General features: G+C 38.8%; 79 protein-coding genes (1 of these 79 cut by a window edge). 76 read left to right on the top strand and 3 right to left on the bottom strand.

Annotated elements, in window-relative coordinates:
- Positions 1–30: 30 nt before the first annotated feature.
- The 19 genes from V6M43_RS14005 to V6M43_RS13920 all read left to right on the top strand — a co-directional run bounded on the left by V6M43_RS14005 (position 31) and on the right by V6M43_RS13920 (position 14,632).
- Entirely contained in the window at positions 31–1,116 is a 1,086-nt protein-coding gene (locus tag V6M43_RS14005; protein ID WP_332736271.1) for a ligand-binding sensor domain-containing protein, read from the top strand.
- Positions 1,117–1,211: 95 nt separating this feature from the next.
- Positions 1,212–1,451: a DUF433 domain-containing protein gene (locus tag V6M43_RS14000; protein ID WP_332736269.1), complete on the top strand. Its 240-nt coding sequence runs from the start codon at positions 1,212–1,214 to the stop codon at positions 1,449–1,451.
- Positions 1,435–1,776 carry a DUF5615 family PIN-like protein gene (locus V6M43_RS18305; protein ID WP_442902318.1) on the top strand — a complete coding sequence of 114 codons (342 nt, stop codon included), beginning with the start codon at positions 1,435–1,437 and terminating at the stop codon, positions 1,774–1,776. Before V6M43_RS14000 ends, V6M43_RS18305 begins: the two co-directional genes overlap by 17 nt.
- A 129-nt stretch (positions 1,777–1,905) precedes the next feature.
- Positions 1,906–2,073 carry a hypothetical protein gene (locus V6M43_RS13995; RefSeq protein WP_332736267.1) on the top strand — a complete coding sequence of 56 codons (168 nt, stop codon included), beginning with the start codon at positions 1,906–1,908 and terminating at the stop codon, positions 2,071–2,073.
- Positions 2,074–2,283: 210 nt separating this feature from the next.
- Positions 2,284–3,687 (top strand): serine hydrolase domain-containing protein, encoded by a 1,404-nt coding sequence (locus V6M43_RS13990; protein WP_332736265.1) that lies wholly within the window; start codon positions 2,284–2,286, stop codon positions 3,685–3,687.
- 16 nt (positions 3,688–3,703) lie between these two features.
- The gene (locus V6M43_RS13985) at positions 3,704–4,744 is read left to right on the top strand and encodes a serine hydrolase domain-containing protein (protein ID WP_332736263.1); all 1,041 of its coding nucleotides are present in this window, start codon (positions 3,704–3,706) and stop codon (positions 4,742–4,744) included.
- Between the two features lie 214 nt (positions 4,745–4,958).
- A complete protein-coding gene (locus V6M43_RS13980; protein ID WP_332736261.1) occupies positions 4,959–5,573 on the top strand; it encodes a hypothetical protein in 615 nt (204 codons plus the stop codon).
- 150 nt (positions 5,574–5,723) lie between these two features.
- Entirely contained in the window at positions 5,724–6,338 is a 615-nt protein-coding gene (locus V6M43_RS13975; RefSeq protein WP_332736259.1) for a class I SAM-dependent methyltransferase, read from the top strand.
- Between the two features lie 86 nt (positions 6,339–6,424).
- Positions 6,425–6,985, top strand: a complete 561-nt coding sequence (locus V6M43_RS13970) for a hypothetical protein (RefSeq protein ID WP_332736257.1) — start codon at positions 6,425–6,427, stop codon at positions 6,983–6,985.
- Between the two features lie 122 nt (positions 6,986–7,107).
- Positions 7,108–7,521 (top strand): hypothetical protein, encoded by a 414-nt coding sequence (locus V6M43_RS13965; protein WP_332736255.1) that lies wholly within the window; start codon positions 7,108–7,110, stop codon positions 7,519–7,521.
- On the top strand, positions 7,518–7,814 hold the full coding sequence (locus V6M43_RS13960; RefSeq protein ID WP_332736253.1) for a hypothetical protein: 297 nt from the start codon (positions 7,518–7,520) through the stop codon (positions 7,812–7,814). The genes V6M43_RS13965 and V6M43_RS13960 overlap by 4 nt, the downstream gene beginning before the upstream one ends.
- A 142-nt stretch (positions 7,815–7,956) precedes the next feature.
- Positions 7,957–8,313: a hypothetical protein gene (locus V6M43_RS13955; RefSeq protein ID WP_332736252.1), complete on the top strand. Its 357-nt coding sequence runs from the start codon at positions 7,957–7,959 to the stop codon at positions 8,311–8,313.
- An 86-nt stretch (positions 8,314–8,399) separates the two neighbouring features.
- On the top strand, positions 8,400–8,843 hold the full coding sequence (locus V6M43_RS13950; protein ID WP_332736250.1) for a hypothetical protein: 444 nt from the start codon (positions 8,400–8,402) through the stop codon (positions 8,841–8,843).
- 126 nt (positions 8,844–8,969) lie between these two features.
- Positions 8,970–9,716 (top strand): hypothetical protein, encoded by a 747-nt coding sequence (locus tag V6M43_RS13945; protein ID WP_332736248.1) that lies wholly within the window; start codon positions 8,970–8,972, stop codon positions 9,714–9,716.
- Positions 9,717–9,814: 98 nt separating this feature from the next.
- Positions 9,815–10,447: a hypothetical protein gene (locus tag V6M43_RS13940; protein WP_332736246.1), complete on the top strand. Its 633-nt coding sequence runs from the start codon at positions 9,815–9,817 to the stop codon at positions 10,445–10,447.
- Between the two features lie 331 nt (positions 10,448–10,778).
- Positions 10,779–11,483: a hypothetical protein gene (locus tag V6M43_RS13935; protein ID WP_332736244.1), complete on the top strand. Its 705-nt coding sequence runs from the start codon at positions 10,779–10,781 to the stop codon at positions 11,481–11,483.
- 84 nt (positions 11,484–11,567) lie between these two features.
- Positions 11,568–11,942, top strand: a complete 375-nt coding sequence (locus tag V6M43_RS13930) for a hypothetical protein (protein ID WP_332736242.1) — start codon at positions 11,568–11,570, stop codon at positions 11,940–11,942.
- A gap of 61 nt (positions 11,943–12,003) precedes the next feature.
- On the top strand, positions 12,004–12,768 hold the full coding sequence (locus V6M43_RS13925; RefSeq protein WP_332736240.1) for a hypothetical protein: 765 nt from the start codon (positions 12,004–12,006) through the stop codon (positions 12,766–12,768).
- Between the two features lie 136 nt (positions 12,769–12,904).
- Positions 12,905–14,632, top strand: a complete 1,728-nt coding sequence (locus tag V6M43_RS13920) for a serine hydrolase domain-containing protein (protein WP_332736238.1) — start codon at positions 12,905–12,907, stop codon at positions 14,630–14,632.
- Between the two features lie 64 nt (positions 14,633–14,696).
- Here V6M43_RS13920 and V6M43_RS13915 read toward each other — a convergent pair whose 3' ends face one another.
- Complete coding sequence (locus V6M43_RS13915) at positions 14,697–15,587, bottom strand: winged helix-turn-helix domain-containing protein (protein ID WP_332736236.1); 891 nt, start codon at positions 15,585–15,587, stop codon at positions 14,697–14,699.
- Positions 15,588–15,687: 100 nt separating this feature from the next.
- Here V6M43_RS13915 and V6M43_RS13910 point away from each other — a divergent pair, with 100 nt between their 5' ends.
- The 22 genes from V6M43_RS13910 (at position 15,688) to V6M43_RS13810 (ending at position 28,800) form a co-directional block, all read left to right on the top strand.
- Positions 15,688–16,191 (top strand): hypothetical protein, encoded by a 504-nt coding sequence (locus tag V6M43_RS13910; RefSeq protein ID WP_332736234.1) that lies wholly within the window; start codon positions 15,688–15,690, stop codon positions 16,189–16,191.
- 110 nt (positions 16,192–16,301) lie between these two features.
- On the top strand, positions 16,302–16,568 hold the full coding sequence (locus V6M43_RS13905) for a hypothetical protein (protein ID WP_332736232.1): 267 nt from the start codon (positions 16,302–16,304) through the stop codon (positions 16,566–16,568).
- 48 nt (positions 16,569–16,616) lie between these two features.
- Complete coding sequence (locus tag V6M43_RS13900) at positions 16,617–17,108, top strand: SRPBCC domain-containing protein (protein WP_332736230.1); 492 nt, start codon at positions 16,617–16,619, stop codon at positions 17,106–17,108.
- Positions 17,109–17,137: 29 nt separating this feature from the next.
- Positions 17,138–17,686 (top strand): DUF6597 domain-containing transcriptional factor, encoded by a 549-nt coding sequence (locus V6M43_RS13895; protein WP_332736228.1) that lies wholly within the window; start codon positions 17,138–17,140, stop codon positions 17,684–17,686.
- 244 nt (positions 17,687–17,930) lie between these two features.
- The gene (locus V6M43_RS13890; protein ID WP_332736226.1) at positions 17,931–18,401 is read left to right on the top strand and encodes a DUF1772 domain-containing protein; all 471 of its coding nucleotides are present in this window, start codon (positions 17,931–17,933) and stop codon (positions 18,399–18,401) included.
- A gap of 337 nt (positions 18,402–18,738) precedes the next feature.
- Positions 18,739–19,377, top strand: coding sequence for a DUF2306 domain-containing protein (locus V6M43_RS18300; protein ID WP_442902317.1), 639 nt, complete (start codon positions 18,739–18,741; stop codon positions 19,375–19,377).
- Between the two features lie 120 nt (positions 19,378–19,497).
- Entirely contained in the window at positions 19,498–19,941 is a 444-nt protein-coding gene (locus V6M43_RS13885; RefSeq protein ID WP_332736225.1) for a VOC family protein, read from the top strand.
- A gap of 31 nt (positions 19,942–19,972) precedes the next feature.
- Positions 19,973–20,443: an SRPBCC domain-containing protein gene (locus tag V6M43_RS13880; protein WP_332736223.1), complete on the top strand. Its 471-nt coding sequence runs from the start codon at positions 19,973–19,975 to the stop codon at positions 20,441–20,443.
- A gap of 75 nt (positions 20,444–20,518) precedes the next feature.
- Complete coding sequence (locus tag V6M43_RS13875) at positions 20,519–21,028, top strand: nuclear transport factor 2 family protein (RefSeq protein ID WP_332736221.1); 510 nt, start codon at positions 20,519–20,521, stop codon at positions 21,026–21,028.
- Between the two features lie 76 nt (positions 21,029–21,104).
- A complete protein-coding gene (locus tag V6M43_RS13870) occupies positions 21,105–21,230 on the top strand; it encodes a hypothetical protein (protein ID WP_332736219.1) in 126 nt (41 codons plus the stop codon).
- A gap of 153 nt (positions 21,231–21,383) precedes the next feature.
- On the top strand, positions 21,384–21,995 hold the full coding sequence (locus V6M43_RS13865) for a DUF998 domain-containing protein (RefSeq protein ID WP_332736217.1): 612 nt from the start codon (positions 21,384–21,386) through the stop codon (positions 21,993–21,995).
- A gap of 20 nt (positions 21,996–22,015) precedes the next feature.
- Positions 22,016–22,462 (top strand): GNAT family N-acetyltransferase, encoded by a 447-nt coding sequence (locus V6M43_RS13860; RefSeq protein WP_332736215.1) that lies wholly within the window; start codon positions 22,016–22,018, stop codon positions 22,460–22,462.
- A 17-nt stretch (positions 22,463–22,479) separates the two neighbouring features.
- Positions 22,480–22,962 carry a VOC family protein gene (locus tag V6M43_RS13855; protein ID WP_332736213.1) on the top strand — a complete coding sequence of 161 codons (483 nt, stop codon included), beginning with the start codon at positions 22,480–22,482 and terminating at the stop codon, positions 22,960–22,962.
- 10 nt (positions 22,963–22,972) lie between these two features.
- Entirely contained in the window at positions 22,973–23,809 is an 837-nt protein-coding gene (locus tag V6M43_RS13850) for a hypothetical protein (RefSeq protein WP_332736211.1), read from the top strand.
- A gap of 54 nt (positions 23,810–23,863) precedes the next feature.
- The gene (locus tag V6M43_RS13845) at positions 23,864–24,796 is read left to right on the top strand and encodes an SMI1/KNR4 family protein (protein WP_332736209.1); all 933 of its coding nucleotides are present in this window, start codon (positions 23,864–23,866) and stop codon (positions 24,794–24,796) included.
- Between the two features lie 6 nt (positions 24,797–24,802).
- Positions 24,803–25,375: a dihydrofolate reductase family protein gene (locus V6M43_RS13840; RefSeq protein WP_332736208.1), complete on the top strand. Its 573-nt coding sequence runs from the start codon at positions 24,803–24,805 to the stop codon at positions 25,373–25,375.
- Positions 25,376–25,397: 22 nt separating this feature from the next.
- Entirely contained in the window at positions 25,398–26,000 is a 603-nt protein-coding gene (locus V6M43_RS13835) for a DJ-1/PfpI family protein (RefSeq protein WP_332736206.1), read from the top strand.
- Positions 26,001–26,167: 167 nt separating this feature from the next.
- A complete protein-coding gene (locus V6M43_RS13830) occupies positions 26,168–26,482 on the top strand; it encodes a hypothetical protein (RefSeq protein WP_332736204.1) in 315 nt (104 codons plus the stop codon).
- Positions 26,483–26,498: 16 nt separating this feature from the next.
- Positions 26,499–26,942 carry a VOC family protein gene (locus tag V6M43_RS13825; RefSeq protein WP_332736202.1) on the top strand — a complete coding sequence of 148 codons (444 nt, stop codon included), beginning with the start codon at positions 26,499–26,501 and terminating at the stop codon, positions 26,940–26,942.
- Between the two features lie 2 nt (positions 26,943–26,944).
- On the top strand, positions 26,945–27,298 hold the full coding sequence (locus V6M43_RS13820; protein WP_332736200.1) for a nuclear transport factor 2 family protein: 354 nt from the start codon (positions 26,945–26,947) through the stop codon (positions 27,296–27,298).
- A 27-nt stretch (positions 27,299–27,325) separates the two neighbouring features.
- Positions 27,326–28,126, top strand: a complete 801-nt coding sequence (locus V6M43_RS13815) for a hypothetical protein (RefSeq protein WP_332736198.1) — start codon at positions 27,326–27,328, stop codon at positions 28,124–28,126.
- Positions 28,127–28,167: 41 nt separating this feature from the next.
- A complete protein-coding gene (locus V6M43_RS13810) occupies positions 28,168–28,800 on the top strand; it encodes a protein-glutamine glutaminase family protein (protein WP_332736196.1) in 633 nt (210 codons plus the stop codon).
- Between the two features lie 2 nt (positions 28,801–28,802).
- Here V6M43_RS13810 and V6M43_RS13805 read toward each other — a convergent pair whose 3' ends face one another.
- Positions 28,803–30,845, bottom strand: a complete 2,043-nt coding sequence (locus V6M43_RS13805; protein WP_332736194.1) for a multicopper oxidase domain-containing protein — start codon at positions 30,843–30,845, stop codon at positions 28,803–28,805.
- Positions 30,846–31,064: 219 nt separating this feature from the next.
- Between V6M43_RS13805 and V6M43_RS13800 the strand changes: the two genes are divergently transcribed.
- The 33 genes from V6M43_RS13800 (at position 31,065) to V6M43_RS13640 (ending at position 53,990) form a co-directional block, all read left to right on the top strand.
- Entirely contained in the window at positions 31,065–31,601 is a 537-nt protein-coding gene (locus V6M43_RS13800; RefSeq protein WP_332736193.1) for a DUF2975 domain-containing protein, read from the top strand.
- 2 nt (positions 31,602–31,603) lie between these two features.
- Positions 31,604–31,810 carry a helix-turn-helix domain-containing protein gene (locus V6M43_RS13795; protein ID WP_332736192.1) on the top strand — a complete coding sequence of 69 codons (207 nt, stop codon included), beginning with the start codon at positions 31,604–31,606 and terminating at the stop codon, positions 31,808–31,810.
- 7 nt (positions 31,811–31,817) lie between these two features.
- Entirely contained in the window at positions 31,818–32,270 is a 453-nt protein-coding gene (locus V6M43_RS13790) for a Gmad2 immunoglobulin-like domain-containing protein (RefSeq protein WP_332736191.1), read from the top strand.
- 14 nt (positions 32,271–32,284) lie between these two features.
- The gene (locus tag V6M43_RS13785) at positions 32,285–32,992 is read left to right on the top strand and encodes a hypothetical protein (protein WP_332736190.1); all 708 of its coding nucleotides are present in this window, start codon (positions 32,285–32,287) and stop codon (positions 32,990–32,992) included.
- A 34-nt stretch (positions 32,993–33,026) separates the two neighbouring features.
- A complete protein-coding gene (locus tag V6M43_RS13780; protein WP_332736189.1) occupies positions 33,027–33,560 on the top strand; it encodes a hemerythrin domain-containing protein in 534 nt (177 codons plus the stop codon).
- A gap of 102 nt (positions 33,561–33,662) precedes the next feature.
- On the top strand, positions 33,663–34,475 hold the full coding sequence (locus V6M43_RS13775; protein ID WP_332736187.1) for a class I SAM-dependent methyltransferase: 813 nt from the start codon (positions 33,663–33,665) through the stop codon (positions 34,473–34,475).
- An 11-nt stretch (positions 34,476–34,486) separates the two neighbouring features.
- Positions 34,487–35,500, top strand: a complete 1,014-nt coding sequence (locus V6M43_RS13770; protein WP_332736185.1) for a methyltransferase — start codon at positions 34,487–34,489, stop codon at positions 35,498–35,500.
- A 6-nt stretch (positions 35,501–35,506) separates the two neighbouring features.
- On the top strand, positions 35,507–35,989 hold the full coding sequence (locus V6M43_RS13765) for a GNAT family N-acetyltransferase (protein ID WP_332736183.1): 483 nt from the start codon (positions 35,507–35,509) through the stop codon (positions 35,987–35,989).
- 133 nt (positions 35,990–36,122) lie between these two features.
- Positions 36,123–36,353: a DUF4287 domain-containing protein gene (locus V6M43_RS13760; protein ID WP_332736181.1), complete on the top strand. Its 231-nt coding sequence runs from the start codon at positions 36,123–36,125 to the stop codon at positions 36,351–36,353.
- Between the two features lie 12 nt (positions 36,354–36,365).
- On the top strand, positions 36,366–36,824 hold the full coding sequence (locus V6M43_RS13755; protein ID WP_332736179.1) for an SRPBCC family protein: 459 nt from the start codon (positions 36,366–36,368) through the stop codon (positions 36,822–36,824).
- A gap of 13 nt (positions 36,825–36,837) precedes the next feature.
- Entirely contained in the window at positions 36,838–37,983 is a 1,146-nt protein-coding gene (locus V6M43_RS13750) for a serine hydrolase domain-containing protein (RefSeq protein WP_332736177.1), read from the top strand.
- Between the two features lie 95 nt (positions 37,984–38,078).
- On the top strand, positions 38,079–38,843 hold the full coding sequence (map, locus tag V6M43_RS13745) for a type I methionyl aminopeptidase (RefSeq protein WP_332736176.1): 765 nt from the start codon (positions 38,079–38,081) through the stop codon (positions 38,841–38,843).
- Between the two features lie 138 nt (positions 38,844–38,981).
- On the top strand, positions 38,982–39,554 hold the full coding sequence (locus V6M43_RS13740; RefSeq protein WP_332736174.1) for a cupin domain-containing protein: 573 nt from the start codon (positions 38,982–38,984) through the stop codon (positions 39,552–39,554).
- A 28-nt stretch (positions 39,555–39,582) separates the two neighbouring features.
- Positions 39,583–40,551: a hypothetical protein gene (locus V6M43_RS13735; RefSeq protein WP_332736172.1), complete on the top strand. Its 969-nt coding sequence runs from the start codon at positions 39,583–39,585 to the stop codon at positions 40,549–40,551.
- A gap of 84 nt (positions 40,552–40,635) precedes the next feature.
- Complete coding sequence (locus tag V6M43_RS13730) at positions 40,636–40,908, top strand: hypothetical protein (protein ID WP_039130437.1); 273 nt, start codon at positions 40,636–40,638, stop codon at positions 40,906–40,908.
- A gap of 38 nt (positions 40,909–40,946) precedes the next feature.
- On the top strand, positions 40,947–41,087 hold the full coding sequence (locus tag V6M43_RS13725; RefSeq protein ID WP_332736170.1) for a hypothetical protein: 141 nt from the start codon (positions 40,947–40,949) through the stop codon (positions 41,085–41,087).
- Between the two features lie 21 nt (positions 41,088–41,108).
- Positions 41,109–41,660, top strand: a complete 552-nt coding sequence (locus V6M43_RS13720; protein ID WP_332736168.1) for a hypothetical protein — start codon at positions 41,109–41,111, stop codon at positions 41,658–41,660.
- A 68-nt stretch (positions 41,661–41,728) separates the two neighbouring features.
- Positions 41,729–42,289: a dihydrofolate reductase family protein gene (locus tag V6M43_RS13715; RefSeq protein WP_332736166.1), complete on the top strand. Its 561-nt coding sequence runs from the start codon at positions 41,729–41,731 to the stop codon at positions 42,287–42,289.
- Complete coding sequence (locus V6M43_RS13710) at positions 42,286–42,738, top strand: nuclear transport factor 2 family protein (protein ID WP_332736164.1); 453 nt, start codon at positions 42,286–42,288, stop codon at positions 42,736–42,738. The genes V6M43_RS13715 and V6M43_RS13710 overlap by 4 nt, the downstream gene beginning before the upstream one ends.
- A 48-nt stretch (positions 42,739–42,786) precedes the next feature.
- A complete protein-coding gene (locus tag V6M43_RS13705) occupies positions 42,787–43,284 on the top strand; it encodes a DinB family protein (RefSeq protein ID WP_332736162.1) in 498 nt (165 codons plus the stop codon).
- Positions 43,285–43,295: 11 nt separating this feature from the next.
- Positions 43,296–44,633, top strand: a complete 1,338-nt coding sequence (locus V6M43_RS13700; RefSeq protein ID WP_332736160.1) for a sulfatase-like hydrolase/transferase — start codon at positions 43,296–43,298, stop codon at positions 44,631–44,633.
- 3 nt (positions 44,634–44,636) lie between these two features.
- Entirely contained in the window at positions 44,637–45,752 is a 1,116-nt protein-coding gene (locus V6M43_RS13695) for an adenylate/guanylate cyclase domain-containing protein (protein WP_332736158.1), read from the top strand.
- Positions 45,753–45,800: 48 nt separating this feature from the next.
- The gene (locus V6M43_RS13690) at positions 45,801–46,598 is read left to right on the top strand and encodes an alpha/beta fold hydrolase (RefSeq protein WP_332736156.1); all 798 of its coding nucleotides are present in this window, start codon (positions 45,801–45,803) and stop codon (positions 46,596–46,598) included.
- Between the two features lie 413 nt (positions 46,599–47,011).
- Positions 47,012–48,178 carry a DmpA family aminopeptidase gene (locus tag V6M43_RS13685; protein ID WP_332736154.1) on the top strand — a complete coding sequence of 389 codons (1,167 nt, stop codon included), beginning with the start codon at positions 47,012–47,014 and terminating at the stop codon, positions 48,176–48,178.
- Positions 48,179–48,198: 20 nt separating this feature from the next.
- On the top strand, positions 48,199–48,588 hold the full coding sequence (locus V6M43_RS13680) for a DUF1801 domain-containing protein (protein WP_332736152.1): 390 nt from the start codon (positions 48,199–48,201) through the stop codon (positions 48,586–48,588).
- 31 nt (positions 48,589–48,619) lie between these two features.
- Positions 48,620–48,982 carry a DUF2200 domain-containing protein gene (locus V6M43_RS13675; protein ID WP_332736150.1) on the top strand — a complete coding sequence of 121 codons (363 nt, stop codon included), beginning with the start codon at positions 48,620–48,622 and terminating at the stop codon, positions 48,980–48,982.
- Positions 48,983–49,126: 144 nt separating this feature from the next.
- A complete protein-coding gene (locus V6M43_RS13670; protein ID WP_332736148.1) occupies positions 49,127–50,203 on the top strand; it encodes a sensor histidine kinase in 1,077 nt (358 codons plus the stop codon).
- Between the two features lie 71 nt (positions 50,204–50,274).
- Positions 50,275–50,640: a hypothetical protein gene (locus V6M43_RS13665; protein WP_332736146.1), complete on the top strand. Its 366-nt coding sequence runs from the start codon at positions 50,275–50,277 to the stop codon at positions 50,638–50,640.
- Positions 50,641–50,842: 202 nt separating this feature from the next.
- Positions 50,843–51,370 carry a DinB family protein gene (locus tag V6M43_RS13660; protein WP_332736144.1) on the top strand — a complete coding sequence of 176 codons (528 nt, stop codon included), beginning with the start codon at positions 50,843–50,845 and terminating at the stop codon, positions 51,368–51,370.
- A 34-nt stretch (positions 51,371–51,404) separates the two neighbouring features.
- The gene (gene arr, locus V6M43_RS13655; protein ID WP_332736142.1) at positions 51,405–51,815 is read left to right on the top strand and encodes an NAD(+)--rifampin ADP-ribosyltransferase; all 411 of its coding nucleotides are present in this window, start codon (positions 51,405–51,407) and stop codon (positions 51,813–51,815) included.
- 11 nt (positions 51,816–51,826) lie between these two features.
- Entirely contained in the window at positions 51,827–52,570 is a 744-nt protein-coding gene (locus V6M43_RS13650; RefSeq protein WP_332736140.1) for an MBL fold metallo-hydrolase, read from the top strand.
- A gap of 20 nt (positions 52,571–52,590) precedes the next feature.
- Positions 52,591–53,259 carry a hypothetical protein gene (locus V6M43_RS13645; RefSeq protein WP_332736138.1) on the top strand — a complete coding sequence of 223 codons (669 nt, stop codon included), beginning with the start codon at positions 52,591–52,593 and terminating at the stop codon, positions 53,257–53,259.
- Complete coding sequence (locus V6M43_RS13640; protein ID WP_332736136.1) at positions 53,256–53,990, top strand: carbon-nitrogen hydrolase family protein; 735 nt, start codon at positions 53,256–53,258, stop codon at positions 53,988–53,990. The genes V6M43_RS13645 and V6M43_RS13640 overlap by 4 nt, the downstream gene beginning before the upstream one ends.
- On the opposite strand, the gene V6M43_RS13635 is transcribed toward V6M43_RS13640, so the two are convergent.
- Complete coding sequence (locus V6M43_RS13635) at positions 53,957–54,292, bottom strand: DUF6616 family protein (RefSeq protein WP_332736134.1); 336 nt, start codon at positions 54,290–54,292, stop codon at positions 53,957–53,959. The two genes, V6M43_RS13640 and V6M43_RS13635, sit on opposite strands and share 34 nt — an antisense overlap.
- Positions 54,293–54,362: 70 nt before the next feature.
- Here V6M43_RS13635 and V6M43_RS13630 point away from each other — a divergent pair, with 70 nt between their 5' ends.
- Both V6M43_RS13630 and V6M43_RS13625 read left to right on the top strand, forming a co-directional pair.
- Positions 54,363–54,722, top strand: a complete 360-nt coding sequence (locus tag V6M43_RS13630; protein ID WP_332736132.1) for a cupin domain-containing protein — start codon at positions 54,363–54,365, stop codon at positions 54,720–54,722.
- Between the two features lie 13 nt (positions 54,723–54,735).
- Positions 54,736–54,890, top strand: the 5' end (the start) of a protein-coding gene (locus V6M43_RS13625) for a hypothetical protein (protein ID WP_332736130.1). Its footprint extends 496 nt past the window's final position; only the first 155 of its 651 coding nucleotides appear in the window; the start codon lies at positions 54,736–54,738; its stop codon lies beyond the right edge, outside the window.

Here is a 54,890-nt window from a genome sequence, read left to right as displayed (position 1 = left end):
TAGTGCGTCATTACTAAAGACACAGTGACTATGAAAGTGAAATCACGAAATCAAAACATTTTTATCCTTTGTTGGACATTTTTAATAGCTGTAACAATCTCGTGCAATAGTCAAAGTCAACCAAATGAAGAAAATCAAAAAGTGCAGGCTAAGACTAACATCGAACGGTTGAAATACACAACGGGGGTTCGGTCCTTTTTAGAGGATAGTAGAGGAAACATTTGGTTTGGTAGTGACAAAGAAGGCGTGTGTTTACTTCATAACGGCATGTTCCAATATTTCACAACAGAAGATGGGTTAAGTCACAACCAGGTAAGAAATATTTATGAAGATAAGAATGGTTTAATATGGTTTGAATGTGGTGAAGGATTAAGTGTTTATGATGGACAGAAAATATCTGTTTACAAAGAAAGAAATTACGATTCAACAGGAGAATGGAAAATAGGTGATAAAGATATTTGGTTTAAAGCTGACCAAATAGGTTCCGGCTACAACGATCTTGAAAGGGCCTCCGGCGTGTACCAGTATGACGGAAAAAAACTATCCTATCGCACATTCCCTGTAATACCAGGATCCGACGATGTGCATGGGTTTCAGTATTCAATTTCGACGCCTTTCGTAAGAGGTAAAAATGGTACGATCTGGTTTGGAACCTACAAATCATTGATTGGATACAATGGCAAAGATTTTAAAATATTAAATGATGAATTTTTCGGATTGACCAAAGAAGAAAGAGGTCTGCATATCCGGGGCTTCATAGAAGATCGCAAAGGAAATCTTTGGATGGCGAATAATGGAAGCGGTGTTTTGGTATATGATGGGAAAGACGCTTTCAATTTCACAACGAAACACAAACTGACAAAGGAAGACACCAAAGGAAATTCACTTGAGAGAGCTTATTCTATTGGAGAGGATGCTGAAGGAAATATCTGGATCGGGACAGTAGAATCTGGAGTCTGGAAATATGATGGTACATCTATTACAAATTTTACTGAAAAGGATGGGCTTGGGCCTACATTCATTTCTACCATATATAAAAGCAAACAAGGAGAATTGTGGTTCGGAGGGAATGGTGTTTACCGCTTCAATGGCAAGTCTTTTGAAAGAATATATTAGGCTGGCATTTTTCAAATTCCCCCAGCATTACTAATATGCAAACCGTTGTGTACCACTGGTTTGCGGCAACACTATAAAATGCTTAACTTTGCTATATGCAAATTCGGGAACTTATCACTATTGACAAGGAAATTCAAGGCGGACAGCCTGTGTTTGCCGGGACCAGAGTTCCTGTAGAATCTCTTTTTGATCATTTGGAAGCAGGTGTTTCACTTGATGAGTTTCTTGCCGACTTCCCAAGTGTAACCCGACAGCAAGCTGTAGACCTTCTTGAGGCCGCTAACAAACTTCTGACATCTAGTAACATAGAGCAACTTTATGCGGCTGTTGCTTGATGAAAATCTGCCCAAACGACTTAAGTCGGATTTTCCTGACCATGAAATATTTACAGTCCGAGACAAAGAGTGGAGTGGCATTAAAAATGGCGAACTTCTTCAGCTAATGGTAGCTGACAAGTTTGATGCTTTACTTACATTCGATAAGAATCTGCAACACCAACAGAATTTTTTAAAGTATCCTATCACAGTATTCGTTTTGTCAGCTTTGAACAATACTTACGAGCAATTAAAACCCTTGACCCCATTAATTAATCAAATTCTATCTAATAATCGACTAATGCCTGGACCCACAATCATCTCGTTAGTTGACCGCGGCTCATAACATAGCAGCTTGGCACTAGTGGGGCGCGACGGATGAACAATCAGCGTTATAATATAACCTGGCTTCAGTTTCAGGGGATAAATGATATGGATTAATTGGTAGAGGGATTACCAATTCCCCACCAGCGCCATGCTACCACCGTTAAAGAAGAATTTTAAAATGCTGGATTCGGTGAGTACACCCGTAGTAAAACTTGCACTTCAGGATGCATTAACGACTATTAAGAATGTCCGCCAACATGCAGCAGAATACAAAATTGATTCTGACAAAATAGGCTTCATGGGCTCTTCTGCCTAGGGAAATATTGCGATGTCAGTCACTTACAATGCTTTGGAAGAGAGCCGCCCAAATTTTGTGGCGCCCATTTATACTTACGGAAATGCTATAATCGGTTCCAAAGTCCCATCTGTGAGGACACCCATCTTTATTGCTTGTGCCAGTGATGACGAATTCGGTTGTTACCTATACCCAAATCAAGAAATATTTAATAACCAATAACTGTAATGAATGAAAAATAGACTATTTCTAATGTTTTTATTGTTGCAATGCATCAACAGCGTTGCACAAAACAGAATAACGTCAAAAGTAAAGATGCGAGTTGATTCGTTGGTAAATGCAGAAATGAAAAGCCAACGCATACCGGGACTTTCACTTATTGTAGTACGTGATGGAAAAATTGATTTTGTAAAAGGCTATGGCTATTCTAATCTCGAACATAAGGTGCCGGTAAAACCTGAAACAATTTTTCAGGCGGGTTCTGTAGGCAAACAGTTCACGGCATTTGCTGTAATGCTCCTTGTGCAGGATGGTAAAATTAGCCTCGACGATAAGCTCACTAAATTTTTTCCGGATGCACCTTCCGGATGGGATTCTATTACCGTTCGCAACCTGCTAAATCATACCAGCGGCTTTGGCGACTATACCAATAATTTAAATTACAGGGCTAACTATACCGAGGATAGTTTGTATCAGGAGTTTAAAAAAAGACCATTAATATTTAAAGTCGGTGAAAAACAGCAATACAGTAATATGGGATATGCCACCCTTGGCATAATTATGAGTAAAGTTACAGGTAAATTCTACGGTGAATTTTTAAAGGATCGGGTGTTTACGCCATTGGGTATGACGACCGCCAGGATCATCACCGAGGAGGATATCGTACCAAACAGGGCTGCGGGGTATCGGTTGTTGAAGGATAGCTTAAAAAACCAGGAGTGGGTATCTCCTACCTTAAATACGACCGCAGATGGTTCAATGTATGTAACAGCATTGGATATGGCCAAATGGGAAGCAGCTTTAAATGCGGAGAAACTACTGAAGAAAGATTATTACAATATGATGTGGGCGCCTACCAAACTCAATGATGGAACAAATGAAAATTATGGGTTTGGCTGGTCAATTGATTCTGTAAATGACAAACGAATATTGGAACACAATGGTAGCTGGCAGGGATTTGAATGCACCATCAAACGCTATCCAGAACAGAAAATAGCAGTGGTGGTATTTGCAAATCTTAAGCGTGCCAGTACCTATAAAATCGCCACCAGAGTATTACGTATATATCAACCTGAGTTAAGCATTGCCAGTGTAAAAACAATAAGTGATACAGAGCCTGGTGTCACAAAACGGGTAAACGAGTTTATAATAAATGTGACTGAAAAAAAATTGCGTGCAGATCAGCTCGCGACAGAATTAGCACGGGAGATCATGGATAGCACAATGCAGGAAAGAGGTTCGGATTATTTTAAATCAAAGGGTAAATTCTTAAAATCGGAGTTGCTTTCCAGGAAGGAATTGGGTAATGATAACAGGGAGTATCGCTACAGGCTATTATTTAGTAAAGAGATATTAGGGTTAATGATACAGTTCAACAAAGAAAACAAGATAGTTGATCTGCAAACGAGTGAATAATGATAAAAATTCTGATATGAACAAACTGCTGCTTTTTCTCCTATTACCCTGTTTATCATTTGCACAAGTTGACAGTACTGATATTATAGTAACGCAAATGATGAAGAAGCAAAAAATTGTTGGACTTTCCCTGGCCATCATAAAAAACGGGCAGACTGTAACAAACAAAGGTTATGGATTAGCCAATGTTGAATTAAACGTTCCGGTAAACTCCGAAAGTGTAATAAGAATTAGTTCAATTAGTAAACAGTTTTTCACAACAGCTATCATGAAATTGATGGAAGAAGGAAAGCTAGATATTGATGATGGCGTACATAAGTATTTTCCAGATGCACCTGAAACGTGGAGGCCTATTACGATAAAGAACCTGATGACGCACACATCAGGCTTGAAACGTGAACCACCCGCGTATGACAATTTTAAAATACAACCTGATTTAGACGTTATAAAGTCGGCATATAACTTACCGCTCGATTTTAAAACAGGCGAAAAATTCCAATATTGTAATACAGGATATTATATGTTGGCAGAAATCATAAAGCAAGTAAGTGGAATGCCCTGGCAGGACTATATTCGTTCTGCGTTATTTATACCAGCAGGAATGAATAATAGTTACCTCACTGATTTTTATCAAATTATTCCTAACCGTGCTAATGGGTATATGCATAAGAAAGACACATTGGTTAATGCCACAGCCATGGTTGCCATTCGGCCCAGCGGTGGTTTTCTTTCTACCAGCACCGATATGATACTATGGGATAAAGTACTGAGGGAGAAAAATAAGATATTGAAAAAAGAAAACTGGGAATTGCTTTGGCAGCCATTTATAAAAGCATCTGGTAGCCTTGATTCTAAGGCTCACTATGGATTCGGATGGTATATTGATGAACGGAATGGACACAAGGTCATTTGGCATGGTGGTGCTAATGCTGGGTTCAGATCCAATTATGCCCGTTTTGTAAATGATGATTTATCCATTATTATATTGACCAATACGGAAGAGGCAAATCCGGGAGCTATTGTAGAGGCTTTGTCAGCGTATTATTTCAGAAAATAGGCATTATCTTATTTGTTGATTGACTATAGTGGTTCATTCGGCAATGAAAACTCAACTGCTGACAACATCGGATTGGCAATAGGGGGGCAGGCAGTTGTACATTCAGCATTGTAATTCAATTGGGCATTTGTGCGAATGTTGGGCTGAGGTTTACTTAAATGCCAGACCATCACCATTATGTAAACAGTTATGCACAATATTAAAGGAAGATAAAATGAAGAAAATATTCTTTGCAATTTTATGTATTTCAACTTCTGCTTTTGGACAAGAGTTCAATTTTGATATTCACAATATAACGCTTCCTGAATATTTAAAAATTGAAGAGAATTTAGGAAGTGAAAGAATTTTGCCATCTTCAAATCACGTTTCTTTTAGTGGAGAAGCACAACCAATCATGTTTTTAAGAAAAGAAAAAGTGATACCTGATTTGACAGTATATTATTATTTTAAAAAAGTGGATTCTACGATGTCTTATATTCTTTATGAATGGGATGTTTCAAACTTTGAGAAAGATGATAATAACCAAAAATCAGAAAATTTCCAAAAAGCTATAATTGCAAAATATATAGAACTGAAAGAATATATTTCAAAGGAATTTGGTCAACCAGTTGTAAAAAGTAATTATTCTAATCTTAGTAGATTAGATTCTATAAACACATTTATAGAAAATTCTAACTGGAAACCTAATTACATAACCGAAATAGAAATGCATGCGACTGTTTCTAATTATTACGAGAAAAAAGGTGCAATTACTATTAATCCAGTTCACCGAATAAGACTATATATTAGAAGCCTAACGAAAGAGAAACAAAATCAACTACGACCTTAACTAAATGAAATTGTCATTCCGTTACGCGCATACTGTTATATGAGTCGAAGGCGACTTCATGAAATCAGGAAATAATTAGACGACAATAAATAATTTGGGATTTTAGAGTAAAACTTTGGAAGACAATGTTTGCCTATAACAAATATTACTATGGGAGAATTTTGGGAACAAGCATTTAAGGATAAACTAGAAATGTGGGGTTTAGAACCTGCAAAATCTACTGTATTGGTAAAAGATTATTTTATTGAGCAAGGAGTAACGAATATTCTTCTCCCAGGAATTGGCTATGGACGAAATGCAAAACCATTTATAGACAATGGAATATCGGTAACAGGCATTGAAATCTCACATACTGCTATTGAATTAGCAAAAAAACATTTTGGCAATGATTTGAAAATATATCAAGGATCGGTTACTGAAATGCCTTTTGACAAGAAGATGTATGAGGGAATATTTTGTTACGGACTAATTTACTTGTTTGACAAAGGTGAAAGGCAAAAACTAATTCAAGACTGTTATAATCAACTAACAGAAAATGGATTTATGGTTTTTACTGCAATAACAAAGCAAGCAGTAACCTATGGACAAGGGACAAACATAGGAAAAGACAGATTTGAAATGTTTGGTGGGGTTAAAATATTCTTTTACGACAACGAAACAATAGAAGAAGAATTTGGTAAAGCAGGACTTTTTGAAATTTCGGAGGTAAACGAAAACTATCCTTTCCACATAATAAAATGCAGAAAAGATAAGACTTTAGATTGACTGAATGAAGAAAACTGCCCATAACATCTTTGGCTATAGTAGGGCTGACAGATGTAAATTCTACATTTGCAATCCCAACTCATACAATGAAAACATCAACAGAATTTAAAATACTCATAAGAAGGAGAATTCCATATTTAAATAGTTTTCTACTTGTGGTGATTATCATCTTTCTGATTTGTATCTGTATACTCAATTTGGTAATGTATCCTGCTATACATTCTAAATCATCATTAGAAATGGTGTTTTCCTATTATAATTTAGTAGTTCCTGAAACTTTAAAAGTGCTTTCTTCATATTCGTTCCTTGGATTCATATTTGTTGTACCATTATATTATAAAGTTAGACGGCATAAGCCAGGCATATTAACTTTTGAAGAAGAACGGATATTAATAAAAGGACAAAAAATTTATATCGACACACCCAAAAGCAGAATTGAAAAAATATACTGTAATGACCTGAAGAATATTTTTGGGAAGCCCAAAAGAATTTTTCAAAGTGTAATAAAGAATAAAGAAGGTTTGCACACTTCTTTCAGACTAAAAGACTATGAAACCGGTGGTGAATTTATTGATAAATTGGAAACATTGAATGTCGTATTAGCGGGTTATGAAAATGAAATGGTGATAGATCATGATGAAGAATAGCTGTCACTAATATTGGTATTGGGAAAAGTCCTTCGCGTTATTGGGCATTTTGGGATCACACACAACAGACAATGAAGTTTAAGAACTACAAATCAGCAATTCACAACTTCGCACATTCTTTCATGAGTATTGATTACATGAAAAGCGGACGACTTGCCGTAAATGTTCTTATCGACCTATATAATCAAAAATTAGAATCGAAAGCCACATTTGACTTCATTAACAAGACTATTTTACCGACAAATGCTATATCTAAAGAGTCTAAGGAATTACTCAAGGATTATCTGTCCTGGCTGCCCAACCATTTTGAGGCTCACAATTGCGACTTGACAAAATTGGAAACGCTTGTAGTAATAATTTGGACAGACTTTAATAAAGCAATAACACCTCCTGGTTCGAATAACTGCAAGGAATTTGTAGTTCATGCCCTAACAAGATGGAAAGCAGCCGAACAGGACGAACAGATAATAGAAATTTCGCAGACTGAAATTATAAAGGAGAATTTCCTAAAACTGAGAATACCAGAATTTAAATGACTTTACCACACAGGCAAACTCAGACCATTTTTATAATTGAGGACGAAGCACACGCTGAACCACAAAAGGGAGAATTTCAGACATTTGAAGATGCATTTAGTGAATTGGAAAGAAGAGCTAAGATTCCTTGGAACGAAATACCGAATCTTTGTCCTTGCACAAATTGGGAAGACTGCGGTAGAAATTATCATATTATTGAATACGACATGACACAAGCACCTTGGAAAGAGTTACAACGAAAAGAAATCCTGACAATAACTGCCAAAGAAGTAAAATGGTCAACAGACAAATGAAGGCGCCCAATAATAGCACTTTTACAATATGCGAGTTTTCGTACTTCGCAAACGGTTTAGTGGTACCTAAGGACCGATGATAATGAGGCTTAAATATCTAATTGGACTTTTGTTTTTGGTGTCTTGCAAATCCAATTATAGAATGGAGTTTGAAAAACTAACCAAAATTAATATCCCAAAAGATGTTGTAGTCACTAAACAAGAGTATCTAGACATGAACCAGGATTTTGCAAAAAAGTTTGAGATAAAACTTAATAGAACTTCCTTAGCCGATTTAAAATTATCAATTTTGAATTCAACGTATTACAATTCCGCTGTCTTTATTGATAATGGAATTATTGATTCAAAGTTATTTCAGAAGGCGCATGAGAAAGGATTATGGTATCGCGATAACAACGGTTATTCATTTTATGGTTTTATCAATAACGGAAGGGAAGTTGTCATTGCTAAAGTTGACACTTTAGCAATGACAGCTAAATTTGAATATGGAAGTGATTAATCCTGACATACAAGCTAGAATTGCTAAAAGCAGGATCGGGATATTCGCCAATACCTTCACGTTGGCGCTACTTAAAAATACTCAACATGAAACAAACATTAATTATTTTGACAGTTTTAATTGTGACAACATTTCAATCGTATTCACAAACAGGCAGTGAATCAAATATTTTATTTGACGGACTATATGTTGCAAAAACTGGAGGTGTTCCTGCTGCAAATATTGAAATATTTACATACTTGCGATTTTATGATAATGGAAGTGTGTATCTGCAATCAGTTTCTTCAAATGATCCGCAATCCGTATCTAAATGGTTTGGTCGTGACAAGAAATTTTCTCAAAAAGGAACATATAAAATTGATGGAGCAAGTATTAATATCCAGCTTAACAATAAAGATTCTGAAGACTACAAGTTAGAGGGTTCCGTTGAAACAAATTATAAAGGAACAATCAAGCAAAATAATCAGATATGTCTAATCAGAGATAAGGAAACGGAGGAGAAGTGTTTTGTTTTCTCAAAGACTCAGTAGGCAAAATTTATAGATATTGAATGTAAAAATACACCAGCCAGCATTGCATTGCCTAAGGTTAGGGCGGTACATTGAAACAGGAGCTGCGGTACGATATCTGCATTTGTTGCATCTTTCAATAACAACATGAAGCGACATTTTCTTCTCATTTTACTTTTTATCGGACAAAATTCATTTGGACAGTTAGACACGAGCTTTGGCAAACCAATCTTTTGGTATCGTGTCAGCGACCCGTGGGCTATGTTTATGGGAGCAGAAGGCCCACCCTTCATATTGTATGACAATGGCAAAGTTTTATTTTGGAAAGGTGGAGGATATAAGGTGACACAACTTGACGAAGGCGAAAAGTCGGAACTTATTGATGAACTAAACTTGAAGGACACACTCTTTCATAAAAGCAGGTTTTACAATGCAACTAATCCAGACCCTAATGGTGAAATTATGGCGACAGACAATCCTTCTTATAGCGTTTTTGTAAGGTTTGATACTCTGGTTAGTGTTTCAGTTTACGGATACATTTCATCAAAGGAATATAGGAAAAGGTTTCCTTCACTAGTTCGCAAAATTCACAACTTTGTATTAAACTTTGAGCCTGACAAATACATGATATGGATACCTAACAAAATTGAAGTTATGCTGTCAGACTACAGTCATTCACCTGATACGCCAATTCAATGGCCCACAAATTGGCCTGACCACAATAGTCCCGACACAAGAAAGCAAGAAGGCTATGTGACAAGCATATTCTTAGATAAAAAATATTTGGGCCACTTGACAAAACTCATAAAGAATAGACGGGAAAAGCAAGCGTTTGAAATAAATGGCAGAAAGTATTTTATTGGTTATAGATTTCCAATGCCAGGACTTTATTAATGCGACGACGACAAGGTATTTGATAAAAGCTTGGTGGGAAAACTGGTCATCACCATCGTCAATACCTTCACGATAGACAAAATTTAAATCCTCTTCTAGTGATACCCGAACTACTTGAAGCTGTTATTGAGAAATACGATTCTGATGAAATCAGAATTTATATTGATCGAACAGATTTTACCCAAATTGATGGTATTGTTGAATTTACTCTAATAGTGGATGAATTTGAAGAACAAGTTAAGCAGGAGTGGAAAGTGAGAATTAAAAATCCTATTGTAAGTGTGGTATCAAATGAAATTCAGAATAGACTTCAGATATTTGATCATCACCCCCTTTTGTTAGAGTATAAAGATCAAGAATGCAGTCTATACTTCAGTGGTAAATGTTCTAATCCTGAATTGTTATTTGTTGACCTTTATCAATCGCATTTTGATCAATGTGCAAACTATATACATTTTAGTAATTACATAAATAACCCACCTGATTTTATGTCACTTCTCAAAGTTGGGTATGGACTTTTAGCTGAGGGACCCAAGTCTTTAATGCAATTATATGCGACTCAACTTCAGAAACATAATGTGAGTTATAACTTGATGGGTTCACGCCAACCTAAGTATTGGGATGGAAATGAATACCAGAAGATAAGTCCTGAAGTTAGATTGCTGTTTTTGGGCAAAGCATATTTCATTGGTGATCAATTTGACTTTGAAGAACGAACAAACCTCGGCTAACATCGTATTGCTAAAAGTCGGCGGAACATTTCTTAAACTCTAAGGTCAGAACACCTTTTAGCAAATCTGGGGTTTACAATGCTACGGAGCTTCCGCTGGGACGTTTACAATGAAAGGAGATTCAGTACATTTCGATTATACTTACGACGCGTATAAATCAGAAGTTATACCACCACCCTTTCCTGCAAGACCAATATTCGCTCTATGGAAAAAAAATAAGTTATATCCTTTGTATAGCAATGAAATCCAGTTAAATGAAAAGCAGTTTTTAAAATACTTTATATGACCTTCACACAACGCAAGGTTCTCCTAATGGAAAGCAACGAAAAGAATGACCGAAAATAGAAGTATACTGACAATTGCACCTTTATTGGCTGACGACTTTGTTGACTTGGATGGACCAAATTTCGATTCAAACAAGTATTCTATTTTCCTGGACGAAAACGCAAACCGACTTGGGTCCTTTAAAAAGTATTTGATTTGTAAACTTCACGACAGTGCGATAATTGACATTAGGCAGGAATTTGACAAGTTGAGTATAATTCTTAACGATTATTCAACTTGTGTTTTCGCTAAGACATTAATTGAAAGATATAACCTACCAATTGGCTTAAACAATATTTCATTTCCATTGAAAATTGAATTCGAAGGAAATTTAAATGTAGAATACAACAAAGTTGACGATAACGGAAACCTAATCTCAATTAGTCGAACTGACCTAGACGAATATCTATATGAACAAGTAACACAAATTGACAAAGATAAAATTGAAATAGTTTTTCATTTTTGGAAAACACACGTAAAGGCAAACAAACACGGAAAAAGAATAATTGCAATTGTTTCTGCAAAGAATTTGACCTTAATTGAAAACCAGGACAAGGTGTGGACAGAAGTATTTGGTCATGAATATGATGAACTTTATATGTATTTTAAGGAGCAGTTTAACAGCGACAGATATGTTTCCGACCATGCAGAATGTGAAAAACTAATTGATGATTTTGATCAAAGTAAAAAGCCAAATAAAAATACAATTTAACCCTTATGCTAACTATACACCACATCGCAAAGCCGTATATCGTTTTGTGAAGTGCGATACCATCAATCCTTAAACCCTTATATAATGTTTAGACCTAAAGCAATTCGGATTGCATCAATTATTGCCTTGATACTGTCAGTTCTTGGACTATTACTTTGCATTTTGATATTTAATTATGCTGGATTCTCAGCGGCCATGGGCATTATGTCCTGGAGTATATTAATCTGGGCATCCATAATTGGTTTCCAGTTAAGTAAATACAAGTTATACGATGAAGAATTTAAAAAAGTCGGGATTCGCATTTATGCGATAATTCTAAGCTTTGTTCTATTTTTTTTCGTAGGTATAATAATTGGCCTTGCTATTTCCGTAATTATTTTGTCGATGCTTTGGGCTCTAAAAAGTAACTATGATGATTGGGTGCCAACGGAACAAGAGAATATTGTGGAAAGTGAATAACAATAGTTTTAAAAATAAATGATTTATAATTCTTTTAGGCAGAATTTTAAGACCGACCTTAATGAAAAAGAGGAAAAGAAGGAAACTAACTAAGCCAAAGCGACATCTCAAATTAAATAAAGTAACCTTTTCAAAGCTAACTCTTCATAAACTTGATTGGCTTGAATGGATTACAATTGGATTGGCGGTTTGGTTTTTAATGTATCCGCAGCCATATGAATTATTACTAGGACTTCTTTTGGCTATCCCAATCATTGGCTTATTATTGAATGGCTTGCATAAACCGAGCATGGCGTCACTTGTAGAAATAAGTGCAGATAAAGATGGCGAGGAAAAATATGATGTAGCAGACTTTATTGATATTGCAGCTTGGGTAATCCTTCTTCGTGTTTTGCTTGACTATGAATTTGAAAGCATCTATAGTATGATAATTCCAGGGACTATAGCTTGTATCATTATTCTGGCAATTTTGTTCTCGACTCATAAGCTTCTTGAGAATACCACTCGAAATAAATGGTGGATATATACCTCGCTCATTTTCAACGTAAGCATTTATAGCTACGCTGGAACTTATGCAGCTAATTGTACTTATGATTACTCAAAGCCAACTGTTTACCAAACCGAAATTCTAAGTAAAAGAATAAGTAAGAGCAAGCGTAGGAGGACATATTATGTTGAAGTAGCTCCATGGGGTCATCACTATGATAGAGAAGAAATAAGTGTTCCGAGAGTTCAATATGACGAACTTGAAATTGGAAATAAAATCAACATCGACTTAAAACAGGGCTTATTCAACATTGGTTGGTACTACATAGAAAGAAGGTAGAATACTCTGCAAAGCATTCTACATATGGAGCGGATTTAAATGATATAGCGAAAATAGCAAGACAATATTTATAGGTATTAGTCATTTCTGCCATATTTTATTCGTGTAATTTGCCACTGCTGTCAACACTTTGCTAATGAAATATGTCTTCCTCATACTTTGCTTTCTTGCTTCGACGGCTGGCAACAATTCCATTGGACAACCTATCCTAAAAGACCGGCTCGATTTAAAATTAGATAGCATCTTTTCCGCCTTTAAAGAAAATACACCAGGTATTGCAATTACGGTTATCCATAAGGGAAAAGTGATTGCAAGAAAAGCTTATGGAATGGCTAGTATTGAGATGAATGTTCCTTTCGCGCATAAGACGCTTGTAAGGCTACCCTATTCGGAAGGAAGAGAGTTTATTTCCATTGCGGCAGCGCTGTTGGAGAAAGATGGCCTGCTTCAGTTGAATGATAAGGTGCAAAAGTATTTCCCCCAGCTTCCACAATGGAGCAGCAATGTAACTATACAGGATTTATTGAACCACAGCAGCGGATTTGCCGATGAGTGGGCTACACTTGCGCTTACGCAGGCCAGTATGGCCAACCGGTTGGATAAATCTCAGTTTCTTCAATTTCTCTATAACCAGCCAACGCCTTCTGTTGAACCTGGCAAAGGCTATATGTATTCCAACTCAGACTTTGGCTTGTTGCGATTGATCCTTGAAAAAGCCTCGGGTGAAAATCTGGCGGATTATATGAAGCGCAGGGTTTTTCAACCGTTGGATATGAGAGATAGCCGAATTCACAACAATAAGGAAGAAGTTATTCCCAATCATGCATTTTCTTATAGCGTTGGTGAGAATAACACATTCAAATTATGGCTCAACGATAAATCATCGCCTGGGGGTAATTATTATGTGCTCACATCTGCCAACGATCTTGAGAAATGGGCTGCTGCTTATGCCGATAAGGACTCATTTATATCTGATGCCATAAAACGCCTCAAACAAAATGCACGTGTAATTCCCGTGCTGCCCGGCAACAATTATGTGTTTGGGCATAAGGAGAAAAAACTGGGTGATTATACTGCTATAGTTCATATGGGAGTAAGTGAATATCCATACCTGGCTCGTGTTCCGGAAGAAAAGTTAAGTGTGATCATGCTGGGTAACCAGTTCTTCCCACGATGGAATCTTATGAAGAACGTATTATCTGAATACCTTAATATTGAAACTTCACCTGTAATAACACCTGATCTGACCCGCGAACAGGTAACCATCCATCAACATGAATTAGAATTGCTTGCGGGACTATATAAATGGAATGTGCCCCTTACGTTTCAAAGCTATGTGCCGCGTAAACGTTTCACATCATTTGTTACAGGTAAAGGCGTGCTTAGGGTAGTGTATAGTGAAACCGATACACTGGACCTTCTTCCATTGTCAAAAAACAAATTCCGGGATCCTGAATTTCCTGATGTATTTATGTTTTCTCAGTCCCACCCTGATTCGGCTTTACGTTTAGTCATGTATACGTATGATGGTAATACCATCCACATGGAGAAAGTGAAGTCTGCCGTTGATAAGCCTGATAGAAAGGAACTGCAGAAGCTGACAGGTAAATATTACAGCAAGCACCTTGACTTTTACTTGATGTTAGTGTTGAATGAAAAGGATCAGTTGGTGGTGAGGCGACCCACCATTGCGGATAAGATAATGGAACCATGGGTTGATGGGGAGTTCCGGCTCATGACTGATTATGGGGAGTACTCAAGTGAAAGCTGGGTACGTTTTCATTTCAATGAGAAAGGAAGTGTTACCCATTTTACTGTTTCCCATCCAAGGTTGATGAATCATAGATTTGATAAATTTCAATAAGCGGAATGCATCACCGGTTTGACAAGGTGGAAATGAAACGTTAGCATCAATACTCTTAAATGATCTAGGCACTGATTTCAAGCTTATACCCTTTGCCGCGTATAACAACAATCTTGATATTCGGATCAAATTCCAGTTTTTTCCTAAGTTTTGATATGAACATATCCAGGCTTCGGCCAACTATAACACCTTCATCTTCCCAAATCTCTTTTTGTAGCCGGCTTCGCTCTATAGTCTCATTTGGAGACAAAGCGAAAATGCCTAGAACACGGGTTTCCGTTCTGGTCAGGTCGATGGCATTTCCGTTTGCCATGAGCTTACGGTTCTCTGCATCGAACAACATTGACCCTAAAGTGATAATACCAGTATCCTGACTATCAGGAAAGGTCTTCCGTGGCTTAGCGGATCTTAAAAAAATAAATCCAACAAATGCTAAAGCGGTCAGGCCGCCCAGAAGGTATCCATTCCTGGCTGTAATTATTCCTGTCGGCTTGAATTTAATGTTGATAGTGTAACAGGCTATGGGTTGCCTTCTTCCTATACAGGCTACAATATCATCTTTCTTATTTTTTGATATAGCATATCCATAGACCACGCTGGCATCGGCACAGTTCAGTACGTTAACAATATAATCGCTTGTGAGCGGATCTTCGGCCAACAAACGCTGGGTAGTATTCACCAGGGATTCGGGTTGAAAAGTAAACGCATTCTCAAAACTGATCTGGTATTCATTTTTGGCGATCGTTTTTACCGGTAATACCCGTGATACACTGTCGCCCGACTGAAGGAGAATTTCATGTCCGATCCGGCGAAGCAAAATTTCCCTTCTGGCAAAGTTGAAGTCATCATTGCCGGTCATGCTGAAAGCCACGCAGATTATCGAGAGAACCGTGAGTAGTAATAATCCGCCCAGGTGCTTTCGCTTGACTTGCAGGAGATTTCTTCTAACAAGCATAATGTCAAGGTAATATTTACAAAGTTTACATTCTTATTTACGATCCAGATCCCCTGGCTGAAATTAATCAAAGTATTTTTGAGGCACCAACTTAAAAAATATGAAAAAACTAATTTATGCGCTGATCTTACTACTGGTTGTGGTAAGCGGACTAGTATTTGCGCCCAAGCCACTCCCTGCTGCTGAAATGAAATCTGAATTGAGCAAATGGGAGGCAACCCCTGATGGTATGAGGTTCAAAAAGTGGGAAGCGTCTCGCGAAGGTAAAAAAGTGCTTGCCGATGCGGCTAAAATAAGGAAGCAGATAAGTGCTTTCACCAATATGGAGGCTGTTGTAACCTCTCTTTCTCTTCCGCCTGGCTCACGATTAGGGTTGGGAGTGATGGCCAGGATCGATGGTGAGGATTATATAATTAGTTTCGGGCTGGAAGAGTCTAATGAATTTCAGCAATTACGTAGCCTGAAAGTTAACGACAAGATAATTATAAGGAGCAATAATGTATCGTACGCACCCAAGTATTCATATTCAATAATATCGGGCGACTATGTGGAACGAGATGGTAAAATAATTTACAAACGTGCCCCTCGCAAAGACGGTTGCTGAGAATAGCAGGCCTGAACGTTGTTTACTTGGATTATTCAGGCAAATTGTCTATATTAATAGAGGGTGTAAAACATTCTACTTTAATAATTCTATCATATTAAATCGATATTATGCCAACTATAGTAGCTCGTCACAAAGTGGGAAATTTTGACACATGGCTTAAAGGCCATCAAGACAGAGTAAACATATTTGCTCCAGCAATTTCAAGTTTTAAAACCTTTCAGGATACAGATGATCCTAATTCAGTGGTTTTAGTAATTGAAGTAACTGACATTGAGAAACTCGGAGCCATAATAAATGATCCAGCCAATGCTCACTTGAAAGCTAGTCACACCGTGATAGACCCGATTACAATGTCTATGCCGGTAGATATATAGACCAGAAAGCACGAATGCACAGCAGTGTATTGTTTACAAATGGGAAAGATGAAAGAACACCCCGCAGGAATTTACGGGATGGTAAAAATTCAGATGAATATTATGCAGCTCGATAACGATTTAATTTCTTCACAGTCAATTATCATTAATGCAAGTCCAGATAAAGTATGGGAAACATTGACTAATCCATCCTTAATAAGCCAGTATTTATTTGGTGCTCAAACAATTACCAGTTGGACCGTAGGAAGTGACCTAGTTTTCAAAATAAATTTTGAAGGCGAAGAATTTACAGATAAAGGAATTGTTGTAGAAAACATTCAAAATACAACATTAAAATATAAATATTGGAGTGGCTTCTGTGGACTTGAAGATAAACCTGAGAACTATTCAATAGTTAGTTACAATATCGAAAAAATGGGAAATGATAGAAGTAAACTTGAGTGGATACAAAAAGGATTTGCCGATGAACAAAGCAGGACTAATTCAGAAAGCTCGCTTGTAACTATTTTGGAAAAGATAAAATTTATTGCGGAGAGGTAACAATTAACCATCGCTGTTGTCAGCAAAAGATGAACAACCAAACGCCAGGTATCCGCACAGTACAATGCATTATTCATCCCGCATTACGCTCTCTGATAAGGCATATCGTTATTATAGAAGCGGATTTCGGTAATGTTCCCGTTAGCATTGAAGGTAATTTTATGCCATCGCCCGACCAGGCAATGTTCATCAAACTTTTTACCCGGCTTAAATCAAAAAAATCAGGAGAAAACAATTACAACACCGTTACATCCTGTACGCTGATAGGAACACAAATTACTCCCTTCAAACTACGGGTAGAAGAAAGCCATAAAACCGTATCAATTATTTTTCAACCCGGAGGGTTAAACCGGTTTCTGAATATTCCGATGACGGAAATATTTGACAATGGATACAGTGCCAGAGAAGTTATCGGAAAGGAGATAGAAGAACTTTTGGATAGATCTCATGATACATTTTCTTTACGTGAGTTGGACAGTATTGTACAATCCTATTTCCTCAGCAAACTATCCCGGGTTAAAGAACCATTACCCATTGATTATGCCCTGCAACATCTGATGGTAAACTACAGCATATAAAATTCTCGAAAGCAGACCAATAGTCTCCTGGACTGATCTGACATATGAAGTAGGATATTACGACCAAACACACTTTATCAAAGATTTTAAGGAGTTTGGCAGGCTTACGCCTACTCTCATGCAAAAAGAATTATCGGGAGATCATATACAGTTTCAGAACTGGGACTAAATCTGATTTTGTCGTTTTTCTACTATCACAGCTCTCTTCACATTGATAGCTTTGGAGAAATATGAATGACAAAATATGAGAAAGATAGTTCTATACGCATGCGTTGCGTTTTCAAGCGGATTGTTTTTTACCCTTGTCTATAATTCCATCGTTAATGCAGCCAACTGGGAAAGCAATATCCCTCAATCCATAACCGCAACCAGGAATTTTTTTGTAGTTGCCAATCCGGGGACATTCTTTCAGTTGGTTGATCCAACAAATATGCTTTTGAATGTGCTGGCATTGATCTTATTCTGGAAATCCCGTTCCATTCGGTTGTTTTTGGGCATTGCTCTGCTTTGTTATGTATCATCAATGGTTTTAACGTTTACCTACTTTTATCCCAGAAATGATGTGATGTTTCTTTCAGAACAACTACCCGATGCAGAAACACTCAAGAAGGCAGCATCTGAATGGGGAAGAATGGGTTGGGTAAGGTGTTTGTTAACGTTGGCTGGTCTTGTCTGTACTTTCATAGCTTTGGATAAAGCCAGTTCAAGAACTTAACAACACTATCAGAAGCGAAAGATTTCCACTAACAAAGTATTTTCCCAATGTGGGCTGATGTGTTATAGTTAACGTCAGTTCTTTTTTGTAAATTTTGCTGGAATAGATATGGCAGGTACAGCTTGTCAGCAAAATCTCATTGACAGTTGTATTGCCCAAACCAGCGTTTCGGAAATTCTAAAGGGCAATCGTAGGATTACGGCAGACACTGCTCTAAGGCTGAGTAAATATTTTGGGAATAGAGCGATTGCGCCGCATAAGAGGTATTTCCGCAACGTGGGTATGGCACGCGTGGAATAATACAATTTCAAATCTGATAAGTGAAAATTAAACCGCTATGGGAATAACCATAAGAATAATGACATGGGTATTGTGGGCTCTAATCATAAGTTTGTCAGTTTATTTTTTATTTGACAATGTTATAGCTTATTTTTTTGGATATAGAAGTAGACTATTTGGTGATAGTTTTTTTCATAACCAGGTATGGGTGGCATTACATATGGGGGGAGGCACTTTATTATTGTTATCAGGGCCTTTTCAATTTTGGAGTTGGTTCAGGAAAGAATATCTATCTATCCATAGGTTGTTAGGGAAAATATATTTGATAGGTGCTGGTCTTGCTGGCTTTTCTGCATTGCGAATCTCGTTGATTAGTACATGCCTTCCTTGCCGGATCTCTCTTTTCTTATTATCTGTATTCATGTTATTATCAAGTGGATTGGCATGGCTATCGGTAAAACAACGCAACATTAAAGCCCATAAACAGTTTATGGTAAGGAGTTATGTTTGTGCTTTGGCATTTGTAACTGTTCGGATAGACGGAATATTGCCTCTTGATTTTTTATTTTCCAACATTAGCGATCCCATATTTCGAAGAACAGTAAATGAATATTTCTTTTCTTTTGTTCCACTTATCATAGCAGAAATAATAATGACCTGGTTGCCGAGTGTTAGAAGGAAGAGGTATCAACACTGAACGGGAGAGCTAACCTGGGGGTGCGCCTTCTGACGCAGATTACCTCTTTTTTGACGCTTTCATGTCCTATCTAGTTTGTGGTTAAGCTATACATTTGGTTAACAACATAAAATAGAAACTATGGCACTTATCAATCCACACATTAACTTCAACGGAAATGCAGAAGAAGCATTTACGTTTTATAAATCCGTATTTGGGGGAGAGTTTAAACAGATTGTCCGCTTCAAGGATTTTTCAAGCCCTGAATTCCCGTTAGCAAATGAAGAAGAAAATAAAGTCATGCATATTGCTTTGCCTATTGGTAAAAACAATGTGTTGATGGGAAATGATGTACCAGAAATTATGGGGAAAGTAAATGAGAATGAAAACAGGAGTAAAATTTCAATAAGTACAGAAAGCAAAGACGAGGCTGATAAATTATTTAATGGACTTTCGGCAGGAGGATCTGTAGAAGTTCCTATTGCTGATAGTCCATGGGGTTCATATTTTGGTATGTTCAGAGATAAATATGGTATCGAATGGATGGTGGACTTCGATCCAAAATATAAGGGGCAAGTAAAGTAGAAAAAAGGTATAAACTTTAAACTTAGTGACAATGAAAAAGTTACAATACAAAGTAAGCATCAATGCGCCTGTTACTAAAGCATATAATTCTATGCTTGGCATTAACAGCAAATCAACTTATGAGCAATGGACCGCATTGTTTAACCCGACATCTACCTATGAAGGCAGTTGGGATAAAGGAAATAAAATGTTGTTTATTGGCGTAGATGATAAAGGAGAAAAGGGAGGCATGGTTTCCCGGATAGCTGAAAACATTCCCAACCGATTTGTTTCCATCCAGCATTATGGTCTTATGAAGGATGGCAAGGAAATTACTGAAGGGCCCGAAGTGGAAAAATGGGCAAACGGATTTGAGAATTATACCTTCGAAGAAAGCAATGGCACTACAACCGTTACTGTTGACTTAGACACCACAGAAGATTTTTTGGATTATATGAACCAGACCTATCCAAAAGCACTTGAGAAGCTGAAAGAGATTTGTGAAAATAATCCAGTACTTTAAATCTGCTTTTGTGGTTCGATTCCTTCATGAAAGAAAGGACCTGAAATGTTTGATGGCATACTCCTTTAAATATATATGAGAGATCTGAGATCATTTAGTTGCTTTTATTTATTGCTACTACTGACGTTTGCCTGTAGCACCACCAAAAATACTAGCAGAGAAAATACCGCCTCGCCACCATCAACGGTATTGTATAACACCATAGATTCTTTGGATGGAGCAATGTTCGACGCATTTAATAAAAGAGACATTTCAAATTTACAATCCTTTCTTTCTGAAGAGTTAGAATTTTATCATGACCTGGGTGGTGTAACCAACTATGAGCAAAACATCGAGACGTTTAATAGAACCTTTGCAAGTGAGCGGAAATTAAGGAGAGCATTAGTTGCCGGAAGTATGGAAGTGTATGCCATAAAGGATTTTGGAGCTGTTCAAACAGGCGTTCATCGTTTCTATGTTACGGAAAAAGGTCAAAAGGAGAAGTTGAGCAGCGAAGCAAAATTCGTTAATCTCTGGCAGGGCAGAAATGGCGTGTGGAAGATAACGAGAATCATTAGTTATGGACATCTGGAAAATTTAGAATAAGGCTGACAATTCTATATATCAGAGTTAAATCAATGAAGCATCACAAAGGAGCCACCTGCGGAATATCATGCCGGTGATGCCGGATCCATTTGATGAGGTGGGTATGAGAAATGCAGGAAAGGTTTCTTTTTCGCTCTGCAACAACTGGAAGGCGGGTGCAAATACACTGGTGATTGACACAAAAGCAACAGGTAGTGCGTAACCCTGGTGTGTAAATTGTGCGTTTAAGCGATATTTGTGGAGAAGCAAAGCATTAGCAATGGAGGTCTTTGCCAGGACCTGCCGATACACTGATAATAATCATTGTTTGCTTCAGCAAGTATATTTTTCTTTGTAGTTATACGATTATCAAAACATGGCCCGGAAAAGTTTACTCATCTGCGGTATTGTTGCAATGCTATGGTATGTAGCCATGAACATCCTTGGACCGATGCAATACCCCGGTTATGACAGCGTTACGCAAACAGTAAGTGAACTGTCGGCAATAAATTCACCCACTCGAAAACTTTGGATTGTACTCGGAATTTTCTATTTTCTTCTCTTTATTGCGTTTGGAGTTGGTACATGGTTATCGGCCCATGGAAACCGGATTCTAAAGGTTGTGGGAGCTGTAATTGTAGTAGATGCGATCTTTACTGCCTTCTGGCCACCCATGCACCAGCGTGAAGTTATTGCTTCAGGGGGAGGCACATTATCAGACACACTACATGTGGTTTGGGCATTTGTTCATCTCGCTTTGATGCTGGCAATGATTGGCTTTGGTGCTTCTGCATTAAATAAGGGATTCAGGGTTTTTTCTGTAGTCATTGTTATAATCTTTATGGTCTTCGGCTTCCTTACTACAATTGATAGTCGCGCGCTTCAAGCAAATTTACCTACACCATATTTAGGCATTTGGGAACGTATCAATATTGGAGCTTACATGCTGTGGGTAATTATGTTTGCTCTTAAACTACTTAAAAGGTAATAGCGTATTTTTAGAAGCGTATGGATCAACTGACTATTTACAAAGACAATTTCTGCATCTCAACCCAAAAGGAAAAGCTGGATATTGATGCAATCCATGAGTTCCTATCGACCAAAGCCTATTGGTGCCTGAACATTCCCAGGAACAAAGTTGAAACTGCCATAAAGAACTCATTGTGTTTTGGCGTTTACCTGGAGGATAAACAGATTGGTTTTGCCAGGATAATTTCAGATTATTCAACCATTGCCTATTTGGGCGATGTGTATGTGCTGGAAGAGTATAGGGGTCGGGGGCTTTCAAAATGGCTGATGGAAGTTATAATGAGCTATCCAACATTACAGGAATTACGAAGATGGATATTGCTCACCGGGGACGCACATGAATTATATCGAAAGTTTGGATGGACTGAAATTGCTGATACCACAAAATGGATGGAAATTCACAATAGGAATGTTTATTGTAAATAGACGTAAAACTAAATAGTATGCAGAAAATAATTCCGAACCTCTGGTTTGATGGCAATGCAAAAGAAGCTGCTGAATACTATCTGTCGGTTTTCAAAGACGGAAAAATCCTTAACACAACTTATTACCCTTTGACGGAAGCCCAAGGGCTTGCTGAGTTTCAGAAGGAATTTGCCGGGAAAGTCCTTACAGTTGAATTTGAGATCCTGGGTATGCGATTTATTGGCATCAATGCCGGACCTGAATTCAAATTCAATGAATCTGTTTCATTTATGATCCCTTGCAAAGACCAGGCAGAGATTGACTACTACTGGAATACATTAACAGCGAATGGTGGTGAAGAAAGTGTTTGCGGTTGGCTTAAAGACAAATATGGATTGAGTTGGCAGGTGTGTCCTGAAAACTGGGAAGAACTCACCAAAAAACCAGGAGCATTCAGGAAAATGATGGGGATGAAAAAACTTATCATTGCGGAATTTCTAGAGACCATCGATCGAAAGTAAATATTGCTGAATGCGAAAACTGATATGCATCTTTATAATAACGGTAATTTGTGGACAAGTTCAATCCCAAAACCTATCTATTATTGATGCCTTGCATTTGAATGAAGAGCTGGACTATAAAACCCGAAAACCTACAAGGATCATTGAAAGGAATACTTCCTTTGATTTAAACGATAAAGAAAGCAATGATAAGACCATAAAGCATTTTGATGGTGCAGGGCTACTTCTTAGCTATGAATTTTATGGGAATAATGATAGCTTATTTGCCAGGGTTACTTATGTGAATGACACAGTAAATAGAACAAAACTGTCAAGAGTACTGGAAGTATGGGCTCGGAATGGTTTGCATCGGGAAACATCCATCTACACCTATAGCGCAAGCAATATTTTAGAAGGCACTACTGATCTGGATGATAAGGGAAACATCATTCGTAGAACAAAAATTATTTGTAATGATAAGGGACATCCAACTCAACTTTCCTTACTAGATGGAAATGGTAAATTGTTTAATAAAGAAAGAGCAACCTATTTCTATAACACGAATAAGGTATTAAAAACTGCAGAAACATCAGATGGCATTGTTCTAAGTAGTGAGGACTCATCAAAGATCAGTTTAAAATATCAAAGCAATTTTCCGAATAAGTATGAGGTATTTAACAGGAATGGAGACTTAGTTCGCTGGAAGGGGAAAAACTTTATAGACAAAGACATTGATTATGAGCGAGAGTATGTTTATGATGAATATGGAAATTGGATAGAGAGCAAGATCTTTCAATTGACAAGAGGAACTGATGGCAAACCTATTAGAAAGATCAGGCAAAAAGTAATGCGAGAATTTAATTATTAAGAAAATGTATCGCCATAGTATATTTTTACGGAACTAATTCAGACACGCCCATATATGAGTTTAGTAGATAAACTGCGCGAGATTAAAAATACACAAAAGAAATTCTTAAATACAGAGCCTGGTGAATTTGCTAAACCAATAGACGTACAACAAATAAGAGCAATCGAATCCCTTTTAGGCGAGGCCTTGCCTGATGAATTCGTAACCCTTTATAGTTTTGCAAATGGACAGGTTGCAGATAGTGATGGGATATTGTTTGGTGAGCGATTTATGAATGCAGAGGAGATTGCTGCACAACTAAAAATTAGTCTGTCATTTGTAAAGCCAGAAAATAAAAGGATAGAAAACAAAGAGAGATCTGACAATCTTTTGCGAGTAATTGCAGACTTCTTTGTTGAGAAGAGCATTAAGCGAAATTTATTAGGGTTCAAGAAAAAGTGGCATAAAATTGAGTTCAAGTGTGGACTTGATTCGTATGAGGGGCCTTATTTATATACGGATATAAATACTACAGAGAATAAAAGGGAGCTCGTAGAAATCAATTATGATGCCTTAAGTACGATATCGGGTACCATTCAGGAGCTGCATGAATTGGAGAAAGAGAATTACAATTGGGATCAATTAGCGTTCGTGGTTTTTTCCAACAATGAATACAAGGTTGAAAGGACCTTCTATGATTTTGACAATCAGATCAATTTTACTTCAAATCCTGAAAATGCCATCAGGAAAAAGTATTTCCATTATAAATGGATACCTGTCTTTTCTGACTATGGAGGAAACTATATTGGTATTGACTTAGACCCTGATATAAATGGCAAGAAGGGTCAGATTATAATATTTGGCAGGGATGAAGAGGATATGGTAGTATTGGCAGACAGTTTAGGTGAGTTCTTTGATTTCCTCTTACTTGAAATGAAAAAGCCGGGAAACAATCTTATTAATTCAGGTGTACATTTACATGATACTCTAAAGGCATTGAAAAAGTAACGTCATATGAGAAAAATAATTTCCTTCATGCACATATCGCTTGACGGCTTTGTTGCAGGACCTAACGGAGAAATGGATTGGATAAAAGCTGATGAAGAAATATTTTCTTATGTGGGAAAGCGGATAAGTGAGGGCGACACTTCTTTATATGGCCGTGTAACTTTTCAGATGATGGAGGGTTACTGGCCTACTGCAGCAGATAAGCCCAATGCTACCCGGCACGACATTGAACATTCGAGGTGGTATAGCCAGGTTCACAAAGTTGTTTTATCCAGAACGATGAAGGATGCGGATTTGGCAAACACCACAATTATTAGTGATAACCTCGCGGAAAAAATAAATGAAATAAAGCAGCAGGCAGGTGAAGATATCCTGCTATTTGGCAGTCCCACCGCCACACATGCGCTTATTCAGCTGAACTTAATTGACGGCTACTGGCTGTTTGTAAATCCGATAATACTTGGTGAAGGCATTCCATTGTTTACAGGTATAAAGGACAGAATAAAACTGAATCTCCTGAATACCAAACAATTTGCCTGCGGGGTAACGGAGCTGAATTATACTGTTGACAGGCAGTAATTTATTTTAATAAAAGGATATCATGAATGTAGGCGTATTACTCTTTGATGACTTTGAGACCTTAGATGTTTTCGGGCCGGTTGAAATTCTGGGCCGACTCAAAGAGTTCTATTCCATCAAATTTTACTCCCTGAATGGCGGCCAGGTTCAAAATAGTCACGGTATTTCAATATCTACTCATCCGCTTGGGGAAATAAATAATGAGCTGGATATATTTCTGATTCCTGGCGGACATGGAACCCGCAAAGAAGTAGATAATGTTTTACTTATAGACAAAATCAGGGAAGTATCTAAATCAAGCAAATTTGTTTTCACCGTTTGTACCGGATCTGCCTTACTGGCCAGGACAGGATTATTGGACGGCAAAAAGGCTACCTCTAATAAAAGGGTATTCGATTGGGTTATAACAAATGGCGAGAATGTCAATTGGATAAGGAGATCGCGCTGGACAGTAGATGGTAAATATTATACTTCCTCAGGTGTAAGCGCAGGAATGGATATGACCTTAGGATTTTTAAGCGATACACATGGAATAGAATTCGCAAGGCAGGTGGCCTTTCATATAGAGTATAATTGGACAGAAGATAAGGACAATGACAATTTTTATATTCCCCCCATTAAGTAAAAACATTGATTTTACCTGCCAATGTGGACTAAAACCTAATGTGGTATTGCGTTTGAGCGTATCCTTCGAATATGGTTCGGCGACCACTGCCCAGTCTCAGGCCCGGACTCTTATCGTGAGCGTACTGGCCCATAAGGGGGTGATGGAGGGTTAAAGAAAATAAAAGAATGGAAAATATATTCTGGAAAGGGTATAGTAATGATGAAAGAAATTCATCAATGATTGCAATACAAGGAGTTATTGCAAAGTATGGGGATATAGTTGATGTTAAGCTCTTTTCCGATATTTCTTTAACCATGACTATTGAAATAGATGAATTCAAGATTGACAGGCTCTATGATGAATTGAGTGCTATAATGGGAATGGACAAATTTGAAAGGCTGGATTCAATATCCAAAAAGGAGAGAACAATTTACCTGAATATAAGCTTTACCAGGGCAACCGGTAATTTGATAATTGAAGTGCCATCTGTTCCAGGATAGAAAGTGAAACAAAATTATGTCCGATTTATACAATGTTGGAGTATGGATGGATGTGAAATTTGTGTCATTAAATGAATGTAAAATGAAAATGAACGCTGGTATCGTAACGAATAAATTGGCAGAAACAAAACATTTCTACACCCATGCTTTGGGATTTGGAATAACATTTGAAAACGAGTTCTATCTTTTACTGCATACTCCAAATAAAGAAGCTGAAATAAGTTTCCTGCTGCCCAATCACCCAAGTCAGCAGGCTTTGTTTCACCAGCAATATGCCGGGCAGGGAATGTATCTGACCATCGAAGTGGAGGATGTGGACAAGGTGTATAGTGAGTTAAAACAGAAAAATGTAGGAATAGAAATTGAGATTCGCAATGAGCCATGGGGCGACAGGCATTTTGCCATTAAGGACCCCAATGGAATAGGAATTGACATTGTAACGTATTCACCACAGCATTAATTATGACTAAGAGAGAAATTGCAGAAGCCTTTTCCGGTGGTAAGTTTGAAGACTGTTTCGATTATCTGACACCCCAGACTATCTGGAATACGCCGGGAGAGCAGTATTTAACCGGGAAAGGGGAGATAGAAGTTTTTTGTAAAAAAATATCTGCTTATTTTGAAAGTGTTGCAACTGATTTCACGCAACTTAATTTAATTGAAAGCGATAGTTGTATTGCTATAAACGGGACGGCGGAGTTTAAGCGCGATGGAAAACGAGTTGCATTTGTTTCTTCCTGTGACGTGTATGAGTTTGACAGGCATAATATGATAGTCTCGATTCACTCTTATTGTATTACCGAGAAACCACAGTGATATTTATAACGCTTATAATAATTGAGTATGATAAAATTTAAGAAGTACATTTTTGAATACGCGCTCCTGATACTAGTAATATTATTAAGCATCACAGGGTTTTGGAAAATCTATTTTGGAGAAAATGCAAACCCTACTCCCTATCAGACACTTCATGTCATAACCAGTTTGCTATGGTTGTTTTTGTTACTATTCCAGCTCAGACTTATTGGGAATAAGCAATATATGCATCACCGGAAGATCGGACTCTCCATTTTAATTATGGGACCGTTGTTAGTTGCTACTACAGCACTGTTATCTGTTCACTCTGCACATAAAGGGCTGGTTTCAGGGGATGGCGACTTTTTAATAGTACAAAATGTTATGGGAACATTGGAATTAGGTTTTGTAATTCTGCTTGCATTTATTCTGAAGAAAAACAGAAAGCTGCATGGTGCTTTTCTTTTGAGTTCGGCTATAATATTTATGGGGATCGCCTTGTTTTTCACACTAATTAGTTTTGTACCGCAATTCAGAATAGAAGGCCCTGAAACTTTCTATAGATTTATCACCGCTGCTGCAACAGCAAGGTATATCTGTATATTTATTGGACTTCTGTTTTTCCTTAAAGACAGAAGAAATGGCTGGCCTTTATTATTGGTGAGCTTGTTCTTTTCTTTGAATGATTATATCAACACGCTATTAATCAAGAACAAGCTTATTCAGCCCTTAACAGAATTCGTGGGTTCACTTAACCAGGTAACTACATTTCTAGGCAGCTTTATTATTCTCTTAATTTTATTGACATTATTGGTAATGCCAACAAAAAGACGTGTTCTTGCCGGCTGATGGGTCCGCATGAGGAGAGAAATGAATATAAAAAACAAAGATTGATAGAAGAAACAATAATTCCCGCGCTCTCTGATTATAGATATTCGGATGTTTTGATCCGGGAAACAGTTGATATGAAACAGGCGGAGGAGTTATTTTCTTTTTTTCAGCAGCACCCGCTGTTTCGTTGGGGCGATGCGAATAATGGATGTGAGGGAAGAGCAGATGCCGTATGTGTTTTATTGGATGAATGGGGAATTCCGAACTATAAGGGTTGGGCATTTAGCGGCGCTTATTTAAGGAAGCATATCGGCGAGTTAAAACAAAACTGGAAGTATCATGTTGCCCCGGTGCTGGCAATAGAGCATGAGGGAGTCGTTAAGGATTTTGTTCTTGATCCATCAACCGCCAGTTTTTTGAGGCCTATTGATGACTGGGCGGCGTCGATTACATTAGTGCCGCATAGCTATTATTTTACCCGTCAATCTTCGTGGTATATTTTCCCATCGAGTAATATACGCGAGTCGAAGTGGAATAGCCGAAACAGGCAAAACAGGAAATGGATGATACAGTGCCTTGCGGGTATCAACAGCTTAAGGCCTAATGGTCGTGCAGCATTAATATTTAATAAGTCGCGCTTAAAAAATACGGAACGGACGTTTGAGCAATTGAAGAATCGAAGGCCGTTTTAATCCTATTTCTGTAAGATAATTTTACGCATAATCCTTTGCTGGTTAATAACAATCTCGCAAAAGTAAATTCCATTTACCAGATCAGTTCCATCAATAGTAACGGTGTGTTGTCCTTTGCTTAATGTTTTATTTTGAACTTTCTTTATCAGGCCACCCTTGCTATCATACATATTCACCATTACAGAAGAAGGCTGAGGAAGATTGAAGCGGATACTAAAGTGTTGTGTAAATGGATTTGGCATAACGGCCAGCTGTACCTGTTTTTCAAGTGCCAGCTCGTCCATTTCAAGCGTTGCATTTTTTGTGAGCGGTGGATCCATTTCGCCAACATAGTAAGAACGCATCATTTCATGGTCTTCGTGAGAAAGAATATGACAGTGCCATGCATACAATCCCTCCAGGTCAAACTTCGCAATGATTCGAGTTACTTCTCCCGGGTACATGATCCAGGTATCTTTCCATCCCCTTTCATCCGGGGCGGGGATCTGAGGCTGGCCAATAAAACGGATATTGGTGGGCTTACCATTTTCTTCATTTATATCGGCACGGAATTTCTGCCTGTTAATTAGTTGCGAACTAACCAGGTGCAGGTGAATAGGATGAGCATCTTCGGTCTCATTATAGATCTCCCATATTTCGGTGCTGTTAAGTTGGGGGTTTTCTGTTATTGGGTCATCCCATCCCAGAACGCCATCTTCCACAGTGCCGAGCATAGGTTTTAAGCGATCAAATTCATCTTCGGCTTCAAATAGGATCAGCTTGCGGGCAGGCAGGGTGGTATTCAATGGCAGAATCGGGGCTCTTAAGGTTGATGGTAACTGGGTAATAGGATAATTGGGATCAAGTGGTTTGCTGACCCGGAAAGCCATGATTTGTCCAGTTGTTTTTGGATCGATAGCCGAGCCCTTTGGGAATGGTGTTTTAGCATTGTTGCGAAGAATAATTGTTTGTCCCCCCAAACCCGGATTTGAAAAATCGATCACTACATCTCTGCGCTCACCCGGACCCAGCAGCATTTGTGTAAGTGGAACAGGCGATGGCAGCAATCCATTGTCAGTTCCGATTTGCTGGAAGGTCTGGTTACCGGAAAGGAATAAATTATAGAATCGTGAATCGGATCCATTAAGGACCCTGAACCTGTATTGACGAGGCTCTACATCCAGCACCGGCCAGGCCATTCCGTTCACTAAAATAAAGTCGCCAAAAAATTCAGGTAAGATGCTGTGCGCCGGTTGGCCTTCTTCCTGATCATCATGAGCAGAAGGATAGAATAGTTGTCCATCGCTGGTAAACATCCTGTCCTGTATAGCGAGTCCGAGGTCATAAGGAGCTGCGGGTAGTTTATTGGTTGCCTGTAAATCCATTTCATTGGGATCGGTAATGAGGTAGTAGCCAGCGAGACCGGCATACACGTTTAGCCGGGTAATACCGAGGGCATGATCGTGGTACCAGATGGTAGCTGCCTCCTGGTTGTTGCTGTAATGATAAGGAATGGCATCCCCTTTAATAAATCCATTTCCCTTCAAGGAAAAATTGGGTGTGAACCAGGCATCGGGAAGGCCGTCGCTTTCTGATTCAGAATGCCCGCCATGGAGGTGAGTAACAACAGGAATGCCATATTGCATCCAGTTTGGAACATGATCCAGCGCCCAATGGACACTGGGATCGATGGGAAGTAAATGTGGCAGTGGCTGGTTGCTGCTGTTAAGGAGATTATTATGCCAGAAAACGTTTAATGGAACGCCGGTTTTTGCAAGAATGGTTGGTCCGGGATAGCTGCCCTCGTAACCCCAAACTTTGGTTGGCATGGGTTGTAAGGTGGATGGGTTAACGAGGCCGAGCCACTGATCAAACTGCGAGATACCTATGGTGAATGTGCCGCCATTTCGCCCGTCAATTACTGCGGGTACAGGCAATGGATTTACAAACTGAGGTTGTGAGAATGGATTCAATAATGACTGCTGGAAGGCGGGAAGTGCTATAGAAGAAAATAGCGCTATCAATAGAATCCTGCATTTAACCGTGGAGGTGAATATCTTTTTCATAAGCAGGCTTTTGAGTAATGAAAAAAGTATTCTGTAAAGTAACAGCAACAGTATATGAAAATTTCTGATATGTGTCATGCTGAATGATGATTGAGAACAGGATGGGATGGGAGGAGGTTTAGTGTTGTCATGATAAGCAACAAGAATATTTTAATAAACGACATATATTAATTGAATATCAATAAATATTCAGTATACTTGCAGTATAATTTTGCAAATATGTCGAACAGAAACAACCTCATCTTCAAGGGGCTTTATATTGTAGCCTGGATCATTTTTGTTGGCTTATGCATAGAGGCCGGAGCCCTGATTGTCAATTTTATTTTCAGTATTTACAATCCTGAGGTTGTCCGGAATCTTTATCAGAAACTGGACCTAAGTGAGGTGTATAATAAAAGTAAATGGGAATATTTTGGGGTCTATAGTTTTATATTGTTCATTTCGATTTTGAAGGCATACCTGTTCTATCTTGTCATCAGGCTTGTAAGTAAATTAGATTTGGCCAGACCTTTCAACAGTGATGTTGCAAGCCAGATTACAAATATCAGTTACCTGATTTTTTCGATAGGGATTATAAGTCATGTGGCCCGGGAAACGGTTAAGAGTTTGCAGCTTCGGGCTATAGATACCGATGCCTTAAACCCGTTTTGGGCAGACAGCCAGGCCTATATTTTAATGGCAGCTGTTGTATATGTAATTGCTGCTATTTTTTCAAGAGGCGTTGAGATCCAGAACGAAAACGATTTAACTGTATAGCCATGCCGATCATTGTAAACTTAGATGTAATGATGGCAAAGAGGAAGATGTCACTCAATGAGCTGTCAGAAAAAGTGGATTTAACTTTGTCCAATCTTTCTATATTAAAAACCGGGAAAGCAAAAGCCATCAGGTTTAGTACATTGGAAGCAATTTGTAAAGCGCTGGATTGCCAGCCGGGTGATATATTGGAGTATAGGGAAAACTAATTCTGCCATGAAGTATACCATTTTGTTATCGCTAATAATTCTTGTTGCCTGTAACAATAACGGGAACATAAAGACTGAAGCAAAGGTTGATACTTTAAAAGTGATTCCCGATACACTTGCGATAACAAAGAAACCCCTTCCAGATTCTATTCAGAGCAAAACATACGCCAATACACGATTCAGGGATGTTAGGGTGGAGAGGATCGGTGAAGACAGCTTTTTAATACGAGGCCAGGGTCAGATATTTGAAGCAAATTTTAACTGGATCGTGGAAGATGGTCATGAAGAGTTGAAGAAGGGTTATCAGATGACGAAAGCGGGGGCACCTGAGTGGGGTAATTTCGAGTTCGGAATAAGGGTTCAGAAAAAGCGGGCCAATTCTACATTAATGCTTGTGATATTTGAGACCAGTGCAAAGGACGGAAGTCGGCAGTATGAGTTGCCGATTGTTTTGTACTAACCTAACTGGAAAACATGAATAACAGTGAGATTTTAAGGCTTTTAGAGGATCAGAGAGATAGCTTGTATAGAAAGTTAAATGCAACATCAATATCAGATCTGTACAAGGAGCAGTATGATGAAATTAAGGCAGGTCGATTATTTGTATTTGATAACAATGAACGACAAATGCTGAGAGATATTAAAGCACTATCTAAAGACAATTCACTTAACCATTCATTCAACAATAAACTGCAAGAATATCTGCGTCTTGACAATAAGTCACTTACGTTACATTTTCAAGGAGAAATTGAACGGATGTCAGAGCAATTACTGCAGTCAGGAAAGTTAGAAGAGATTCAAGCAATATTTATCGAATATGATCATTACTATCATTATACAAGTACCATAATTTGTTACGGCAAGCAGGAGTATCCTTTAATTGATAAGCCTAGGTATATAACCGGTGAGTACGACCGAAATAAAAAAGTTCTAAAGCTTGATGACGGTATAAATTTTCAGCCAGCATGGGTAGATTGTGAAGAATTCGGTGATCTTGAATATCTGGAAATCAACTTTGAACTTGAGAATTTATTCAGGCTTCATTCAAGGACTTTGCTCCATAAGGCATTTGATAACTTAAATAAATCCGGAGCATTGGATTTCCTGCATAACCGACCGTTTTCCATTTATATAAATGAGCACGACAGCGAAGTAATGATGCTATACAGGCTTAATCAATAATGGAGAACTTACTAAAGATATAATATGAGAAATTATGAAGCTCCTCTACTATATACTACCGCTTGTGTTGTTTTTAGTACAATGCCGGCATAAAGAGGAAAACATCGTAACGCAATTCCCCGGCAAGCCGCAAGTTCCTTCGTCCATAAAAGATGAGCATCAATATCTTCTTGATAAAATTCAGAGAATAACCTTATTGCCTGACAGTACCGGAATGGCTGCAGGTAAGCTCAAAGATCTGATGCAACATCATTTTAAGGAAGAAGAAGATATGGCATTACCTGCTTTAGGGCTATTGCCTTTATTGGGTGGCGGAAAACTGCCTTATCAAACTAAAGAGGTGATAGAAATGTGTGAGAAACTAAAGGTGCAATTAGTGCATTTGGATGTAGAACATCAATTGATCAAAGCTTATATGGATGAGTTAATGAAAGTGGCTACTAAAGAAAATCATCCTGAAGTTATGGAGTTGGAACAAGTGCTTCAAAAACATGCGAAGACTGAAGAAGAAGTGTTTTTTCCAACAGCCATTCTGATCGGGGAATACTTGAAACTAAGAACTGATTGAGGCATGGGATATGCGCTTAAATGTATAAGAGAAAAATTGTATATCTTCAAGGTAATATAGAATCATCTTCGCCTTATCTAACCCCCAATAAAATAGTCAATTATGAATCCAAACAAAATGCTTTGGGAAAAAGGTGATTTCACCAAGCTTGCTGAAACCATGCGCGGGAGCGGAGAAGCCCTTGTAGCATCATTGGGTGTCACAAAGGATATGAGAATCCTTGACCTGGGTTGTGGCGATGGCACAACAGCCATCCCAGAAGCAAAATTGGGGGCTAATGTTTTAGGTGTTGATATAGCGAGAAATCTTGTGGATGCCGGAAACCGTCGGGCAGAAAAGGAGGGATTGAACAATTGCGTTTTCCAGGAAGGAGACGCTATAGCCCTGGTGGACCTGGATGATAACTGCTTTGATATGGTTGTAAGCATTTTTGGCGCCATGTTCGCGCCAAAGCCATATGATGTGGCAAAGGAGATGGTAAGGGTAACCAAACCTGGAGGCAGAATAGTGATGGGCAACTGGATCCCCGGCGATCCAACACTGGTGGCGCAAATATTAAAGATTAGCTCTTCCTATACACCGCCGCCGCCGGAAGGATTTGTCAGTCCAATGTTATGGGGTAAGGAAGAAGAAGTTATTAAACGTTTTGAAGAGGCAGGTGTGCCAAAGGAAAATATAAGCTGCGTAAAAGATACTTTCACATTTGAAGCACCGTATTCACCATCGGCATTCGTGAATATATTTAAGACATATTATGGTCCAACCATGAATGCATTTGAAGCTGCTGAAAAAAATGGCCTTGCCACCCAGTTACAGGAAGAACTGGAAACATTATTCAACAGCCAGAACAAAAGCGAAGACAAAAATCTTACCTCTATTCCAGCTACCTATTTAAAAGTAACTGTACAGGTATAAAGTTTAAAGCCATGACAAATGAGCTTCCCCCTCCCGCCCAATTGATGCAAATCCTTTTTGGTTTTGCAGCATCGCGTGCAATAGGCGTGACTGCCGAATTAAGGATTGCTGACCTGTTAAAGGAGGGGCCAAAAACCGCAGAGGAGTTAGCGCAGGAAAGAGGTGTTCATGCCCGTTCGCTATACCGCGTAATGAGAGCATGTGCAAGTATTGGTGTGTTTAGTGAAGACGATAATAAAAAATTTTCACTAACACCATTAGCCGAGCCGCTGGTTAGTGATGCACCAGGCAGTTTACGTGCTTTCGCTCAAATGATAAGCTGTGATTGGCAATTCCAGACATGGGCGGAGCTTCCTTACAGTGTGAAAACAGGCAAACCTTCTTTTGAAAAAGTGTTCGGGACGTCGTCCTTCGATTATTTCTGGAGCAATGAGAAAGCGGGAAAGGTATTTAATGATGCCATGACCAGTAATAGTTCATTTTCGAGCGTTGCAGTTTTGAATGCCTATGATTTTTCTTCCTTTACAAAATTGATAGATATAGGTGGAGGACATGGATTTTTATTAGCTACTATCCTGGGCAAATATGAGAAGTTAAAAGGCCTGCTGTATGATATGCCTGCAATAGTGGCAGAGGCGGAAAAGTTGTTACAGCAGCATGGTGTCAGGGACAGGTGTGAAATAGAAGGAGGAAATTTTTTCGAGACTGTACCTGCAGGTGGTGATGCTTACATAATGAAACATATTATTCACGACTGGGATGATGAACAATGTAAAACCATTCTTCAGAATTGCTGTAATGCAATGGCTGAGGGCAGTAAGGTGTTGGTTGTAGAGATGGTAGTACCCGAAGGAAATGAGCCATCCCTTTCAAAATTCCTGGATCTACAGATGTTACAATTTTTACCAGGTTGTGAGAGAACAGAAAAGGAATATATAGCATTATTTGATAAAGCCGGATTAAGGGTAACGCGAATAATACCAACCATGTCTCCGTTCAGTATTATTGAAGGAGAGAGAAAATAATATTTGATGGATAAGGCGCACAATATCACATTGAGTGAGACTCAACAGAATGATTTACATTTTTTCTTTGAATTCCAGCTTAACGAAGAAGCAAATTACTTAGCTGCCTTCATGCCTAAGGATTCCCACGACAAAGCAGCTTACCTGGAGAAGCATACAAAGCATTTGGCTGACCCCACTATAAATATGCGAACAATAAAAGTTGATGGGGTGATTGCAGGGAGCATTGCAAAATTTATAATGGAAAACGAAGCAGAGATAACGTACTGGATCGACAGAAAGTTCTGGGGACAGGGAATTGCCACAAATGCACTTAAGGAATTTTTGAAGATTGAAGAGTCCAGGCCAATATATGGACGTGTTGCTTTTGACAATTATGGCTCTCAAAGAGTTCTCGAGAAATGCGGTTTTGTAAAAGTGGGAATGGATAAAGGATTTGCTAATGCGCGGCAGGAGGAGATTGAGGAATTCATTTATAGGCTTTCGTAACATTGATAGTTTATCCATAATGAAAAGTCGCAGTTAACCTCCCACAATGTCTTAATCACACCTCATAGATTTTCCGTGCATATTTTAGATTTGATATGAAATAGATTTCTAAATATTCAAAACAGAAACTACCATGTCATTTCAAGCATATATCAATAACATTAAAGAGAAGACAGGCAAAGGTCCGGAGGACTTCAAAAAATTAGCAGAGAAGAAGGGTTTTACTTCAAATGGAGAATTGAAATCCGGATTGAAGGCAACCGAAATTGTATCATGGCTTAAAGAAGACTTTGATTTAGGGCATGGTCATTCTATGGCGATCTATGCATTGCTTAAAGGAATGAAAAACGAAAACAGTAAATAAAAACTACATAAAATGGCGGACATCATTCATCGCGTAGGTATTAAAGCCCCACTGCAGGGAGTGTACCAGGCATTATCAACTGTAGAAGGTATTGCTGGCTGGTGGACAAAAGATACTTCAGGTATATCCCAGGTAGGAGAAACAATTGTAGTAAGATTTGTTTCCCCCGAAGGAACAGAACTTGGTAGCATGAACATGGTAGTGAAAGCGCTGGAGGCCGGCAAAAAAGTTCACTGGAATTTCACAGCAGGTCCGGAAGAATGGATCGGCACTGATGTGATATTTGACCTTCACCAGGAAGGCGAGTATACCATCGTTCTTTTTGCGCACAGAAACTGGAAGGAGGAAGTTGAGTTTATGGCACACTGCAGTATGAAATGGGGCGTTTTCATGTTAAGTCTGAAGGAGCTTGTTGAAACAGGCAAAGGCAAGCCATCCCCAGATGATATTAAGATCGATAACTGGAATTGATAAATCAGCGCATATGCTTAAAAAGCTAACCCTTGGAATTTTATGCCTGGTCCTTATGGGTTTTTTGAAAGGTCAGGATACCAAAACATATTCCGGTAAGCCAGTTAATTTAAATGATGGAATTCAAACTGCCACTTTAGCAGAAGTGGGTTTCAATATAGGACTGATTGAAGAGCTAAACAAGCAGTTGGATGCGGGCGTATATCCCAATATTCACAGTGTTCTTATATACAAAAATGATAAGTTGGTTTTTGAAAAATATTATCGCGGGAAGGATGAGCTTTGGGGTGATGACCTGGGAGTAATTGAACATCGGGCTGGCGATTTGCATGATATCCGGAGCATATCAAAAAGTGTTGTATCGGCCTGTATAGGTATTGCCATCGACCAGGGTAAAATTAAAAGTATCGATCAGAAGGTCTTTGATTTTTTCAAAGAGTATTCTGTTTATGATACCGGCATGAAAAAAGAACTCTCCATTAAGCATTTGTTGATGATGACTTCCGGACTGGAATGGAATGAAGATGTTCCATATGATAATCCGGAGAATAGTGAGATACAAATGACTGAAAGTGCAGATCCTATTGAGTTTGTTCTCAGCCGTCCGATGGCCTTACCTGCAGGTAAGGAATGGAAGTACAACGGTGGCACCACTCAACTATTGGCGGCAATCATTGAAAGGGTTTCCGGCAAAAAGTTAGATGCATTTGCAAGTGAATACCTCTTCAAGCCATTGGGAATAAAAAAGTTTGAATGGGTTAAATTTCCTGGAACTAATAATCCGGCCGCAGCTTCAGGGTTAAGGCTAAGCTCACGCGATTTATTGAAGTTTGGAATTCTTTACCGCAATAAAGGGAAGTGGAATGGCAAACAAATATTATCAGGCAAATGGGTTGAGGAATCGTTTAATACTTTGATAAAATTCCCGGGAGCTGGCAATAACAGTTATGGGTACCAGTTCTGGTTAATGAACGATACCTTGCAAGGAAAGCCTGTGAAAATAATGGCCGCGGTAGGAAACGGAGACCAAAGGATTTTTCTGGATGAGGTAAATGATTTAGTTGTTGTTACTACTGCGGGTAATTACAATTTATGGACGATAAAAAATAATGCCTACGCTTTATTAAGAAGGATCTATGACTCCTTCACAGTACGATAGCATTATCCTCACATAGAACAACCGCTACAATTGGTTTGCCAGAAGCCTGTGTGCTGCGGGCATGCAGGGCATAAGGAAATGTTTATCTTTGTAATATGTCAATAACAAAAGAAGCGGAACTTATCGGAATGCAACAGGCAAGTGAAGCGGTTGCATACACGCTAAAGGAAATGAGGAACTATGCTCAGGTAGGGATGACCACTAAGGAATTAGACAATTACGGGGCAAAGATACTTTCTGATTTTGGGGCAAAGTCGGCACCGTTTTTAACCTATAAGTTTCCGGGCTGGACATGCATAAGCGTGAACAACGAATTTTGCCATGGCATTCCGTCTGATAAAAGAATACTGAAAGAGGGTGACCTGATAAATATTGATGTTTCGGCTGAGCTAAATGGTTTTTGGTCTGACAACGGAGGATCGTTTGTTCTGGGTGAAGATGTTAACGGACATCAGAAGCTTATAGATGCATCTAAGCAAATTTTGTATAAAGCGATTAACAATATCAAGGGCGGGGTGCGCATATCGGATATAGGTCATCTCATTGAAACAGAAGCAAAGAAACGTGGATTTAAAGTAATTAAGGATCTGACAGGGCATGGAATAGGAAAAAGCCTTCATGAAGCGCCGGGTGAAATAGCGAATTACAGGGATCGTTTTAATAAGACAAGATTTAAGAAGAATTCTGTTGTAGCCATTGAGACATTTATATCCACCATTTCAACCTATACTGCGACGCTTAAAGACGGTTGGACACTGGTTGGTGACAAAGGAGGTTTTATGGCGCAGCATGAACATACGATTGTTGTTACTGATGGAAGTCCCATTATTCTTACTGAGATGAATGAGATCTGGAATTAGCCTATTTCAGAAGATGGCGCGGATCAATTGAACTAACCTTTCATTCAATACATTACATACATATAACGGATCAACGCTATTTGCTTTAGCCTGTAGCGCATGGTAATTATTTTCGTTTCCATAGTTAAATTGGAACGTATGAATATCTTCTACCCGCACAAGATCCAGAATTGTATTGGGGAAACATTGATCTTTAAAGAGCTGGTTGCAGAGCCTGATGGCGAGCGATTACTGGTTGAAAATTATGTGGTACCGGGGAAGGGTCCTGTTATGCATACCCATTGGTTGCAGGATGAATCATTAACCGTGATTAAGGGAAGGCTTGGATATGAAATTAAGGGGGAACCGGCAAAGTATGTTGGAGAGGGCGAAACGGTAGTATTTACAAAGGGAACACCACATCGTTTCTGGAATGATGGCGAGGATGTTTTACACTGCAAAGGATGGATAAAACCGGCAAACACTATTGTCTTCTTTCTATCCTCAATTTATGCTGCACAGAATAAATCGGGAAGTGAGCGTCCCGAAAAGTTTGATGCGGCATATCTCATGACCAGGTACTCAAGTGAATATGATCTTCCGGAAATACCAGTATTTGTTAAGAAAGCCATTATTCCCATTACCTATCGGGTTGGCAAATTATTAGGAAAGTATAGCCATTTCAAAAATGCACCCAAACCAATCAGATCAGATATAAGCACGATAATATAGTGTTATCATCAATTTTATAAACCTCGCTATGAGATATATATTCCTATTAATATTAACCTTCCTTCAGTTGGTTTCCATTGCCCAAACTGCAGAAACAGCCCGTATTAAAAGTGACAGCATAATTCTGGTAGCCAGTAATCCTGCAAAGGGATTTCATCATGATTATATATTGTTTATCCCGAAAGGAATGCAGCTGAACAAGAAGACTTTTCTTCTTGTTGAACCCAATAACACAGGAAAAATTTCAGACAGCGTAGAAGTACATAAAAAATACGCCATTGATTTAGCCTCGGTAAGTTCTGTGGGGAATAATATTTCTACTGAATTAAGAATACCATTGCTTGTTCCTATTTTCCCACGACCAGCATCCCAGCCTTTGATGTATACCCATGCCCTTGACAGAGATGCGATGCTGGAAGAAAAAGTGGAGCTTAAACGACTAGATTTACAATTATTGGGAATGATAGCTGATGCGCAGAAGGTATTAAGCTCAATGGATATTCCTGTTGATAGCAAGATATTCATGAATGGGTTTTCGGCCTCCGGGACTTTTACCAATCGGTTTTCGCTTATGCATCCCGATAAGATAAAAGCATTGGCTATAGGTGGGTTTAATGGAAAGCTTATGATCCCACAAAACGTGATCAATGGGGTTAAGCTCAATTACCCCATTGGAACAAACGATTTTACAGCAATATCAGGTCATGATTTTGACCCGGCTGCCTTTAAGCAAATCCCTCAGTTCATTTATATGGGGAAATTGGATGACAATGATGCGGTACAGTTTGATGATGCATACAATGAGGAAGAACGAAAGATCATTAATGAGAATCTTGGTAAGAATGTGCAGGAAAGATATGTCAAGTGTCAGCAGATCTATGCTGATAACAGCATAAATGCGATCTTCAACACCTACGAGACTGTAGGGCACTGGACTACATCAGATGTAAATTTGGCAGTCATTAAATTCTTTCTATCTCAAATGCGTGGAAATTAAAATCTAACGATAACGTGGGGTTGCAGCATGCTATTCTTCTTAAAAAGGAGTAAATTTATCTTATTCAGATAAAAACTAACGATTATGGCAATTCCTGATTTTCCAAATGGATTTGAGAGCTGGCAAAAAACGCATTTTGAAGTAGTTGAAGCTTTGTGCTATCTGAGAGATCTTGAAGAGGATAAACAGCCAAAGAAGTTTGCAGAATTTTTAGATCGGACTGCCACTGATGAAATGTACAATCTGGCACTTAAGCTTACCAACAAGTACGAGGAGCAAACGAAAGATAAGAAAAGAGAGCGCAATCTTTTTGATGAGATAGAAGAATTTGTTGCACATGAGGTGAAGAGTTTATAAAGCACCCTGACTATCTAATACGTATCCACCTACCAATATTGTCGCATTTACCCAGCGATATCCCATGCCTTAGTCTTATCAATGATCATGCTGGATGGGGTGATGCAGGAGTAATTATTGCTCATTACAAACGGGAGGGTAAAGTGGTGACAGGTGCTTTGGGGGGATTAGAAGGTTGAATTGATTTTAAATGAATAATAATGATACTTAAACCCTTCTTTATAATCTTCCTGCTAATAATGGGAATATCGCCAACCGTGAAATCACAACCAAAGCCTTTTGTTCCTGCAGACTTTAAAGTTCCGGAAAAACTGGAAACACCTCATTTCAGGGCAAGAATGTTGACAGTGAATGATGTTGTAAAAGACTATGAGGCAGTAATGACCAGTGTTGAGCATTTGCACAAAAGCTATGCATCTCCAACCTGGCCAACGAATCAACTCACGCTTGAGCAAAATCTGATTGACCTGGGATGGCACCAGAAAGAATTTCAGATCAGAAGATCGTTTGCCTATACAATTGTTAGTTTTGATGAGAGCCAGGTCATTGGATGTCTTTATATTAATCCAACAACCAAAGGCGACTATGACGCAAACATTACTATGTGGGCAAGAGCAAGTATGCTGGATAAGGGGCTTGATAAAAATCTTTATGATGCCGTGAAACTATGGATTGCGAAAGATTGGCCATTTAAAAAGGTTGCCTACCCGGGAAGAGAAATTAAGTGGGAAGAGTGGAGAGCAATGAAGTAAGCATTGTAAACACTGATCGGGATCCCCAATTGCTATTTCTGCTAAATAACATTTCTCATAATAATTATATGCGGAAGATCATTGCAGCAATCAATATGAGCCTTGATGGTTTTTGCGACCACACCGGAATGATTGCGGATGATGAATTGCATGAGTATTATAATGATCTTTTAAGAAATGCAGGCGTCCTTATATATGGAAGGATAACCTACCAGCTTATGGAAAGCTATTGGCCCTCTGTGGTAAGAAATCCAACCGGTAATAAACCAACGGACGATTTTGCGGTACTGATTGATAACATTCCAAAGATTGTTTTCTCCCGCACACTTAAACATGTTGAATGGAAGAACACCATGCTAAAAGATGAAATTATTCGGGAAGAAATTGTTGGTCTCAAACAACAAGAAGGTAAGGATATTTTTGTTGGCAGTCCCGGCCTGATAAACGCTTTCATGCATCTCGACTTAATTGATGAATACCAGCTTGCTGTTCATCCGGTTATTGCAGGGAGTGGTTTGCAATTGTTTCAAGATATAGAAGACCGTATTAAACTGCAACTAATAAAAACTAAGATAATAGGATCGGGGGTAATATTTCTTTATTATGAACCAGATAAGAATGCATTATGAAAAAGTACATCCTGCTCATCATATTTACTACACTAGCAATTTTGAGCTATGCACAAGAAAATTCCAAAACTGAAGATGAGATTCGGCGATTGGAGCAAACTGTGGTGACGGCCATTTTAAATGCAGATACAAATACACTAAAGCAAGTGTGGGCACCGGAGTTTTTAGTAAACAATCCAAGAAATGATATTTCAGGAAACAGGGATTCTGTTTTAATGATCCAGAAAGCAGGAATGATTAACTATAGTTCCTTTGAAAGAGTTATTGAGAGAATGCAATTTCAGGATAACATCACAATTACAATGGGGTATGAAGCATTTGTTTCCAGGAATGATATCCCTGGTGCAAAAGCGGGACAACTTTACAAAAGACGATTCACCAATATCTGGATGAAGAAGAATGGGCAATGGCTGCAAATAGCAAGGCATGCATCGATAATATGCCAGTAATAAGTAGTATCTTATTGTTGGGAGATTTAGAACAATTAATCTGTTAACATGAGCAACACAATTATCAGTCAGTTCATTTCAGAATTTAATACTGAAGTTCCTGCCACCAGGAAATGCCTGGAAAGAATTCCAGAAGGGCTTTCTGACTGGAAGCCGCATGAAAAATCCATGACACTTGGATATCTTTGTTTGTTAGTTGCTGAAATTCCTATGTGGATAACGGAGATGATAAAAACGCGTGAAATAAATTTCCAGACATTTAAGCATTTCCAGCCTAAGGATACAACTGAAATGGTAAACCATTTCGATGAAAATGTAAAGGCTGTTCAAGATGCTTTCGCGCAACTTGCAGAGGAAGACCTGGCCAAACCCTTCGTTCTGAAAAATGGAGAACAAATTCTGATCAGTTCACCACTGATTGAAAATATTAGTTCTACGCTGAACCACTGGGTGCATCATCGGGGTCAATTGACAGTTTATATGCGCTTGAATAATATTGCGGTGCCATCTATATATGGCCCTTCAGCGGATGAAAAGACATTTTGAAAAGAAATCCTATGCATAAAGCAACTCATTACATAATTAGAAAAGCTGTTGGGTTGCTTTTAATTATAATCCCCCTATTTTCATATTCCCAGCGTCCCAATATCATTTATATAATGACAGATGACATGGGATATGGAGATTTAAGCGGATATGGGCGTAAAGACTATGCAACTCCAAATCTCGATAAACTGGCGGGGCAGGGAATTAAATTTGTGAATGCTTATTCTGCAGCCCCGGTTTGCACGCCCACACGTACTGCGTTTATGACTGGCCGTTATCCTGCAAGAATTCCTGTTGGATTAAAAGAGCCATTGGTTAAAAGCAGGGAAGATAGTGCCGTGGGGCTAACTGCTGAACATCCTTCTGTAGCAACATTAATGAAGAATGCAGGTTATGAAACTGCTTTGATAGGTAAATGGCATCTTGGTTTTCAACCGCAACATTATCCAACCAGTAATGGGTTTGACTATTTTTTCGGTTTCCTTGCAGGAGCGGTGGACTATATCTCCCATAAAAGTGGTCACACCGGCCAACGAGCACATGATCTTTATGAGAACGATAAACCTTATTATACGGAAGGCTATCTGACAGAGTTGTTTACACAAAAAGCTGTTGCATTTTTGGAGAAGCCGCATAATAAACCCTTTTTCCTTGCACTCCATTTTAACGCCTCCCATTGGCCATGGCAGGGGCCGGGCGATAAACCCTATGAAGATTCGGTTGACCATAGAAGCAATGGCTCTCCGGCAAAGTATGCCGCCATGATGAAGAGTCTTGATGATGGGATTGGCATCATTATGAAGAGTCTCGAAGATGCAAAATTAACTGATCAAACTATTGTCATTTTTACTAATGATAATGGCGGCGAAAGATTTTCTGATAATGGAGGACTATCCCAATCCAAGATGTCGTTATGGGAGGGAGGTATTCGTGTGCCTGCATTTGTAAGGTGGCCGGGCAAGATCAAGGCCGGGACGACTACGGAGCAGCTAGCAATAACAATGGATTGGACAGCGACCATATTAGCTGCTGGCGGTGCAAAGGCTTCGACTGCCTTTCCCTTAGATGGGATAGACATGATGCCCATTTGCATAGGGAAGGAAGGTATCAAGGATCGAACATTTTACTGGCGAACATCGCAGCGAAGGAATCAGAAAGCCATTCGGGACGGCAATTGGAAGTATTTACAGGACGAGAAGGGTGAATACTTATTTGATGTTTCAAAAGACCAGGCTGAAAAAAATGATCTGAAAGAAAAACACAAGGATGTTTTTATTCGGTTGAAAATGAAATTTGGCGAATGGGAGAAAACGGTACTTCCGCCTGGTGAAAGTTTACTGGATAAATAACTAATGGGGAAGGGGTTTGAATATACAACACTGGCTTACCGGCATACAGCACGATTCCCGGTTCTCAGCTATATCGTTATACAGGTCTATTTCTGGAGCATTGCCAATATCTTACTGGCCACGATCATATACCTGCATTCGCTTATCATTAACCAGACATATGGTATCGACTATGCAAGCAGTTTTGGGACGATGCTGGTGATCGCCGTCATTATGGGATTGGTATTGGGGATCAGTCTGGGTTTTGTTGGGTACTACCAGGAGCGGAAATATTTTCGTAAGCAACCGCTTGGCAGGCTTATTGTTTTTAAGACATTAATATCACTAGCTGTACTTGTTTTTTGGGTGATTATCCTGAGGTATTTTTTACTTGATCTGATCATTGTGCCATTATGGAGTTTGCGGGGATTGACTTTATCCGAAATGTCGTTGAGGTATATAATCCTGATGATCATTGTTTACTATTTTTTTATGGCGATGGCTATCAATTTCATTAACCAGGTCAATAAGAAATACGGTCCCGGTGTGGTTGTTCCTTTATTACTGGGCCGTTACCGGACTCCAAGGGAGGAAGAAAGAATATTCATGTTCATGGATCTGAAGTCTTCCACCAGTACAGCAGAGAAGCTCGGTCATTTAAGATATAGTTCTTTTATCAGGGATTGCTTTTCAGATATTAATGAACAGCTGTATTCATTCAGGGCACAGGTGTATCAATACGTGGGTGATGAGATTGTACTTACATGGCCGGAGCGTGAAGGGTTGAAGCAGCATTTCTGTATTCGTTTCTATTTTGCCGTTAAGAAGCAATTTGAAGACAGGGCCGATTACTATATAAGCAACTATGGTTTGGTTCCTGAATTCAAAGCTGGGGTACATACCGGAATGGTGACGGCAGTAGAGATCGGAGAATTAAAAAGGGAGATCGCATACCATGGCGATACATTAAATACAGCGGCGAGAATTCAGCATGTGTGCAATGAATATGGCAGGAGATTTATAGCGTCTCAGTATCTTATTGACAAGATCAGGCTAGCAACAGATATGAAGGCATATACTTTAGGGATGGTTCATTTAAAGGGGAAAGAAGAGAGAATAGGTCTTGTGGCTTTAGATTAAGAAAGCAATTGCCATCGGAGTTCGGGTAAGATTTAAATGAATAATAGTATGGATTCAATAACCAGTAACAATCTGAGTTTTATGCATGGTTATTCTGATGTGAACGGAATAAAAATGTATTATGAGATTTATGGTCAGGGCAAACCTCTTGTTTTAATACATGGCGGTGGCTCCACCATCCAGACGAATTTTGGTGTAATCATACCATTACTTGCTAAAAGCCGAAAACTGATAGCGGTGGAATTGCAGGCTCACGGACGAACAAGTGATAGAAATGCAGATCTTTCTTTTGAGCAGGATGCCGATGATGTTGCCAGGTTTCTCAAAAACATAAACATAAACAAGGCAGATATTTTTGGTTTCAGCAATGGAGGAACCACAACCTTACAAATAGCTATTCGCCACCCTGAAGTAGTTGATCATATAATTATAGGTTCAGCTTTGGCAAAGAGAAACGGCGTTCCTGAGTGGTTTTGGGGATTTATGGAGGAGGCGAAGTTGGAGAATATGCCGGAGCAACTTAAGGTTGGATATAAAGCAGTTTCATCCAACACAAATGGTTTGCAGATAATGCATGACAGGGATGTGAAGCGAATGGTTAATTTTAAAGATATACCTGACGAACAGTTAAGATCCATTACAGCCCCTACACTGATCATTATTGGCGACAAAGATGTTATTACACCAGAGCATGCTATTGAGCTGCACCGACAAATTGCTAATTCAGAACTGGCAATAATTCCAGGTGGTCACGGGGAATATATTGGAGAAATAACAACATTAAAACCTGACTTTAAAGAAATCGATCTTGTTGTACCGATGATTGAAAAATTCCTTAATAAATAGGAGCAATAAAATGTAATGGCAATGAGCCCCAAGCGAATCTTTTTGATTGATGGATTAGGTGCACTGGTCACAGCATTTTTTTTGATCTGCATTCTGGCCAGATTCCAGACCAGTTTCGGGATGCCTAAAAAGAGTCTGTATGTACTATCTTCAATTGCAATTTTCTTCTCGATTTACTCACTTTCATGTTATTGGCTTTTGAAGAGAAGCATGGGTACCTTCCTCTTATTAATTGCAGTAGCCAACATATTATACTGCATCTTAACAATAATCCTACTGGAATACTATGCATCCAGTTTGACCTTGTTAGGCTTTGCCTATTTCATTTGTGAATTGGCGATCATACTTACCCTTGTAGTGATAGAATTTAAAGCAGCAAGAGCATCTAAGATTATGACATATAAAGACGCACTATGATAAAATATATACAATCAATTTGCATTCTGTTCCTTCTTTATTCATCAATCTATGCGCAAAAGCCAAGGGCAAGAGATATAGGTATACCTTTTAATGGTACTACCGGTAAGTTCAATGCAATAACCGATGTAAAAGGAATTGAAGTGGGTTATAGTACTATCATATCAGGACAGGGGAAGAATATTCTTGGTAAGGGCCCGGTAAGGACCGGTGTTACAGCCATCTTACCCAGAGGAAGAAATAATAATCCGGTTTATGCGAATTGGTATTCGTTGAACGGTAATGGTGAAATGACAGGAACAACCTGGATAACGGAATCAGGATTTTTAGAAACGCCAATTATGATCACAAACACTAATAGTGTTGGTGTAGTAAGGGATGCCGTTCTTAAATGGTTTGTTGACAATCATTGGTATAAAGAGGATTTCTGGTATACGTACCCGGTAGTTGCAGAAACATACGACGGGTTTTTAAATGATATCTATGGTTTCCAGGTAAAGGAAAGTCATGCTTACGAGGCATTGAATACAGCTGCCACCGGTGCTTTAAAAGAAGGAAATGTGGGTGGGGGAACCGGGATGATGTGTCTTGGGTTCAAGGGTGGCACCGGAACTGCTTCCCGCATAATAAAACTTGGAGACTCTACCTATACAGTCGGGGTTTTGGTGCAGGCCAACTTTGGGAGAAAATCGTCGCTTGTGATTGCCGGGGTGCCTGTGGGCAAGGAGTTGAGAGATACTTTGAATAATGAATTCAAATTGCCTCCTCAATCTTATAGACAGGAAGGAGATGGTTCAATTATTGTGGTAGTTGCTACCGATGCGCCTTTTCTTCCTCACCAGTTAAAACGCCTGGCACAAAGGGTTCCGCTAGGAATAGGGAATGTGGGAGGTTATGGAACAAATGGCTCGGGAGATATTTTTATTGTGTTTTCCACTGCAAATCCAACAGCGTTTCAAAGGTTCGAATACGCAAAAGTTGAGGTTTTACCGAATGAGGCGATGGATCCTTTTTTTGAAGCAACGATACAGTCGGTGGAAGAATCAATTATTAACGCTATGGTTGCTGCAGAGACAATGGAGGGAGTCAACGGCAATAAATCTCATGCGCTTCCCCATAAACTGGTTATTGATTTATTAAGGAAGTATAAGAGGATAAAGTAGAAACTCCACAATCGCATATAATGAAACAGGAAATTTCAGCGTACAACGATAAGCAAGCTCCGGCCGACAAGGATATTTGTAACAAGCTTGCAACTATTATTGATAAGGAATTTGGGGATGCAGAGAATAAGATCTGGCATGCCCATCCGGTCTGGTTTTTAGAGGGCAACCCTATTGTTGGTTATAGCAAACAGAAAGGAGGAGTAAGGCTGATGTTCTGGAGTGGGGCTGATTTTGAAGAAAAGGATCTTAGTGTAAGAGGGGAAAAGTTTAAGGACGCCTCAATATTTTATAATGATGTTTCAGAAATTGTGGTAGGTGATTTGGGGCGATGGTTAGAAAAGTCGAAGGCTATTCAGTGGGACTATAAAAACATAGTAAAGAGAAAGGGAAGGCTGGAAAGGCTTTAATTGTTTATACGTTCAAGTTAACACATGGTATATGAAAACAACTCCCGAACATGATGAGCGCATTGCGAAAATGAGTTTTGCTTCTGTGTATCCACACTATGTCACGAAGGTTGAGAGGAAAGGCAGAACAAAAGAAGAATTGCACCAGGTGATAGAGTGGTTGACTGGGTTCAATGATAAAATGATACAGGAGTTGATTGATGAGAAAGTTAGTTTTGAGACCTTCTTTCAAAAAGCAACAATAAATCCGGGTGCCAGCCTAGTTACTGGTGTGATCTGCGGGTATCGGGTAGAGGAAATCGAGAATCCTTTAACCCAAAAAGCACGGTACCTGGATAAGCTGGTGGATGAACTGGCGAAAGGAAGGAAGATGGAAAAGATCCTACGAAGGTGAAATTCCAAGGCAATTGTGGCAAGTACACATATGTAATTATATTATATAGTTAGATGAGCCGGGAAAATAATATGTGGAAAGATATTTGTTTAGATTAAATATGCACTTTGGCGAATTCTGCATTCCGCCGCAAAATCGAAAACAATGTCTGACAAAAACCAACAGTTACAGGAGCTTATCGAGAATAATAATGAGCTTGAAAATTATTTCAGGAATACGATAATCCCTCAATTGTTTGTAGATGGAGAGTTGAAACTCCAGAAATTCACTCCCCCAGCAATGAAGCAGTTTAGCTTATCTGACAGTGATGTTGGCAGGCATATTGACGACATTAAAGATAACTTTCGCTTTCCCACCATACTTGAAAATATTCAGCAGGTCATTAAAAGCAATGAAATTCTTGAGAAAGAAATCCAGACAACTGACCTTCGCTGGTATCAGATGAATATCATCCCATATGTAAAAATTAAGGAGAATAAAACGGATGGGGTAATTATCACCTTTGTTGAAATTACCATGCGGATCAAAGATCTGAAAGAAATGGAAAAGCTAATAGCCGACCATGAAATTTTATTGGATACTATTTCCCATGATATAAAGAATCCGCTTGCTAACCTGGTTATGGCAATTGACCTGTTCAAGGGTGTATCTCCCCATGATCAAAAGGAATTTAATTCTCTTCTTAAAATCGTTGACAGTGCTTTGACAAAAATGCACAAGCTCATTAAAGAGCTGACAGAAGTCAGAAAAGATGACTTTAAGTATAAAACCGAAGATGAGCTTTTAAATTTTGAACATATACTGGAAGATGTACGGCTTACTTTAAGTGACAATATCAATGCTGCAAATGCTACAATAGCAAGTGAAATTAATATCTCAGAGATCACTTTTTCAAGAAGAAAGCTAAGAACCATTATTTATAACCTGATCAATAATGCTATAAAATTTAAGTCGGCCGCAAGAAAGCCAAAAATAATTGTTACCACAAGCAGGGAGAATGATTTTGTGGTGATATCGGTAAAAGACAATGGCATGGGCATTGATGAAGCAAAGTTTGAGGATATATTCTCAAAATATTACAGGGTAGAGAACGCTATTGAGGGTTCAGGGATCGGTTTATACCTGGTAAAAGAGATTGTGAGTAATGCAGGAGGAAAGGTTTTGGTGAAAAGCAAATTAGATGAGGGAACGGAGTTCCAGGTCTACTTAAAGACAGTTTAATATTTCAAATCTCTACTTTTATGGCAGGCGGTATGGTTATTGGTTGAATAGAGTTACACTAAAGTGTAATTATGAACAATCAAAAACAATTTGGCGTTTGGATGGACAATCAGAACGCTGCAGTAGTGGGAAGTGAAGAGACAGATGGCCCATTATCAGTAATTGCCCATGTAAAGGGGGAAGTAATTTCCCCAAACTCCAGTGAGAAGAATTCCAACAACCAGGCGAAAACCGTGCAGGCAAAGTATTTTAAAGAAATTGCTTCACATATGGTTAATGCCACTCATGTACATGTAACGGGTACGGGACAAGTTCAGGAGCAATTCATTAAGTACCTCGCAACTACTCCTCAATTCAAGAATAGTAAAACGGAAGAATCGACTTCTAATAAGATGAGCGATGATAAACTGGTAGAGTTTATCACTTCAAAATTTTGAGAAACCAATTAGGTAACAGTATAGTTTGAAGAAAGCAGCTGTTACTTAATTCATGCCTATTAGTCCCTCCCGTGGGCTCCAATAAAATTATAGGAACTTTCGGGTATTACAGTGGCTTAGAGAGTTATACTGGCTTTAATTTTACTAAAATTGCAGAGCTGAGCGAGGGTGATATTGAATATGAATATTTAAATTGCATGCTATGCGTTTTTTATTCAGTTTTTTATTTCTTATGTTTTGTTTAGTAAGTAATGTTCATTCCCAGCAACATGACTCTCTGTTTATGGCTTCTGCAGTGACGAAACTTAAAAACTCAAAAGAGTATACTTTACAAGTCGCGGATCTTATGCCAGCGCAGCAATATGGTTTCCGTCCCACTAAAGACGAAATGAGTTTTGGTGAACAATTAATTCATATATCCGCAAACCTCGGCTGGCTGACTTCTTCCTATTTATCGGAGGGCGTTAATCCTGTTTCAAAAGAAGACAGCAAGATCAGTCAGAAGGACAGTATCCGATCCGTTATTGTTCGCACCTATGATTATGCGATCTCTGTATTGCAGCAGTTCCCCATTGAGCAGCTTGGCGACAGTGTGAAGTTTTTTGCCGGTCCCATGAGCAAATTGCAAATCATAAATCTTGTAAGCGACCACCAGACGCATCATAGGGGTCAACTACTTGTATATTTAAGACTATCCGGATTGACTCCGCCTAAATATATCGGCTGGTAAGTTTGCATATAAGTTTCATAAATATTTGACGACAATGGAAGCAAATAGGAATGAAGAGAAGAAGTTCTATCATGGAACTAAGGCGAATCTAAATTTGGGGGACCTCATCGAACCCGGTTTCAATTCTAACTATGGAATGAGGAAGAAGGCCTCCTTTATCTATTTCACTGCCACATTGGATGCTGCTATCTGGGGAGCCGAACTTAGTATGGGAGAAGGTACTGGCAGAATCTATCTTGTTGAGCCTACTGGTCCCATTGAGGATGATCCCAATTTAACGGACAAAAAGTTCCCGGGAAATCCAACTAAATCCTACAGATCAAGGGATCCACTTCGGGTTATTGGTGAGGTAAATGGTTGGGAGGGGCATCCGGCGGAGCAGCTTAAGGCGATGAAAGATCATCTTGACCGGATTAAGGAATTGGGAATTGAGGCTATTGAGTAAAACCCGAAGGAATGACCATTACAACACTTCAAATTAAAAAGGAAGAGGGGCCAATTATTCTATATCCCACCCTTATCCAGGTCAATAATAAGAGTATGCTTGTTGACTGTGGTTATGAGGAAACATTTGAAGAATTTGTTGCAGCCCTTGGTTCAATAGGCATGACCATTAAAGACTTGAATGCTATCATAATCTCTCATGATGACATAGATCATTTGGGTGCCCTGCACCTGTTTAAGAACGCCAACCCCGATTTAATTATTTGTAGCAGCAAAATTGAAGAGCCCTCGGTGTCAGGCAAAGTACAATCTGAGCGATTGATACAAGCAGAAAATTCATTAGATCATATTCCAGAAGAACACAGGAGTTGGGCTATTGATTTCATTCAGCAGCTAAAGAACATTCGAAGGATAAATGTTGATCTGACGTTAGACGACAATGATAAAATTGAAGAGGAAATTGTTGTCATCCATACGCCCGGTCATACGAAGGGACATATTTCATTGTATATCCCCAGCGAATCGACTGTCATTGCAAACGATGCAATAGTTATAGAAGAGGATGAATTGAATATTGCTAATCCAGCGTTTACGTTGGATATTACCTCTGCATTTAAATCGGTTGAAAAGATCCGGGATTTAAGGCCTGCAAAACTTATTTGTTACCATGGAGGAGTTTTAGAATCCAGGGTTTATGAAAAACTGGAGGCATTGGTCATGAAGTATAAAACCGGAGAGAATGCTAAGTTGCTTTAAAGGGATTCATTATCCATAGTATGAAAAAGAATATCCTTGCTGTATTAATCCTGTTTTTTTGTAGCATTATTGTAAACGGACAAGTAATACCCATTCCTGAAAATTATTTGATCATTGACTCAGTTTCCGGAGACCTGGATAAGGATGGAAAGAATGAACTTGTTGTTGTTTGCGATACAAAAAAAAAGGAAGATGAGAATGAATCAGTTCCTAGAGAATTGATAATTTACAAGTTTAATGATGGGAAGTTAATACCATGGAGAACATCAGGACAGGCAATATATGGAAGCCGTGATGGTGGAATGATGGGCGACCCATTTGGTGATATTGAGATAAGGAATGGCATCTTACTTATAAGTCAGAATGGTGGCAGTAGTTGGAAGTGGGCGCATACTGATAGTTATCGTTACCAAAATGGTGAGTTTTATTTAATTGGTTATACCAGTAATTATGGAAAGCTCTGTGAGTATTGGACCAATGTGGACTTCAATTTATCAACGGGAAAAATGATTGTAAGGAAGGAATATGAAGATTGTGAGAGATCTGAACAGGGAATTTATAAACGAGAAAATGAAATGATTTACAGAAAAGGAATAAAGATCACAATCGGTAATAGAAATGAAAAAGAAGTAAAACTGGTAACGCCTAAGTATAAACACGAAGTTTATATCGCAATCAGGATAGAATGAAAATTGCAGTAGCACAAACAAGGCCGGTAAAAGGAGATATTCCTTTTAATATTGAGAAGCATAAAAAGCTCATACAGCTTGCCATATCGCAAGGGGCAGAGAGCATTTTTTTTCCAGAACTTTCGCTCACCGGTTATGAACCTCCGCTTGCAAAGAGTTTAGCTACTAACCAGGATGGCAAATTGTTTGATCAGTTCCAGGTTCTTAGTGATACTAATAAAATATTGATCGGGCTTGGTATGCCTAATAATGCAAATGCAGGTGTACGAATAAGCATGATAATATTTCAGCCGGGTAAGCCAAGACAGACCTATTCAAAGCAACAATTACACGATGACGAACTTCCGTATTTTGTAAGCGGAGATACCCAAGTACTTTTGAGCATCGGGGACGAGGTTATTGCACCTGCCATCTGCTATGAGAGTCTGCAAATATCTCATGCCGAAACTGTGAATCAGCTTGGGGGAGATATTTATGTGGCAAGCGTAGCAAAGTCTCAAAAGGGTATTGACAAGGCTATGATACATTACCCGGAAGTTGCCAGGAAGTTTTCCATGACAGTGTTAATGGCCAATAGTGTTGGTCCTTGTGACGACTTTGTGAGTGTGGGTAAATCCTCGGTGTGGACAAAAAAGGGAATTTTGGCTGGACAAATGAACGAAAATGAGGAAGGTATTTTGATATTTGATACCCAAACCTACTTATCTATCATCATTCCAATTACATCCTGAGGCGTTGAGGTTGTTCCCATTGCATTAACCTGGTCGAAGTAATTGTACCATCCGGCTCCTTCCACCATCTTTTCGAATTCCTGCGCTGATTCAATAGTTGGGAAAGTCCAGACAGCAAAATAGTCATAGTCGGCTTTGCTAAAAGTGGAGGAATCATTACTGCCCCAGCTAACAATCTGCACACCATTTTCCAGTAAATGCTGGATTGCAGGCCCTAACGCATTCATGTAGTCGCCTCTTTCGGATTTGGACAGATCGGTCCATGCCTGTTTGGCTTTCCATAGTTCAACGTAAGTGATCATAAATTATATTTAAACTGAATATAACATTGTTTAACTTAAGCACTGAACTTATTAATTAAGAAGGCGAAAGATGGATAAAGTAAATATTGCAGAGAAGTTATCTCTGTTCCAGGATCACTGGAACCCGAGGATTGTTGGAGAGCTCAATGGTCAGCATGTGAAGCTTGTGAAATTCAAGGGGGAATTTGTATGGCACAAGCACGATAATGAGGATGAATTGTTCTATGTGTTGAAGGGAAGCTTTAGAATGGAGTTTCGTGACAAGACTATTGAGCTTAGTGAAAATGAATTCCTGGTAGTGCCGAGAGGAGTAGAACACAGACCCGTAGCTGAGAGCGAAGTTTCGATAATGTTGTTTGAACCCTGTACCACAATTAACACTGGTGATCAGAATACCAATCTGACAAGGGAAAAGCTGGATACAATTTAATGGATGAATAAAAATGAACCAGGGCAATCTTAGTTATGCTTCACGAAAAGTAGTTCTCACTACCTGCTTTATGGTATTCGGACTTGGCATATTTTACGCGATAATTACGATGATTGGATTGCTTACTCTCAAATCACCCAATGAAACAATTGCGGATCCTTATTTCAC

Source organism: Flavihumibacter sp. (genome assembly GCF_036676075.1).
Classification (GTDB): Bacteria; Bacteroidota; Bacteroidia; order Chitinophagales; family Chitinophagaceae; genus Flavihumibacter.
This window is presented reverse-complemented; position numbering and strand designations above follow the sequence as displayed.

Coding starts and splice junctions, on each gene's coding strand:
- V6M43_RS14005 (WP_332736271.1), top strand. CDS start 31: ATGAAAGTGAAATCACGAAATCAAAACATTTTTATCCTTTGTTGGACA.
- V6M43_RS14000 (WP_332736269.1), top strand. CDS start 1,212: ATGCAAATTCGGGAACTTATCACTATTGACAAGGAAATTCAAGGCGGA.
- V6M43_RS18305 (WP_442902318.1), top strand. CDS start 1,435: ATGCGGCTGTTGCTTGATGAAAATCTGCCCAAACGACTTAAGTCGGAT.
- V6M43_RS13995 (WP_332736267.1), top strand. CDS start 1,906: ATGCTACCACCGTTAAAGAAGAATTTTAAAATGCTGGATTCGGTGAGT.
- V6M43_RS13990 (WP_332736265.1), top strand. CDS start 2,284: ATGAAAAATAGACTATTTCTAATGTTTTTATTGTTGCAATGCATCAAC.
- V6M43_RS13985 (WP_332736263.1), top strand. CDS start 3,704: ATGAACAAACTGCTGCTTTTTCTCCTATTACCCTGTTTATCATTTGCA.
- V6M43_RS13980 (WP_332736261.1), top strand. CDS start 4,959: ATGAAGAAAATATTCTTTGCAATTTTATGTATTTCAACTTCTGCTTTT.
- V6M43_RS13975 (WP_332736259.1), top strand. CDS start 5,724: ATGGGAGAATTTTGGGAACAAGCATTTAAGGATAAACTAGAAATGTGG.
- V6M43_RS13970 (WP_332736257.1), top strand. CDS start 6,425: ATGAAAACATCAACAGAATTTAAAATACTCATAAGAAGGAGAATTCCA.
- V6M43_RS13965 (WP_332736255.1), top strand. CDS start 7,108: ATGAGTATTGATTACATGAAAAGCGGACGACTTGCCGTAAATGTTCTT.
- V6M43_RS13960 (WP_332736253.1), top strand. CDS start 7,518: ATGACTTTACCACACAGGCAAACTCAGACCATTTTTATAATTGAGGAC.
- V6M43_RS13955 (WP_332736252.1), top strand. CDS start 7,957: ATGGAGTTTGAAAAACTAACCAAAATTAATATCCCAAAAGATGTTGTA.
- V6M43_RS13950 (WP_332736250.1), top strand. CDS start 8,400: ATGAAACAAACATTAATTATTTTGACAGTTTTAATTGTGACAACATTT.
- V6M43_RS13945 (WP_332736248.1), top strand. CDS start 8,970: ATGAAGCGACATTTTCTTCTCATTTTACTTTTTATCGGACAAAATTCA.
- V6M43_RS13935 (WP_332736244.1), top strand. CDS start 10,779: ATGACCGAAAATAGAAGTATACTGACAATTGCACCTTTATTGGCTGAC.
- V6M43_RS13930 (WP_332736242.1), top strand. CDS start 11,568: ATGTTTAGACCTAAAGCAATTCGGATTGCATCAATTATTGCCTTGATA.
- V6M43_RS13925 (WP_332736240.1), top strand. CDS start 12,004: ATGAAAAAGAGGAAAAGAAGGAAACTAACTAAGCCAAAGCGACATCTC.
- V6M43_RS13920 (WP_332736238.1), top strand. CDS start 12,905: ATGAAATATGTCTTCCTCATACTTTGCTTTCTTGCTTCGACGGCTGGC.
- V6M43_RS13915 (WP_332736236.1), bottom strand. CDS start 15,587: ATGCTTGTTAGAAGAAATCTCCTGCAAGTCAAGCGAAAGCACCTGGGC.
- V6M43_RS13910 (WP_332736234.1), top strand. CDS start 15,688: ATGAAAAAACTAATTTATGCGCTGATCTTACTACTGGTTGTGGTAAGC.
- V6M43_RS13905 (WP_332736232.1), top strand. CDS start 16,302: ATGCCAACTATAGTAGCTCGTCACAAAGTGGGAAATTTTGACACATGG.
- V6M43_RS13900 (WP_332736230.1), top strand. CDS start 16,617: ATGAAAGAACACCCCGCAGGAATTTACGGGATGGTAAAAATTCAGATG.
- V6M43_RS13895 (WP_332736228.1), top strand. CDS start 17,138: ATGAACAACCAAACGCCAGGTATCCGCACAGTACAATGCATTATTCAT.
- V6M43_RS13890 (WP_332736226.1), top strand. CDS start 17,931: ATGAGAAAGATAGTTCTATACGCATGCGTTGCGTTTTCAAGCGGATTG.
- V6M43_RS18300 (WP_442902317.1), top strand. CDS start 18,739: ATGGGAATAACCATAAGAATAATGACATGGGTATTGTGGGCTCTAATC.
- V6M43_RS13885 (WP_332736225.1), top strand. CDS start 19,498: ATGGCACTTATCAATCCACACATTAACTTCAACGGAAATGCAGAAGAA.
- V6M43_RS13880 (WP_332736223.1), top strand. CDS start 19,973: ATGAAAAAGTTACAATACAAAGTAAGCATCAATGCGCCTGTTACTAAA.
- V6M43_RS13875 (WP_332736221.1), top strand. CDS start 20,519: ATGAGAGATCTGAGATCATTTAGTTGCTTTTATTTATTGCTACTACTG.
- V6M43_RS13870 (WP_332736219.1), top strand. CDS start 21,105: ATGCCGGATCCATTTGATGAGGTGGGTATGAGAAATGCAGGAAAGGTT.
- V6M43_RS13865 (WP_332736217.1), top strand. CDS start 21,384: ATGGCCCGGAAAAGTTTACTCATCTGCGGTATTGTTGCAATGCTATGG.
- V6M43_RS13860 (WP_332736215.1), top strand. CDS start 22,016: ATGGATCAACTGACTATTTACAAAGACAATTTCTGCATCTCAACCCAA.
- V6M43_RS13855 (WP_332736213.1), top strand. CDS start 22,480: ATGCAGAAAATAATTCCGAACCTCTGGTTTGATGGCAATGCAAAAGAA.
- V6M43_RS13850 (WP_332736211.1), top strand. CDS start 22,973: ATGCGAAAACTGATATGCATCTTTATAATAACGGTAATTTGTGGACAA.
- V6M43_RS13845 (WP_332736209.1), top strand. CDS start 23,864: ATGAGTTTAGTAGATAAACTGCGCGAGATTAAAAATACACAAAAGAAA.
- V6M43_RS13840 (WP_332736208.1), top strand. CDS start 24,803: ATGAGAAAAATAATTTCCTTCATGCACATATCGCTTGACGGCTTTGTT.
- V6M43_RS13835 (WP_332736206.1), top strand. CDS start 25,398: ATGAATGTAGGCGTATTACTCTTTGATGACTTTGAGACCTTAGATGTT.
- V6M43_RS13830 (WP_332736204.1), top strand. CDS start 26,168: ATGGAAAATATATTCTGGAAAGGGTATAGTAATGATGAAAGAAATTCA.
- V6M43_RS13825 (WP_332736202.1), top strand. CDS start 26,499: ATGTCCGATTTATACAATGTTGGAGTATGGATGGATGTGAAATTTGTG.
- V6M43_RS13820 (WP_332736200.1), top strand. CDS start 26,945: ATGACTAAGAGAGAAATTGCAGAAGCCTTTTCCGGTGGTAAGTTTGAA.
- V6M43_RS13815 (WP_332736198.1), top strand. CDS start 27,326: ATGATAAAATTTAAGAAGTACATTTTTGAATACGCGCTCCTGATACTA.
- V6M43_RS13805 (WP_332736194.1), bottom strand. CDS start 30,845: ATGAAAAAGATATTCACCTCCACGGTTAAATGCAGGATTCTATTGATA.
- V6M43_RS13800 (WP_332736193.1), top strand. CDS start 31,065: ATGTCGAACAGAAACAACCTCATCTTCAAGGGGCTTTATATTGTAGCC.
- V6M43_RS13795 (WP_332736192.1), top strand. CDS start 31,604: ATGCCGATCATTGTAAACTTAGATGTAATGATGGCAAAGAGGAAGATG.
- V6M43_RS13790 (WP_332736191.1), top strand. CDS start 31,818: ATGAAGTATACCATTTTGTTATCGCTAATAATTCTTGTTGCCTGTAAC.
- V6M43_RS13785 (WP_332736190.1), top strand. CDS start 32,285: ATGAATAACAGTGAGATTTTAAGGCTTTTAGAGGATCAGAGAGATAGC.
- V6M43_RS13780 (WP_332736189.1), top strand. CDS start 33,027: ATGAAGCTCCTCTACTATATACTACCGCTTGTGTTGTTTTTAGTACAA.
- V6M43_RS13775 (WP_332736187.1), top strand. CDS start 33,663: ATGAATCCAAACAAAATGCTTTGGGAAAAAGGTGATTTCACCAAGCTT.
- V6M43_RS13770 (WP_332736185.1), top strand. CDS start 34,487: ATGACAAATGAGCTTCCCCCTCCCGCCCAATTGATGCAAATCCTTTTT.
- V6M43_RS13765 (WP_332736183.1), top strand. CDS start 35,507: ATGGATAAGGCGCACAATATCACATTGAGTGAGACTCAACAGAATGAT.
- V6M43_RS13760 (WP_332736181.1), top strand. CDS start 36,123: ATGTCATTTCAAGCATATATCAATAACATTAAAGAGAAGACAGGCAAA.
- V6M43_RS13755 (WP_332736179.1), top strand. CDS start 36,366: ATGGCGGACATCATTCATCGCGTAGGTATTAAAGCCCCACTGCAGGGA.
- V6M43_RS13750 (WP_332736177.1), top strand. CDS start 36,838: ATGCTTAAAAAGCTAACCCTTGGAATTTTATGCCTGGTCCTTATGGGT.
- map (WP_332736176.1), top strand. CDS start 38,079: ATGTCAATAACAAAAGAAGCGGAACTTATCGGAATGCAACAGGCAAGT.
- V6M43_RS13740 (WP_332736174.1), top strand. CDS start 38,982: ATGAATATCTTCTACCCGCACAAGATCCAGAATTGTATTGGGGAAACA.
- V6M43_RS13735 (WP_332736172.1), top strand. CDS start 39,583: ATGAGATATATATTCCTATTAATATTAACCTTCCTTCAGTTGGTTTCC.
- V6M43_RS13730 (WP_039130437.1), top strand. CDS start 40,636: ATGGCAATTCCTGATTTTCCAAATGGATTTGAGAGCTGGCAAAAAACG.
- V6M43_RS13720 (WP_332736168.1), top strand. CDS start 41,109: ATGATACTTAAACCCTTCTTTATAATCTTCCTGCTAATAATGGGAATA.
- V6M43_RS13715 (WP_332736166.1), top strand. CDS start 41,729: ATGCGGAAGATCATTGCAGCAATCAATATGAGCCTTGATGGTTTTTGC.
- V6M43_RS13710 (WP_332736164.1), top strand. CDS start 42,286: ATGAAAAAGTACATCCTGCTCATCATATTTACTACACTAGCAATTTTG.
- V6M43_RS13705 (WP_332736162.1), top strand. CDS start 42,787: ATGAGCAACACAATTATCAGTCAGTTCATTTCAGAATTTAATACTGAA.
- V6M43_RS13700 (WP_332736160.1), top strand. CDS start 43,296: ATGCATAAAGCAACTCATTACATAATTAGAAAAGCTGTTGGGTTGCTT.
- V6M43_RS13695 (WP_332736158.1), top strand. CDS start 44,637: ATGGGGAAGGGGTTTGAATATACAACACTGGCTTACCGGCATACAGCA.
- V6M43_RS13690 (WP_332736156.1), top strand. CDS start 45,801: ATGGATTCAATAACCAGTAACAATCTGAGTTTTATGCATGGTTATTCT.
- V6M43_RS13685 (WP_332736154.1), top strand. CDS start 47,012: ATGATAAAATATATACAATCAATTTGCATTCTGTTCCTTCTTTATTCA.
- V6M43_RS13680 (WP_332736152.1), top strand. CDS start 48,199: ATGAAACAGGAAATTTCAGCGTACAACGATAAGCAAGCTCCGGCCGAC.
- V6M43_RS13675 (WP_332736150.1), top strand. CDS start 48,620: ATGAAAACAACTCCCGAACATGATGAGCGCATTGCGAAAATGAGTTTT.
- V6M43_RS13670 (WP_332736148.1), top strand. CDS start 49,127: ATGTCTGACAAAAACCAACAGTTACAGGAGCTTATCGAGAATAATAAT.
- V6M43_RS13665 (WP_332736146.1), top strand. CDS start 50,275: ATGAACAATCAAAAACAATTTGGCGTTTGGATGGACAATCAGAACGCT.
- V6M43_RS13660 (WP_332736144.1), top strand. CDS start 50,843: ATGCGTTTTTTATTCAGTTTTTTATTTCTTATGTTTTGTTTAGTAAGT.
- arr (WP_332736142.1), top strand. CDS start 51,405: ATGGAAGCAAATAGGAATGAAGAGAAGAAGTTCTATCATGGAACTAAG.
- V6M43_RS13650 (WP_332736140.1), top strand. CDS start 51,827: ATGACCATTACAACACTTCAAATTAAAAAGGAAGAGGGGCCAATTATT.
- V6M43_RS13645 (WP_332736138.1), top strand. CDS start 52,591: ATGAAAAAGAATATCCTTGCTGTATTAATCCTGTTTTTTTGTAGCATT.
- V6M43_RS13640 (WP_332736136.1), top strand. CDS start 53,256: ATGAAAATTGCAGTAGCACAAACAAGGCCGGTAAAAGGAGATATTCCT.
- V6M43_RS13635 (WP_332736134.1), bottom strand. CDS start 54,292: ATGATCACTTACGTTGAACTATGGAAAGCCAAACAGGCATGGACCGAT.
- V6M43_RS13630 (WP_332736132.1), top strand. CDS start 54,363: ATGGATAAAGTAAATATTGCAGAGAAGTTATCTCTGTTCCAGGATCAC.